Origin of the sequence: Paenibacillus sedimenti, from assembly GCF_014534655.1 — a bacterium.
Classification (GTDB): Bacteria; Bacillota; Bacilli; order Paenibacillales; family NBRC-103111; genus Paenibacillus_E; species Paenibacillus_E sedimenti.
Window position 1 is genome coordinate 805,229 of the sequence record NZ_JACVVD010000003.1, and the last position, 45,975, is coordinate 851,203.

53 protein-coding genes, 2 pseudogenes and 2 riboswitches (1 of these 57 running past the window's edge) are annotated in these 45,975 nt (G+C 42.4%); of the genes and pseudogenes, 10 read left to right on the forward strand and 45 right to left on the reverse strand.

Translation table 11 applies throughout. From position 1 onward, the window contains the following. The 3 genes from ICC18_RS12395 to ICC18_RS12405 all read right to left on the reverse strand — a co-directional run. Positions 1 to 822, reverse strand: the beginning of a protein-coding gene (locus ICC18_RS12395; RefSeq protein ID WP_223192483.1) for a glycoside hydrolase. It extends 2,862 nt beyond the left edge of the window; the window shows 822 of its 3,684 coding nt (coding positions 1-822); the start codon lies at positions 820 to 822; the stop codon falls past the left edge of the window. Between the two features lie 296 nt (positions 823 to 1,118). Next, positions 1,119 to 2,147: a LacI family DNA-binding transcriptional regulator gene (locus ICC18_RS12400; RefSeq protein ID WP_188174680.1), complete on the reverse strand. Its 1,029-nt coding sequence runs from the start codon at positions 2,145 to 2,147 to the stop codon at positions 1,119 to 1,121. Positions 2,148 to 2,427: 280 nt separating this feature from the next. Beyond that, positions 2,428 to 3,279: an oxidoreductase gene (locus ICC18_RS12405; RefSeq protein WP_188174790.1), complete on the reverse strand. Its 852-nt coding sequence runs from the start codon at positions 3,277 to 3,279 to the stop codon at positions 2,428 to 2,430. A 222-nt stretch (positions 3,280 to 3,501) separates the two neighbouring features. Here ICC18_RS12405 and ICC18_RS12410 point away from each other — a divergent pair, with 222 nt between their 5' ends. Beyond that, a complete protein-coding gene (locus tag ICC18_RS12410; RefSeq protein ID WP_223192484.1) occupies positions 3,502 to 4,383 on the forward strand; it encodes an AraC family transcriptional regulator in 882 nt (293 codons plus the stop codon). 722 nt (positions 4,384 to 5,105) lie between these two features. Here the strand turns inward: ICC18_RS12410 and ICC18_RS12415 are convergent. Both ICC18_RS12415 and ICC18_RS12420 read right to left on the reverse strand, forming a co-directional pair. Continuing rightward, positions 5,106 to 5,579: a GNAT family N-acetyltransferase gene (locus ICC18_RS12415; protein WP_188174681.1), complete on the reverse strand. Its 474-nt coding sequence runs from the start codon at positions 5,577 to 5,579 to the stop codon at positions 5,106 to 5,108. Positions 5,580 to 5,929: 350 nt separating this feature from the next. Beyond that, on the reverse strand, positions 5,930 to 6,352 hold the full coding sequence (locus ICC18_RS12420) for a VOC family protein (RefSeq protein WP_188174682.1): 423 nt from the start codon (positions 6,350 to 6,352) through the stop codon (positions 5,930 to 5,932). A gap of 399 nt (positions 6,353 to 6,751) precedes the next feature. Between ICC18_RS12420 and ICC18_RS34305 the strand changes: the two genes are divergently transcribed. Then, a complete protein-coding gene (locus ICC18_RS34305) occupies positions 6,752 to 6,877 on the forward strand; it encodes a hypothetical protein (RefSeq protein ID WP_262495857.1) in 126 nt (41 codons plus the stop codon). A 125-nt stretch (positions 6,878 to 7,002) separates the two neighbouring features. Here the strand turns inward: ICC18_RS34305 and ICC18_RS12425 are convergent, their stop codons facing one another. From ICC18_RS12425 to ICC18_RS12450, 6 genes are all read right to left on the reverse strand, one after another. Then, on the reverse strand, positions 7,003 to 8,076 hold the full coding sequence (locus ICC18_RS12425; protein ID WP_188174792.1) for a phosphotransferase enzyme family protein: 1,074 nt from the start codon (positions 8,074 to 8,076) through the stop codon (positions 7,003 to 7,005). Positions 8,077 to 8,472: 396 nt separating this feature from the next. Then, positions 8,473 to 9,027, reverse strand: a complete 555-nt coding sequence (locus ICC18_RS12430) for a GrpB family protein (protein WP_188174683.1) — start codon at positions 9,025 to 9,027, stop codon at positions 8,473 to 8,475. A gap of 428 nt (positions 9,028 to 9,455) precedes the next feature. Continuing rightward, positions 9,456 to 9,839, reverse strand: coding sequence for a RidA family protein (locus tag ICC18_RS12435; RefSeq protein WP_223192486.1), 384 nt, complete (start codon positions 9,837 to 9,839; stop codon positions 9,456 to 9,458). 79 nt (positions 9,840 to 9,918) lie between these two features. Continuing rightward, on the reverse strand, positions 9,919 to 10,815 hold the full coding sequence (locus tag ICC18_RS12440) for an AraC family transcriptional regulator (protein WP_188174684.1): 897 nt from the start codon (positions 10,813 to 10,815) through the stop codon (positions 9,919 to 9,921). A 211-nt stretch (positions 10,816 to 11,026) separates the two neighbouring features. Beyond that, positions 11,027 to 11,365: a GyrI-like domain-containing protein gene (locus tag ICC18_RS12445; RefSeq protein ID WP_188174685.1), complete on the reverse strand. Its 339-nt coding sequence runs from the start codon at positions 11,363 to 11,365 to the stop codon at positions 11,027 to 11,029. 472 nt (positions 11,366 to 11,837) lie between these two features. Continuing rightward, entirely contained in the window at positions 11,838 to 14,345 is a 2,508-nt protein-coding gene (locus ICC18_RS12450; RefSeq protein WP_188174686.1) for an Ig-like domain-containing protein, read from the reverse strand. Between the two features lie 436 nt (positions 14,346 to 14,781). Here ICC18_RS12450 and ICC18_RS12455 point away from each other — a divergent pair, with 436 nt between their 5' ends. After that, positions 14,782 to 15,564 carry an AraC family transcriptional regulator gene (locus ICC18_RS12455; RefSeq protein WP_188174687.1) on the forward strand — a complete coding sequence of 261 codons (783 nt, stop codon included), beginning with the start codon at positions 14,782 to 14,784 and terminating at the stop codon, positions 15,562 to 15,564. Positions 15,565 to 15,673: 109 nt separating this feature from the next. Here the strand turns inward: ICC18_RS12455 and ICC18_RS12460 are convergent, their stop codons facing one another. The 3 genes from ICC18_RS12460 to ICC18_RS12470 form a co-directional block, all read right to left on the reverse strand. Then, positions 15,674 to 16,234 carry a hypothetical protein gene (locus ICC18_RS12460; RefSeq protein ID WP_188174688.1) on the reverse strand — a complete coding sequence of 187 codons (561 nt, stop codon included), beginning with the start codon at positions 16,232 to 16,234 and terminating at the stop codon, positions 15,674 to 15,676. Positions 16,235 to 16,528: 294 nt separating this feature from the next. Beyond that, the gene (locus ICC18_RS12465; protein ID WP_188174689.1) at positions 16,529 to 17,509 is read right to left on the reverse strand and encodes a glycerophosphodiester phosphodiesterase family protein; all 981 of its coding nucleotides are present in this window, start codon (positions 17,507 to 17,509) and stop codon (positions 16,529 to 16,531) included. Beyond that, positions 17,502 to 18,086, reverse strand: a complete 585-nt coding sequence (locus ICC18_RS12470; RefSeq protein ID WP_188174690.1) for a TetR/AcrR family transcriptional regulator — start codon at positions 18,084 to 18,086, stop codon at positions 17,502 to 17,504. Before ICC18_RS12470 ends, ICC18_RS12465 begins: the two co-directional genes overlap by 8 nt. A 211-nt stretch (positions 18,087 to 18,297) precedes the next feature. Here ICC18_RS12470 and ICC18_RS12475 point away from each other — a divergent pair, with 211 nt between their 5' ends. Together ICC18_RS12475 and ICC18_RS12480 are read left to right on the forward strand one after the other, a co-directional pair. Continuing rightward, the gene (locus tag ICC18_RS12475; protein ID WP_188174691.1) at positions 18,298 to 18,564 is read left to right on the forward strand and encodes a hypothetical protein; all 267 of its coding nucleotides are present in this window, start codon (positions 18,298 to 18,300) and stop codon (positions 18,562 to 18,564) included. An 87-nt stretch (positions 18,565 to 18,651) separates the two neighbouring features. Then, positions 18,652 to 20,286: a hypothetical protein gene (locus ICC18_RS12480; RefSeq protein WP_188174692.1), complete on the forward strand. Its 1,635-nt coding sequence runs from the start codon at positions 18,652 to 18,654 to the stop codon at positions 20,284 to 20,286. Positions 20,287 to 20,378: 92 nt separating this feature from the next. On the opposite strand, the pseudogene ICC18_RS12485 reads toward ICC18_RS12480, so the two are convergent. From ICC18_RS12485 to ICC18_RS12560, 16 genes and pseudogenes are all read right to left on the reverse strand, one after another. Next, positions 20,379 to 20,975: pseudogene (locus ICC18_RS12485) on the reverse strand (glutamate racemase). A 150-nt stretch (positions 20,976 to 21,125) separates the two neighbouring features. Next, complete coding sequence (locus tag ICC18_RS12490) at positions 21,126 to 21,344, reverse strand: hypothetical protein (protein WP_188174693.1); 219 nt, start codon at positions 21,342 to 21,344, stop codon at positions 21,126 to 21,128. Positions 21,345 to 21,586: 242 nt separating this feature from the next. Beyond that, entirely contained in the window at positions 21,587 to 22,000 is a 414-nt protein-coding gene (locus ICC18_RS12495; RefSeq protein WP_188174694.1) for a DUF6194 family protein, read from the reverse strand. Continuing rightward, on the reverse strand, positions 21,997 to 22,563 hold the full coding sequence (locus ICC18_RS12500) for a PadR family transcriptional regulator (protein WP_188174695.1): 567 nt from the start codon (positions 22,561 to 22,563) through the stop codon (positions 21,997 to 21,999). The genes ICC18_RS12495 and ICC18_RS12500 overlap by 4 nt, the downstream gene beginning before the upstream one ends. 271 nt (positions 22,564 to 22,834) lie before the next feature. After that, positions 22,835 to 23,558: pseudogene (locus ICC18_RS12505) on the reverse strand (aldo/keto reductase); the annotation flags it as partial. Positions 23,559 to 23,958: 400 nt separating this feature from the next. After that, on the reverse strand, positions 23,959 to 24,471 hold the full coding sequence (locus ICC18_RS12510; RefSeq protein ID WP_188174696.1) for an SRPBCC domain-containing protein: 513 nt from the start codon (positions 24,469 to 24,471) through the stop codon (positions 23,959 to 23,961). Between the two features lie 55 nt (positions 24,472 to 24,526). After that, on the reverse strand, positions 24,527 to 25,078 hold the full coding sequence (locus ICC18_RS12515) for a dihydrofolate reductase family protein (RefSeq protein ID WP_188174697.1): 552 nt from the start codon (positions 25,076 to 25,078) through the stop codon (positions 24,527 to 24,529). 364 nt (positions 25,079 to 25,442) lie between these two features. Next, positions 25,443 to 26,543 (reverse strand): GNAT family N-acetyltransferase, encoded by a 1,101-nt coding sequence (locus ICC18_RS12520; RefSeq protein WP_188174698.1) that lies wholly within the window; start codon positions 26,541 to 26,543, stop codon positions 25,443 to 25,445. Between the two features lie 49 nt (positions 26,544 to 26,592). Beyond that, a riboswitch (ZMP/ZTP riboswitch) is annotated at positions 26,593 to 26,672 on the reverse strand. 356 nt (positions 26,673 to 27,028) lie between these two features. Next, positions 27,029 to 27,358, reverse strand: a complete 330-nt coding sequence (locus ICC18_RS12525; RefSeq protein WP_188174699.1) for a DHCW motif cupin fold protein — start codon at positions 27,356 to 27,358, stop codon at positions 27,029 to 27,031. A gap of 105 nt (positions 27,359 to 27,463) precedes the next feature. Continuing rightward, a complete protein-coding gene (locus ICC18_RS12530; protein ID WP_188174700.1) occupies positions 27,464 to 27,715 on the reverse strand; it encodes a class I SAM-dependent methyltransferase in 252 nt (83 codons plus the stop codon). A gap of 12 nt (positions 27,716 to 27,727) precedes the next feature. Next, positions 27,728 to 28,435 (reverse strand): zf-HC2 domain-containing protein, encoded by a 708-nt coding sequence (locus ICC18_RS12535; protein WP_188174701.1) that lies wholly within the window; start codon positions 28,433 to 28,435, stop codon positions 27,728 to 27,730. Further along, positions 28,432 to 28,917, reverse strand: a complete 486-nt coding sequence (locus ICC18_RS12540) for an RNA polymerase sigma factor (RefSeq protein WP_188174702.1) — start codon at positions 28,915 to 28,917, stop codon at positions 28,432 to 28,434. The genes ICC18_RS12535 and ICC18_RS12540 overlap by 4 nt, the downstream gene beginning before the upstream one ends. 336 nt (positions 28,918 to 29,253) lie before the next feature. Further along, complete coding sequence (locus ICC18_RS12545) at positions 29,254 to 29,832, reverse strand: LURP-one-related family protein (protein ID WP_188174703.1); 579 nt, start codon at positions 29,830 to 29,832, stop codon at positions 29,254 to 29,256. Between the two features lie 343 nt (positions 29,833 to 30,175). Further along, positions 30,176 to 30,643: a DUF8821 family protein gene (locus ICC18_RS12550; protein WP_188174704.1), complete on the reverse strand. Its 468-nt coding sequence runs from the start codon at positions 30,641 to 30,643 to the stop codon at positions 30,176 to 30,178. A 215-nt stretch (positions 30,644 to 30,858) separates the two neighbouring features. Next, positions 30,859 to 31,047 (reverse strand): SRPBCC domain-containing protein, encoded by a 189-nt coding sequence (locus tag ICC18_RS12555; protein ID WP_262495858.1) that lies wholly within the window; start codon positions 31,045 to 31,047, stop codon positions 30,859 to 30,861. A 101-nt stretch (positions 31,048 to 31,148) separates the two neighbouring features. Next, complete coding sequence (locus ICC18_RS12560; protein ID WP_188174794.1) at positions 31,149 to 31,478, reverse strand: ArsR/SmtB family transcription factor; 330 nt, start codon at positions 31,476 to 31,478, stop codon at positions 31,149 to 31,151. Between the two features lie 191 nt (positions 31,479 to 31,669). Here ICC18_RS12560 and ICC18_RS12565 point away from each other — a divergent pair, with 191 nt between their 5' ends. Next, positions 31,670 to 31,984 (forward strand): hypothetical protein, encoded by a 315-nt coding sequence (locus tag ICC18_RS12565; protein ID WP_223192487.1) that lies wholly within the window; start codon positions 31,670 to 31,672, stop codon positions 31,982 to 31,984. 425 nt (positions 31,985 to 32,409) lie between these two features. On the opposite strand, the gene ICC18_RS12570 is transcribed toward ICC18_RS12565, so the two are convergent. The 9 genes from ICC18_RS12570 to ICC18_RS12605 form a co-directional block, all read right to left on the reverse strand. Next, positions 32,410 to 32,583, reverse strand: coding sequence for a hypothetical protein (locus ICC18_RS12570; protein WP_188174705.1), 174 nt, complete (start codon positions 32,581 to 32,583; stop codon positions 32,410 to 32,412). 494 nt (positions 32,584 to 33,077) lie between these two features. Next, positions 33,078 to 33,485 carry a hypothetical protein gene (locus tag ICC18_RS12575; RefSeq protein WP_188174706.1) on the reverse strand — a complete coding sequence of 136 codons (408 nt, stop codon included), beginning with the start codon at positions 33,483 to 33,485 and terminating at the stop codon, positions 33,078 to 33,080. A 309-nt stretch (positions 33,486 to 33,794) separates the two neighbouring features. Then, positions 33,795 to 34,013, reverse strand: coding sequence for a DUF7878 domain-containing protein (locus ICC18_RS34975; protein ID WP_446673940.1), 219 nt, complete (start codon positions 34,011 to 34,013; stop codon positions 33,795 to 33,797). Positions 34,014 to 34,387: 374 nt separating this feature from the next. Continuing rightward, on the reverse strand, positions 34,388 to 34,567 hold the full coding sequence (locus ICC18_RS12580) for a hypothetical protein (protein ID WP_188174707.1): 180 nt from the start codon (positions 34,565 to 34,567) through the stop codon (positions 34,388 to 34,390). A gap of 475 nt (positions 34,568 to 35,042) precedes the next feature. Further along, a complete protein-coding gene (locus tag ICC18_RS12585; protein WP_188174708.1) occupies positions 35,043 to 35,861 on the reverse strand; it encodes a DUF3221 domain-containing protein in 819 nt (272 codons plus the stop codon). A gap of 162 nt (positions 35,862 to 36,023) precedes the next feature. Next, positions 36,024 to 36,266: a hypothetical protein gene (locus tag ICC18_RS12590; RefSeq protein ID WP_188174709.1), complete on the reverse strand. Its 243-nt coding sequence runs from the start codon at positions 36,264 to 36,266 to the stop codon at positions 36,024 to 36,026. Positions 36,267 to 36,333: 67 nt separating this feature from the next. Continuing rightward, positions 36,334 to 36,726, reverse strand: a complete 393-nt coding sequence (locus tag ICC18_RS12595) for a 2'-5' RNA ligase family protein (RefSeq protein ID WP_188174710.1) — start codon at positions 36,724 to 36,726, stop codon at positions 36,334 to 36,336. 102 nt (positions 36,727 to 36,828) lie between these two features. Continuing rightward, positions 36,829 to 38,655, reverse strand: coding sequence for a potassium transporter KimA (kimA, locus tag ICC18_RS12600; protein WP_188174711.1), 1,827 nt, complete (start codon positions 38,653 to 38,655; stop codon positions 36,829 to 36,831). A gap of 185 nt (positions 38,656 to 38,840) precedes the next feature. Next, positions 38,841 to 39,026, reverse strand: a riboswitch (cyclic di-AMP (ydaO/yuaA leader). 302 nt (positions 39,027 to 39,328) lie between these two features. Further along, a complete protein-coding gene (locus ICC18_RS12605) occupies positions 39,329 to 39,610 on the reverse strand; it encodes a hypothetical protein (RefSeq protein ID WP_223192488.1) in 282 nt (93 codons plus the stop codon). A 56-nt stretch (positions 39,611 to 39,666) separates the two neighbouring features. On the opposite strand from ICC18_RS12605, the gene ICC18_RS12610 reads away from it, so the two are divergent. Then, entirely contained in the window at positions 39,667 to 40,476 is an 810-nt protein-coding gene (locus tag ICC18_RS12610) for an AraC family transcriptional regulator (protein WP_188174712.1), read from the forward strand. A 204-nt stretch (positions 40,477 to 40,680) separates the two neighbouring features. Here ICC18_RS12610 and ICC18_RS34310 read toward each other — a convergent pair whose 3' ends face one another. Both ICC18_RS34310 and ICC18_RS34315 read right to left on the reverse strand, forming a co-directional pair. Then, positions 40,681 to 41,268 carry an NmrA family NAD(P)-binding protein gene (locus ICC18_RS34310; RefSeq protein ID WP_376745623.1) on the reverse strand — a complete coding sequence of 196 codons (588 nt, stop codon included), beginning with the start codon at positions 41,266 to 41,268 and terminating at the stop codon, positions 40,681 to 40,683. Then, positions 41,183 to 41,584, reverse strand: coding sequence for an NmrA family NAD(P)-binding protein (locus ICC18_RS34315; protein ID WP_262495860.1), 402 nt, complete (start codon positions 41,582 to 41,584; stop codon positions 41,183 to 41,185). Before ICC18_RS34315 ends, ICC18_RS34310 begins: the two co-directional genes overlap by 86 nt. Positions 41,585 to 41,713: 129 nt before the next feature. Between ICC18_RS34315 and ICC18_RS12620 the strand changes: the two genes are divergently transcribed. Next, the gene (locus ICC18_RS12620) at positions 41,714 to 42,037 is read left to right on the forward strand and encodes a winged helix-turn-helix transcriptional regulator (RefSeq protein WP_188174713.1); all 324 of its coding nucleotides are present in this window, start codon (positions 41,714 to 41,716) and stop codon (positions 42,035 to 42,037) included. Between the two features lie 306 nt (positions 42,038 to 42,343). Then, positions 42,344 to 42,622 carry a hypothetical protein gene (locus tag ICC18_RS12625; protein WP_188174714.1) on the forward strand — a complete coding sequence of 93 codons (279 nt, stop codon included), beginning with the start codon at positions 42,344 to 42,346 and terminating at the stop codon, positions 42,620 to 42,622. A gap of 235 nt (positions 42,623 to 42,857) precedes the next feature. Here the strand turns inward: ICC18_RS12625 and ICC18_RS12630 are convergent, their stop codons facing one another. The 4 genes from ICC18_RS12630 to ICC18_RS12645 form a co-directional block, all read right to left on the reverse strand. Next, on the reverse strand, positions 42,858 to 43,187 hold the full coding sequence (locus ICC18_RS12630; RefSeq protein WP_188174715.1) for a hypothetical protein: 330 nt from the start codon (positions 43,185 to 43,187) through the stop codon (positions 42,858 to 42,860). A gap of 412 nt (positions 43,188 to 43,599) precedes the next feature. Next, positions 43,600 to 43,983: a YkvA family protein gene (locus tag ICC18_RS12635; RefSeq protein ID WP_188174716.1), complete on the reverse strand. Its 384-nt coding sequence runs from the start codon at positions 43,981 to 43,983 to the stop codon at positions 43,600 to 43,602. Positions 43,984 to 44,143: 160 nt separating this feature from the next. Then, positions 44,144 to 44,668 carry an NUDIX hydrolase gene (locus tag ICC18_RS12640; protein WP_188174717.1) on the reverse strand — a complete coding sequence of 175 codons (525 nt, stop codon included), beginning with the start codon at positions 44,666 to 44,668 and terminating at the stop codon, positions 44,144 to 44,146. Between the two features lie 96 nt (positions 44,669 to 44,764). Further along, entirely contained in the window at positions 44,765 to 45,112 is a 348-nt protein-coding gene (locus ICC18_RS12645) for a hypothetical protein (protein ID WP_188174718.1), read from the reverse strand. Between the two features lie 316 nt (positions 45,113 to 45,428). Here ICC18_RS12645 and ICC18_RS12650 point away from each other — a divergent pair. Next, the coding region (locus ICC18_RS12650) for an IS110 family transposase (RefSeq protein ID WP_188174719.1) at positions 45,429 to 45,975 on the forward strand (547 nt) is incomplete at its 3' end.

Sequence of the window (45,975 nt, forward strand, 5' to 3'; positions counted from 1 at the left end):
CGATTTGTATACATCGTCGTCGAGCAGCGCAGTTATTTCCACGCCGTCTGGCGCACTGATTTGCGCAGTAAGCCCTCTTGACTGAAGCTGCCTGTGCAGTTCGAGAATGACGCGCTTCAAATCGTCATTATTATAGCGGTTTGCTTCCTGTCCAGCTTTATTCCAGTCCCAAGTTGGCTCGTTGATCGGGCTAATATAATTAAATTCAAGTCCTTCATTTTTAAAATGCTCCAACACGTCGCTTACATAAGCGGCAAATTCGTCTTCAAATCCCTCCTTCAAATTAGTGGAGCCTACGGTCGAATCCGGCTGAGCGTGACCGTTTTTTGTCATCCAGACCGGCGGACTATTGACAAAAGCGATCAGATCACCTACGCCTCGATCCTTGGCGGCCTTTAGAAACCATTGCTGTCCCTCTTGCTTACTCCAATCGTAACTGCTGACCTCCTCCGATTTGAACGCTTCCGCACGGCGCCATGGATTCGTAATGATCGCTTGGTCCGTTTCCGTGGAACCTGCCCCGATGTTGAAACGCCAAGCAGATAGTCCGATTCCTTTCTCCCTGGAAAATAGAAGATCCGCAACGCGTGTTTTATTTTCATCCGTCCAGTACTTTCCAAGCTGTTCCATTGACCACGCATCGGATGCACCGAAGTTGTCGATCTTCTGATACTTGACCGATGCATCTATGGAAATGATGGCGTCAATCGGAGGGCTCACTTCTGTTTCCGTACTCGCGGTCAAAGTACCGCCATACAGGCCGAAACAACTAGTGCAGGTGAGAAATGTAGCAGTGAATTTCTTCAAAAGTTTACTTTTCAATCGCCTATCTCCTTTGAGTTGAATTGGTCTTGCCATTGACGCTGTAATAAAGCCCTTCAGAAGTAGCTCATAATCTAAAATCTTCTAGCAGGCTATCACCCCCTTATAAGGATCTCATAATTGAAACCCGTTTCATGAAAAGGGTTTCATAAAACTCATAAAATATAGAGTGATCTCTGAGTCACTCCATAAAATCTTATGCCTAACTTGCAGGTAAATGGGTTTAGCAGCATTTTGTAAGTGCTTTCATTTCAATATTTTATTACCAAATGCTGGTTGCTGTCAATGATGTCATTTTAGTTTTTCAACCGGCCGGTACTTTTCCTGATCATCAATTCAGGTTCAAGTAAAGTTAATCGTTTTACTTTTTCTTTGTTGAGCAGCTTGGTAAGAATTTGCACCGCTGTTTTGCCTAGTTCATGACTTTTTTGCGATACCGTCGTCATTTCTGGAATGATTGATGTTGCTAAAGGAGTATCATCGAATCCGACAATGGAAAAATCATCCGGAATTTTCATTCCATGTTCACTCACTGCTTTAATAGCACCAACAGCAGTAAAGTCATTTACACAAAAAATTGCAGTCGGTCTTTTCTTCATTTCAATCATTTTTTTCATCAATTCTTCTCCTGAACGCACGGAAAAACTGCCATGCAATACCCAATCCGGTTGGTAAACCAAGCCAGAATCCTCTAATTGAGATTTGAATGCCTTTACTTTTTGGATAGTGGTCGACATATGATCAACCCCGCCAATGAAACCGATGTCCTTATGTCCTAAATCGATTAAATGTTGAGTAACCAATCTGGCACCTTTGGCTTCGTCTGTAGACACCCTTACTATATTGCTGTTAGGTAGCTGCCCATTGACGAGTACGACTGGGATTCTTGAAGAAATATCGGTAACTTCTTTTACAAGTTCGGGCTTGCAGCGGGCAAGATTAATTCTACCGCCCATAAAAATAATGCCATCCACACGCTTCTCGCTTAAAATACTTAAGTATTCGGATTCTCTTGCAGAATCACCGGATGTATTGCAAAGAAAAAATGTATATCCTTTTATTCTGGCTTCGCTTTCCGCCCCCAGAAACACCTCCGGAAAGAACGGGTTTGTAATGTCAGGCATGATCATGCCGATCGTACCGGTTTCTTTTTTAAGAAGGCTTCTTGCGAGAGCGTTAGGCTGGAATTGATATTTATCAATAATTTGCATAATTTTATCTTTTGTGCTTTTTTTGACCGGAGCCGTATCGTTGAGCACTCGGGAGACCGTTGATACTGAAACGTTAGCCTCTTTTGCAATATCATAGACTGTAATGTGATTCATGTTTGCATTTTCCTTTCAAGTTGATCCATGTTTTTAGTTAAGATTATCAGGTTTTATACCATAATGAAATGGGTTTCATGGAATCACTACGAAAGGAATTGGTGTATCAAGGGAATTGACTCCATTACTATAGGTTCCGATAATCTCAGAGCGCTGGAGAAAACATTCACCCGGCTGTTGGTTCCTCTTCGAGATTAGATTAAAGCGCCGGTTTACCTTCCATAAATATGCATATTTTCTTTCCGAAAATACTTGTTGCATTACATCTTGCTATCTAAACTCACGAAACTACAACTTCATGATCTGTACCCGTTATCACGTCAAACCATGCCTCAATTTCCTTCTCGAAAAGGTCCCTTTTTTCTTTGAAGAAAGTGAGGGCATCCTTCCCCATCGGCAAGTGTACCGGTGGTTTCTCCGCATTAGTCAAGAGAATTAATGCTTTGGCTAACTTGACAGGATCGCCGGGCTGTTTTTTGTTAACCTTTGTGGCGAAACTTCTCATCTCTCCTACAGTTTCCGCGTAATCGTCAATCACATGGCTGGTACGAGTAAGTGATGTTCCATCCAAGAATTCTGTGCGGAAGAAACCGGGTTCTACGACAGTAGCATGAATACCAAGTGGAGCCAATTCTTTTGCCATTGCTTCCGTTAACCCCTCAACAGCGAATTTCGTGGAGCCATACACCCCCCACCCAACAATACCCGTTAATCCGCCTACCGAGGAGATATTGATCACATGCCCTGAGCGTTCTTTTCTCATATAAGGAAGAACTGCGCGGGTAACGTTTAACAACCCAAATACATTGACTTCAAAATTTCCCTTTACTTCCTCGCTCGTCGCTTCTTCTACCGCACTAAGCAAACCGAATCCTGCATTATTGACAAGCACATCAATCCTTCCGAATCGTTTTATTGCCAGCTCTGCTGCCTCATAAGCCTGTTGTTCATTGGTGACATCGAGCACAACCACACTAAGGTTTTCCGGATTACCTAACTTATCTGCCAATAATTCAGGCGAAGTCCGGACAGTTGCAACAACCTTATCACCTGATCCTAACGCTTCCTTGACAATTTCCAATCCAAAACCTCTTGATGCTCCTGTTACGAACCAAACCTTTTGTTTTGTCATATCCAATATCCCTTTCCTTTCTGTCAGCTTGATTTGTTTTGCTGATGAGGTAAGTTTACTTCACTAGCGCTTCCGTTACTTTGTTCCAGAGCTCTAAACATTTGTTCATTTCGCTCACCCGTACGACATTTTGGAAAGGAATTCACTTCATTGTGCGCGAATATAGGATCAAAGATGGCACACTTTTTTGTGTCATTACGTAGTCGTAGTCAGGAGGAGTAAATGATGTCTGTAAGAAACAGCGCGATTGTTAAGGCACCTCAAGACCTGAGTGAGCCTCCATATAACCAAGGTATTTTAAAGCTGAAAGGATTGTCTGTGATTGAATCCTGCACACATACACAAAGCACAAAGGGAACCATGTTTTTAGAGGATCATCTGCTTCTCTTCGTTCTTGAGGGAATGTACACGGTAAGATTCGGAAATCAGGAGTACACGGTTCATAAAAATGAAATGATCCTTTTGCAAAAATCGATTGTTGTCGAATATGAGAAATCGGGAGATCCCGATTCTACCTATTTATTGGACTATATGATGTTTTTCCTGAAGGAAGATGTGCTCGGTGAATTTATAAAGCTGGTAGAATTTAAATCGTCCTATCCGGCATTGCTAGTTCCGGTGTGTGTTCATTCCGTAAATGATCGTCTTGTCAGCTATTTGGAATCTCTTAAGCCCTACTTCAAAGAATCTGATAAAATAAATGACGGACTTGTAAAACTTAAGCTGTTGGAATTATTATTCGATGTAGTGGACGCAGACAATCGGTTTATGTTTCAGTTTTTACAGCTTAAACATAAAACGAGGAAAGGTATTGCCGAAGTTATTGAGGAGAATTTTATGAACCCTGTATCAATAAGCGATCTTGCATTCTTGTCTGGAAGAAGTTTATCTTCATTTAAAAGAGAGTTTCAAGCTATGTACAACACATCCCCACTACAATGGTTACGTAATCGTCGTTTGGACAAAGCGGAAGAGCTGTTAACTCATTCGAATCTATCCGTTACGGATATTTGTTTTACTATTGGCTTTGAGAATGTTGCACATTTTTCAAAAGTATTCAAAAAGCGGTTTGGTTACCCACCATCAGCGTTAAAGAGGGGATAACATGAAGCTTAAGAATATTGAAAACCTTGAGTCGTACAAGATCGTGCGATTCAAGGTTTTATTGTTATTTGGTTGCGCACCGGGGCTGCTGATATAGCTGAGCTATTCAACTCTTTTGCCCGCAAATTAAATAATTTCATCATTAGTTGAGAAAACCACAGCCACATTTATCGGTTGCCGTTTTTTCGCGTAATTGAATATCCTGCCCGTTTACTTCAACGAACATCAAAAATAAGCTGCCAAAGCGGCAGCTCCTCACTATCGTTCCTTTTAAAAATAAGTTGATCACTGCTTACATCGAATATCGGATCGGCGACTTCCAAGATGAGCTTGGTATCATTGACAAGAAATATGCTCCTCAGACAGCTAGCATAACGGGGGCGGGAGTAGCAATTCTGTACTGGCATGTAGACGATGTTGCCGGAATGTTGGAGAGGTTGAAGGGACTAGGAGCTACGGAATATGACCCCCTCACACAGTCCTCATTATAAAGAAATTTTGAATTCCATTCAAAAAGCTTAACCGAAAAATATCCTAGGCTATAAGCTGGCGCCGATACTTAAGCGGCTTCAGCATACTACTTTATTCCTCTAGTTGGGATAGAGTTGCCACTATTGAACTAAACTGCCCGTTCATAGTAAGGCTGCCGGTCGCGGCAGCCTCTTGTGGTGCGCTATTGAGCTATCGTTTCCCGAGGAAGTGGAGCAATATGCTAAAGGCAACTATTGCAATTCTTTTATAAACAAAACTCGATCTTGTCCTTTCCCATCATAGTTAACAGTGACTGGCACACCATCAACCTCACCGGTTCCTTTTTCAATTTGGAATCCCATACGTGTATGAAATGCTATTGAAGTTTTGTTTACTGGTGATGTGACGCAACGAACTACTTCACACCCCTTCTCTTGAACCTTGCCGAAGAACATCTGATACAAATATTTTGCTACTCCATCTTTTCTATAATCTGGACGCACACCAATAAAGTGAACGTATGCTTCAGTCGGATATGTTTGCGACACAAATCCGATTAAGAATCCAATGATTTGATCATTCCGTTCAACTACAAAACTTGTGTCTTGAAAATGTTGAAAAAATAGTTTTGGCAACATGTCAGCCATATTCCGACCGCCCCACCAATCATCTATTACGGAGATAACTGGTATGTAGTCGGATTCAAGTATTTGCCTTACATCCACAGAAATGAAACCTCCTCTACCAACCCTATTCTTACACTCTATAATTCGCGTAATTAATCAGGTTCTATGTTGTTTTTCATCTTGCCATTAGCTTAATGAGGCTGACCGATCGATCCTGAGGCAACCTCATGATGTTTAATTGGAACTATCGGTAACAATAGGTAAGCATTTGATGTAATCTCCAGCTTTTCCTCTGCTCCACACGGAGCGTGCCGGTTTCCAGGCACTCCGCGTTCCATCTAATTGAATTTACTAAATCATAAGTTCCTCGTTACTCCCTCCACTATCGTTTTCCGTTTGGTGAATCCTTTAGTTCATCAAGGATACCCTTGTCTCGATATTCTCTATAATCAATTGATATTGTATTTCTCTTTAAACTCAGTCGATAGCTCACTCCAAACATCGTATCTGTTACCGTCAGGGTCAATAATTATAAAATTTCTGCCCGGGTGACCCCGGTCTTCAATTTCTTCAACAAGCACTCCCTTATCCTTTAATTCTTTATGTAGCTGAACTAACTCGCTTTCTCCATTCACTTCAAATGTGAATGGAAACATAAGCCCATCATTTATAGTCTGAAAATTTGCAAGTATACCAGGTTCACTCTGGATTAAAATAAAACTTTGATGAGCTAAACTGATTATTGCATGATTATTGCCTTCATCTATGTAATCAAGCTCTGCTTCTAAATTCGTGCAAAACCATTCGGCAGATCTTTTAGGATTCGTTACAGGCAAGTAAATCGTTCCAACTCTTTGTAATCTCGATGGCATATTATTACTCCTTTGGTTTTATTTCTATATTAACCTTGTCTAAGTGAAAATGGCACTAATTTTCATACTAATCTGCCCTTTAGCTCAACAAGCTGCCGACTTGATGCCGGAAGCTTGTGTCATGATGCTATTCTGAATAGCTCATGCACTTCAATCGTCTCTTTGTATGTCTGGTGGATAAGCTGTTACGTCAATTGGCTACAGCTCGTGGAAGCGTTGAGCGCGGAGTAGGTTGGTGCCGCTTACTACTTCGATCGGCTGAAAGAGGTGCTCGATCGGCACTCCCGGGGCATTAGCGTCATGCCGCAAAATATTATCTGCTTTTCATGTTCCTTTAAGGTATTGGGCTTACGAAAGTAATATACTGGTGCTATTCTACAAATGGGAGATGACTTCTTTATGAAAGCATTAAGACCGGTTCAGGCACTTAAGTCCGTCATGTTTGGCATGATGATGGCATTCGTTTCGATCGGCGCGATGCCCATTTTGGTTATCAAAAGCTTTACGGAAACGTTCCTCCCCTAAGCGGTTTTTGCGTCCCTATAACTCAAGCAAACAAACACCCGGACCTTCGCGGCCGGGTGTTTCGATTCTGTCCGATTCACTATCGTTCCCCGTCTTAGCTTAACGCAAAGGCTGCTACAAGAAGACTAAATACTTCGTTCATCATACTCAAAGGGTTCTTCACATGAGTAAATGCCATGAAAAAATCCCATATACGGGATATCGTTCTCCAGGCATTTTATGCAATATGACAACTCTTTATCACTTTCCGTTTCTTCACCATTGTTCCGCATACACTCGAATTCATCTGCAATTTGTTCCATGAGGGTCACTTGGATAAATAAGGGCAACTTCTCCAACATCGAATCCTCGATTCTGGTCTCGGATCGGTATCCCTGGAGGACTGTTTTAAAATAATCATCCATAAATTTTCTACGTTTACCCGGGTCTGGTTCAGCTGCTATCCAACCCACTCCGCTTCTCCAGAGATCTGCCAGGTCATACATATACAAACCGAAACATGAATTGTCGAAATCATATACAGTGATTTGCCCGGTATCAAAATCTATCATATAATTCCCATCGTTGTAATCAAAATGGATCATGCCAAAAGACTCATGGTTCCTGTCCATTCCTTCTAAGGTTTTAAGGAGCTCTACCAACTTCTCCTTAAGCAGAGATAAGGAGCCGGGTATCAGTTTATCGATATATTCGGCATTATATTTATCAAAAAAACTATACCGGCGATGAACAGGCATGTATTCTTTCGACAATTGGTGCAGTTTTCCCAGGACTTTACCGCAGTTATAATAATATTCAGTAAGAGGAACTCCTTCCCGATACCGATAATTATTTTCCACCAGTTTTTTTCCTCTGGCCTTTTCAAACAGGCAGACAAAAAACGTGTGATTATTATGAGTTATCTCTTCCAGCAGATCCCCCTTCTTGGAGCTGACTACATTCGAGACACTGCCGCCATGCTCGAATAAATACCTGATATATTCAACTTCACCCAGCAATTCTTCCCGGCTCCTGTCATTTAAGAAGGCGATTCTGAGTATTTTTGTATCAGTGCCCTCTTTCTCACAGTTATAAACGATATTCCGCCCTCCGGAATGTGCCTTAACCGGCCTGGTTTCGTAGCCTTCCAATCCGTACAACTCTGATACTAATTGAAGTAAATATGCTTCAGCGATTTGAACAACCTCGTTATAAGTTATAATATCTCCTCCTTTAGTTGCTAACTATAAAAAGCGATAGGATCCAGCTCGCATCGCCTAAATGACTATCACATTCAACTTCTCCAATTAGAGTTCGATCTATCTCTAGTGATGAACTCATCAAGTGTAACCACATATTCGATTTCATGAAGTGACTTATTTAATTCGCGTAAAAAGGGGTATACAACATTTATTAATGCAGATGTAGAAAAACGGTCATTTGATTCGAAGTTCTGCCAAATGGAGTGGATTTTCTACTTTTCATCACCTTCATAAAGGAAGTCTAAGATGACCTCATCGTGATCGATTGTATGTAACCAAGCTTATAAGCGGAATATTCACCGCCCGATGGTTTCCCCTTGTTCAAAATAAACGATAAATTTATGCTCATACTAATCACCTGGTTTCGAGTATCTTTTTTGCTAATCTGGTTATTTGTCTAATGAATTCCGTTTTATTATCAGTGTAGGCTTCCCTATCATACTTATAAGTTTCCGCTAATTTAAGCTTTAGTTCTTCATACTGCTTGGCAACAGTAGGGTTCTCACGTAGGTAGTCCCTAAAATACACTCTATCCCATAGAAAGTCCAAATCTTTTGACCCCATATGAATATGGAAGGATTCCTTTTCTAATCCTGCCGGAGAATAGCCTTTAATAAACATCAAATGATTTATCTGCTCTTTCATGTATATATAGTTATTTTCATTCATCTTGCTCATTATCAATTCAAAAATTCCACTTTCATTTGGAATCTCCACTAAAATATCAATTGTTGGCTTAGCTGATAAATTTGGTACAGCGGTGCTTCCGATATGCTCTATTCTTAGAGCTATTTCTGAGCCAAGAAGATTGGTTAAAAATTGTTTTTCATTTTTAAACAATAAAGTCCAATTTCCATCATAAGGGACAACTGTTATTGGATATAATTTTCCAAGTTCATCTTTGTTCATATCGAACTCACTCCTTATTAGTACGAAATCCTAAGTAAGTAAATTCCATATTGGCGTTTATAGTCCTTCTCTTGAGCAAAACTGCACGATAGTTGAACAGGCTGCCAGCATGCAGGCAACCTGTTCGTCATTTCGCTATCGTTATCTGATAGTGTCTATGAATCATAAAGCCCAAACAGATCAACACAACTGGACAGATAGCTACTATAGTGAAAATCCACAAGAACCTCTCCTTTTGACTTCTCTTAAATGCATAGCAATAACCATACGCGTTGCCCTTTACGGTTGAACTAGCGTATCCGTTAGCTTAACGACATCCACGATATGACGCCTACTTCAAAAAAAAAAGGGAACAGGCCACCCACGGCAGACTACTCCTTGGTTATCTTTCTTCCCCGTTACATTGACATAAAAGGAGTAATAGATCATCACTTCGCTGCGACGGCTTCGATCTCAACGAGCAAATCCGGTGAAGCGAGTGCTTTGACAATAACTAACGTCGTCGCCGGGGGAGAGGTGGGTAATAACCCTGCACCAGCCTCCATGAAGCCACCGAGCAGTTTTTCATCCGTTAAATAGATTGTGGATTTCACGATGTCGTTTGCATCCATATCTGCACTGGCAAGGACCTTGTATAAATTGTTGATCGCCAACTCCGTTTGTTGCCAAATATCTTTGCCGGGAATTCCGTCTGGACCTATACCCACTTGACCTGAGATGAACAGCATACGTTGGGAAGCCGTAACCTCAACTCCGTGGTGATAAATGTCTGAGGAAACCATTCCCGAAGGGTTAAATTTTCTAAGCACCATTCTATCTCCCTTACTATTCCATATTTTTGATATACTAACCTAGCTTATTGGAATTCGTGCCCTAAACCGTAATCGTGCTCTAGATTTTCCTTACGGCGAACCATAGTTCGACGGAATGAAGCCCGGCTTTTCCGCCGTAAACTTCTAATTCCATTCCATCCACCTGCTCAAAGCCTGACGTTGGGAGCCATTCTGTATAAAATCGACGATACAACTTCTCAATGGTTTCACCGAACACATCCCAAGTAATAGGTTCCGAGGGGAAGATGGCCCATGTTAGTGCGGGAATCGTTATGGTAGAGTATCCGTTCGCGTTGCTGGTTTCGCTCTTAAAGGCACACAGCATATACGGGAAAGTATCATTTCCTGTATTTTTGTAACTGCAAATCCCATGTACTTTGTATGAATCTTGACTTACAAAACGGGGCAAGTCGCCGGCATTAGCAGCAAGTTTTTCTACTTCGCCATTAGCGTGGCATTGTTGCCAGAATTGTGCAGGCGTGTTCGGTGCATCACCGCCTTCATCGCTGCGAAAAACTCGTTCCATGCCAAATACCTCGAATGATTCCTTCGTCTCAATACGATAATTCATTGCATCTACTCCTTTGATCGTAATCAGGAAAGAGAGGCGTGGATAGGCTTTAAGAGCAGTTCCGTCTTGGCGAGCCATTGCCGGCGTGATCCCATGAAGCGATTGAAAAGCTCGCGCGAAAGAAACCGGGGATTCGTAGCCGTATTTCATGGCAATATCGATTACTTTCGCCGACTTGCAATTCTGCAATTCGAGTGCGGCAAGGGTAAGCTTTCGGCGCCGAATATACTCCGCCAGTGTTACATTTGTTATGAATGAGAACATCCTTTGGAACTGATGAGATGAACAGCAAGCTTTACGTGCAACTTCACTCAGTTCAATCTCCCCAGCCAAGTTCAATTCGATATAGTCCATCGCCCGGTTCATCCGCTCAAGCCAATCCATCTAATTCCCTCCTCTCGACCAAAGTATAAAATACCAGCAATTTCGCTTCGCAACTATTTGTGCACAACTAAGTTGCATCTTCTTGGAGCCGCTAGCTCGTCATCATCATTCAACAGACACACCTGATATTCACCAAAGTGCTCCAACAACTCATCTCAGTACTGATCGGCTACAGAGTCCTCAGGCATAAAAGTTGGCCAAGCCAACTCATTTAGTATAGGGTATTTGTTACGTTCTTCTGCCCGTTATACTTATAAGAAACAAATTGACCGGAAGGGATTGTAATACTAATCAATTGTTCAGGAACAACGTCGTGATTTGCTACTTCAACGCCTAGGTAATAATGACATATATTTTCATCGGGGGCATCTGATGATTGAGGGTAAAATCCAATTATTTTTGTGTGATCTACCCGATTTTTGATCTCGTCCAATCGAGATTTAAGTCTACTAAATCCCTCCGCTATCTCTACTTGCATAGATGAAAAAGGACAAATAATATGTAATGCGGTTAACTTTATCTCGTTTTGAAAAATCAACTCAGCATTCAAACTCCCGCTCCTTCAATTTTTTATTATCACATCTCATATTACCATATTTAGGAAAACTATGTCTTGATTATTGAAATTCTAATGTATCTTTGATTATATAAATCTGCCCGTAAAGTAATGAAGCTGCCGATCGTATCGGCAGCTTCATCCATTGATGTTCATTCAACTATAGTTCTTCGTCCCTCGGTTGACAATACTAAAGAAATCACAACAGGCAAGATAAGCTTAAGCAATCATAATTATTCCTTCCTAAGTAAACTATAATCAAACTATATTACGACTTAGTTTGCTTAAATAGTTCTATCTTTCTCTAGTACCTAATTTAATACCATACTAAACTGCCAGTTACTTCAACGAGCAAAGGAGCAGCTGCCGTGGCGGCACACTACTCCTGGATGGCTCTGAACTAACGTACGCTAGTGCCGCTCATTTCGCTGTAAATCCGTTTCATGGATCAGCTAGAGCGTTAGCCTTATTCCTGCATCGGTTCAAATCCATTCTTTAAGCTCACATTGGAAAACTTGGCATAGTTCAGCTGCTTGAGGTCGTTCGCAACATCATTGCTGTCAACGGCGAAGCCAACATAGATCTTCTTCTTCATAGTGATGGTCCGCTCGCCGATAGTGGTCCACGTTTGGCCGTCCAAGGAACCGTACGCATAGAAGGTGTCGCCATTACGGCCCAGTTTAAGCCAATAACCCTGCGCCACTCCGTTCAGCTTAAACGGAATGTCTGCCACCAGCTGAATACCCGCCTTGGATGCACTAGCCACACTATCCAAAGTTTCCGTCATTTCGTTAAAGCTGCCGCCCTTGGCATCCCTTCCTGCCAGATAAGCGGACCAGGGGTAAGCTTTGGATATTTTCACCCAGGAGAACCCCAATGCTGCTGCAGCACTTCTATCCGTTAATTCATCACGAACCATCAAGCCTGTGAATGCGTGGTTATCAGCGGATCCGAATTCATCCAACCGCACGGTAAACTCCAGATCCCCAGGCATCTCCTGATAGACAAAATGGAAGTCGTCCTTGGTTGCGTCCGCCTCTTTAGAACTTTCCGCGGCACCTTCACGTTCCCCAAGCTTGCCACTGCCTTTGACCGTAATCACACCGTCCGTTAGGCTCGCGGAGCCTTTAAGATCCGGATTGCCGATATCCGCCGATTTCCAGCCTTCTTTAGCTAATGGTTTAGGGTCAGAGTTGACATGGATCAAGGCGGCAGTGGTTTGGGTACCGTAGCCCTCCGTATCAATGACCCTTGCAGAGATAAAGTGGGAAGCGTCTTGAAGCCCTTGGATGGTATACACATATTTGCCGCCGCGAAGTTCGGCGTCACCCAAATATTCCGAACCGTTGTAAACCTCTACCTTACTGATTTTGTGCCCAAACTTGGAGGAAGCTCTAATCTCTACCGGCACTGCTGTACCCAGGTCATATTGAGTATTGTTCGCAGGGGAAGCCAACTTAGCCTCAGGATTTTCGGCGATATGCTCCATGTCTACCAGTCCGTTAATATATAGCTCAAGCCAGGAGTAGCCGCTCTCCGTAATGGTCTTATAAGCATCAGGGTTCCCCCAAACCCCTTGCTCCTTCTCCCAATTGTCGGCTATTCCGTTCAGGTTCGTATCAAAATCAGCAGGCCGCTGCTCCTCGATCACCCCAAAGTCCGATACATATCCCCCAACCTCATGTTCTGTGTTGATGTACCGTCCTAAGCCCTGCTCCACTTCCGCAACGATTCTGGCATCGATAGCATCCCGTCGTGGATAGGTGGCTCCGGTCCGTGTAAGGATATCGTTCAGCAGCTTATCATCTGCAGCCTTCACCCCGCTGCGCACATACTCGTCAAATCCTTGATTGGTTACTCCATGATTCACTCCTGTGCTATCTGCAGAGAGGTAAGGTTCCGTTCTATAGTAGGTTTGGTTCTTCCCTTCGGTATCGCCGGAATTCTTAACGAATGTGGAGGAGCCGTCTAACAAGCCTGTTACGGTATTGTTGATCCGGTTCCCGTTGATATAGAACCCCCCGATCTTACCGGCCTCACCTGCTTCTATGACCCTGTCGGCTACATTGTCCCGTGTGCCTGGTCCTGCGATTCCGATATTGTTCATGTAGTTGGTAAAGTTGAACCCGCCGCCGTATACTGTGTTAAAGCCCCAATTGTAGATCACGTTGTTCGAAAATTGCAGTACCGCAACATGCTCCGCATCAGCTTTACCGGCATAACCGCCGCCAAGTCTCGGGTTCCGGGAGGTGTGGCTCATATAGAGATTATGGTGGAAGGTGGTTTTGTCCCCTCCTGCAATCCCGCCATAGCCATGTCGGCCTTTTGAATGCCCCGATAGGGTTAAGCTCTCCGCGATGATGGACCATTGAATGGTGCCATTCTCGCCCCGGTAGGTTGAGAGGGTCTCGTCTGTGTTCCAGCTGAAGGAGGAGTGGTCGATAATAAATTGTTTGTTATCCCTTCCCCACAGGGCGTCCATGGAATCACTGCCGTTAAATACATTTGTGGCACCTGGGCGGAAAGACATATAACGGATGATGATATTTTCGGAACTGCTGATATTGGTATCCCAGCCGGCTAGGGTAATTCCATTACCCGGTGCAGTTTGTCCGGCAATGGTCAGATTCTTGATGTTGTTCAATCTGAGGGAGCTCTTCAGCTCAATGGTGCCCGACACGTGGAACACAATGGTACGTCCTTCCTTCGGAGTGGTTAAGACCCCATATCGGAGAGAGCCTTCGATGGGCTTCTCATCTGGACCATAATCCTTAAGGTTGGTTACAATGTACACATCACCGCCCCTGCCGCCGCTGGTATAAGCCCCGCCTCCTTCTGCGCCGGGAAAAGCTGGGATAGACGCCGCTGTAATTCGGCCTTCCTCTGCTTGTGTTACTGCCGTGAAACCGGGTAAAATCAAATTAGCTGAAAGCGCTATCGAAATACTTGAGATGACGGCGATTGCTCTTTTCATACGGGGACTCTTACGATTCATCCGTTGCTTCGTATAACAAGACCCTGCTTGACATATAGCTGACTAACCTGCTGCAATCGCATGCAATCCTGTTATACTTCCTCCCTTCAATTTGGTGATGGTTGTACAATTTTTTAGCGGCTATGAGGTGGTTCGCGACACCTGCTTTAGCTGCTTGCAACTATTATGTTACAAGATTTGTAGATTTTGTACCTGCCAGTAAAGATTATTTTTTGTGCCAACTATTGCTTGATGGTTTCAATCCCCTGAAAAAAACTGGACTTTAGCATTGATTTAATAAATAAGGCAGGGGCGCATTTTTATAGCTGAGCACATGCGAGGAATGGCACCTTTACGACTACGATCACAGTCATGGGGCTAGGCGTCAGCATAAACTAACGTTTAGACTAACTCGGACGAAAAGGGGGACTCTGTTATGACAATCCGCTACCAGCACCGGATTCAGCCGTTTCATTCCTTCCTCTCAACCGACAATACATATCCCCTTCATCTGCACAAAAATGTGGAGCTGGCCATGATTCTCTCCGGCCAAATCCGGATCACCACTAACCAACAAGAATATGTACTGTCAGAGGGGGACGTGGCTATCATTTTCCCGAACCAACCGCACGGTTACCGAACAGAGGAGCATAGTCGGATTATGTTGGCCTTAGTTGATCCCGCTTTTATCGGAGATTATGCTGCCGATCTGGCTAACCATGTGCCGGACCACCCTGTTGTCCCTCAGAGCCAGGTCCCCCCTCACCTCACAGAAATCTTTCACAAATTACATAACCTGTATGAGGCCAATGGTGACACCCGTTTAATCAAGGCTTACACCTCCGTGGTGATGGGGAACCTATTGCCGTTGTTATCTCTTAAGCGGAGGGAGTCCAACAAGGATCTGTCCATGATCCAGAAGCTCCTGGTTTATCTGGACACACACTTCCTGGAACCTATTTCACTGGACACATTATCCAAGGAGCTGGGTATCAGCAAATTTATGATCTCACGTATATTCTCCGAGCAGCTCCGCACCTCATTTCGCGACTACTTAAACGGCCGCCGGGCCGCACTCGCCCAAGCGATGCTGCAATCCACGACCTATCCGGTCACCGATATTGCCTTCGATTGCGGCTTTAACAGCTTACGTTCCTTTTACCGGGCGTTTAAGAAGGAATACGGGGTCACCCCTAATGAGTTCCGTCGAAATGGATAAGTGGCATTCATCAAAAATTCTACAACATACAGGATACTAAGCCCAAGTGGGGCTACAAAAGAAAAGGCTGCAACCCCGTTTGTATATCACCTCCTCGCACCATCGGATATTACTTAGGAATTTCAGTCATGACAATCAATTCGTCGAGTTCTTGCAAGAGATTTGGTATGGCTTTGCTTTTCTCTTGATACTCTTTCTCTATCTGTGCAATTTGCTCTTTTTTATATTCTAAGAGTATAAAAAGGGCATTGTATTTCGGGTTGTTTGTTCTTTTGTAGTGATGAAGTAGTTCATTGCCGTTAAAATGTTGTTTCGAACTAACAAGTTTGCTTTCTAGCTCCCGCCTTGGATAGTCAGGGTCGACTTCCTTTTCAAGCAATCCTAATTCCCAACCAATTTCTTTTACCTTTCGTCCTTGCTCCACATTCTTCTCGATTTCCTCAGGTGTACGGGAAGACATGGCTTCGAGCTTAGCTTTTTCAGTCTCGAATGCTACTTTGAGCTGAGCAAAACATTCTTTTTTCGTAGACAACTGTTGTTCATCTGGAGTTAGAGAAACTATGACTGGTTTGTTGTTACTCGCTAACTCTGTGTTATTGTTTGAACAACCCACGGCGAGCAATGTGGAGATTCCTAGAAATGTGGTCAAGCCTATAATTCGGTTGTTCATGATGATGTACCTCCAAGTTTATGTTACATATATAGACTAGTTGACCAAAGAAAAGGTTGCGTTATCCTGCCCGTTAACGAAATGGAGGCTGCCTTTTTGTGCCGGCAGCCTCGTTTCGTTCTCTTCTTCTTTGCTGGGAGACAAATAGTTTTGAAGTACTTCTTACAATCGTTCTTGTTGGTCATTCAACTATCGTTCTTTAGCTTGATCTCCTGATACAAATTCGAATTCTCTTAAAGCTGTTATTTAAACTATGCAAAACAGGGTTGAATACGGGATGTTACAAACTTAGCTTCACTGATATAGAGGCCCGATTATATCAATCCGATTCGTCCAAATACCGCCACTATAATTCGATGGCAGACGTTCAATGTCCTCAGGAGTATCCAACCCTCTTGAAAATTCACTGCCATTTCCACCGACAACAATCACTCGCGTATCTGCTTGGTCCATTCGATTTAAAAACTTGTTGGGCCAGCCCCATAACCATGGCGCGATTTTTTCCGGGATATGTAACTGGGTATGTTCGCACGCTGCTGGGACATACCCTATCCATCCAGCTGCTAAATACGGAAGCAAGCAGCTTTTCATTGTAACCTTTGACATCACTCGCATATCAGGCAACTTTTCTTTTAAAGCAGTAACAGGTTGATCTCCCCCGTATACCGTCAATTGGCTTCGGCGTTTTTCCGGTAGCTTGGACAAATATTCAGCGAGTAGTTCCCCCTCTTTGGGATCGTTGCTCTTAATATGAATTAAAAGGGAATTTTCAGGAAAATGGGTAAGAACCTCTGTAAGTGATGGCATCATTCCGATTCCTTTGCCGCGAAAAGGGTATGTTTTTCCACCGTCCGCCGTATACCCATATCCAATATCTAGGTTCTTCAACTCGGCCATAGTATAATCCCTAGTCACGCCTTCTGCGTTCGTTCTGCAGTCTAGTGTCCAATCATGGAAAACAGCAAATTGCCTGTCTTTGGTTATATGTACATCAAATTCAACAATATCGGCACCGGTATGAAAGGCGGCTTCCATAGATGAAAGGGTATTCTCCAAAAAAGAATGCTCCGGCTCATGGATTCGTTCGGCTGTACAAGTATCGTTTGTTATACCTTCCATCGGAAAGGTTTGTGCAAGCCCTCGATGAGCTAGAAGTAGGGGGTCTCCACTGTCTTGTTTCGTGAGAAGAGAGCTGTTATTCAAATAAATGAAGACAATAAGCACTATGAGAAAAATTACGATCTTGTTTTTAAATATTTTTTTCAATCTATTCATCGGCAATTCCCTCCCATACCACATCCAACTGTCGTTGTAATACTTTAAAAAGTTCTTCTTCATTCAAGCTCGAAGACCAGTTTATTAATGTGTTTAAAAATACACCGACTACAACGGAGGCGCTCAAGTTTGGATCCCAACTACTTCGGAGGACACCGCTTTGTTTAGCTTCTGCAATGATAGTACCCAATGTTTCTTTGAACATCGTAATGTTGGTTGATGCATCTTTTGTTTCTAATGTTGATTTTATCGTTTCTACTAAAGTTAGGCGTAACAAGCTGGGATGTAGGAAATAAATAGATAATATATCCCGTAGAATATGCTGCAGACGCTCCTTAACCGTTCCTTCCTGATGTCTATGAACAATTTGATCCATCAGCTGCATATAAGAATTCACTATATGCAATAATAGATGCTCTTTTTTCTGAAAATAGTTAAAAAAAGTACCTTTGGCGATGCCACTTTTGAGTGCTATCTCCTCTACAGTTACATTTTCATAGCCCTTTTGCTTGAATAGCTCAATTGCAACTTGAGTGATCGTTTCATTTATTTGCTTTTTTCGGACTTCTCTTAGCATTGAGTGTACTCCTCTCAAATAATGACCACAGTCATATATGACTGTGGTCATTATACGACAAAGATTGTATTGATGCAACGGGGCTAATCTCATTGAAAGACGCTTACCTTGTCTGACGTTTGGTGACTTGAATCCTCCTCCGCAACTTCTAACCCATTTCTTAGTAGAATACACTAGACGATTGAAATTATAGCCCAAAGGAGACGTCCTTATGTGGAAAAAAGTTGTATTACTCGCTTTATCCGGCGCCGCAATCCAAATCGCGCTGCTGGCCTCTGCCGGTAACGCCTATGAATACGCAGATACGCCAACGGAGCCGGCAGACGGATTTTTTATTCCCAAGAAACTTACATTTGTAGAAAAGATGCCGTACTACGTCATTCCAAATACGCTGAAAAATGCTCCGGAAGGCTCCTTCTCCCCGCAAACGGTCGAAGTGATCGAAGCGGAAGTGCATTGGGCTACCTCGGGGAACTGATGGAAAATACATACCGATTTCGGGGATCGTTGGATCAAAACCGCTCCATGGCAAATCGAAGTGCCTCCCCCGGCGACCATTCGATTAATGTCGGAAACCCCTTTATATGCGCGGACATCAGAAGCCGGCGGACCAACGGCAGCTCTCTCCCCTCAGGAAGTGACGGTTGTGGACGCTGAGAAAAGCTGGTTCCGTCAAGCGGAGACGGATTACAATCCGAAGCGCTGGATCAAAATCCACACAACCTGGCTCGGTGATCAATGGGTTCACCTGCACCTGGATGAGATCGGCGCTTTACAGCCGCTGGATCGTACCGTTTATTACCCGAGCGTTTATTACAGAAGTTCCCCGCATATGGACTACATTACGTATCAATATGAAGGGCTTCTTACCAAAATGTTCGTCCATCAAACCGCAAAATACCGCACCTTGCTTGGGAGCTCTTATCAATTTGATACGGAGTATGGTCCAAAATGGTCTTTTGCCCCAGGCATGCCGATCACATCAGACAAGAAGACCATCAAGCGTACGCAGCCTAGCCCGTTATTCGCGTATCCGGATTCGAATGCCGAGATTGTTACAGAGCTGCCTCCGGGCGATTTGAACGTGGTCGAAACGACCCTCAATGATGACGGCTACTCGATTCATGAAGAATGGTTTCACGTCAAAAACGAGCAAGCGGAGGGTTGGTATAGCCCGACCTATGCCGAGCCTGAAGGTACGGTGGATGATACGGCGTCCATTCAACTTCGCGGCTATGTAACTGGTATCTTGCGGTACCCAAACACAAGGATTTCGCTGAATAATGGCCAAATTGGGCCTCAAACACTCCATCCGTTAGCGGCATGGACCGCGCCAGACGGCACGCGCTGGTACAAAATCGATTCTTTTGTCGGTCAAGGTTGGGTTCAACTGGACCCTTATCAAGACAGTGTAGTATTGAAAGGCCGCGAAGATGATGCACAAATTCGATCTACGATGCTGTATCAAGGCGCTTTTTATCAAAATGACTCGGGTATATTCACCTTCGGCTCTGAATCCGTCGGAAAAGTTCTGAACGGAGAGCCGCATTTCAGTGCCAGTTTTTTAGCAAAGCAGTATCATTATGATCTGACCGGTCCGGATACGGATGGTTGGTGGTCGCTGAAGAACAAAGACGGGTATGCGTTTCAAATCAATGCTGGCGAGAAGACGTCGAAAACGTTCTGGAACGGTGCACTTGCGAATGAAGTCAACCTCGCGGCGTCACCGGTTGCGACTTCTGAAGCCAAGCTCCCGCCGCTCTTAAGCTTATCCGATGTGAGAAAGCTCTTAGGCGCCACGACGGCCTACAATGACAAGGTTGTATATGGCGATAAAAATGTAACGCTAAGTTCCCGCGAATATGAGATAGCCGGTTTTAACTTGCCTGCAGCCGCGGACGGAAATGAACTTCATCTCTCCGGACTTCTCTATGAAAACAGCTATCTGGATGACGGCGCGATTTCCCCTGATCTGCAAATTTTAGTTAAAAGCCAAGACAGCGATGACAACGATCCGGCGAATATACAGCTGGCGAAAGTAAAGCAGCTTTACAAGTTGGGCTACAACTTCGGCGTGTATGATGTTACGCTGCAGTTCCCCTTGAAGCAGGGGATTAATCACTTATCCCTCGTGTTCAAGGTTGGTGAGCGCATACTCGATAAAAAAGATTGGGATGTAAACGCTGCGGCTCAAAATTAATCACAAAACGCTTAAAGAATAAAAAGATCGTCTCTCTTTATAGGAGAACGATCTTTTTTATTAATTAACCCCATTAATTAACTCAGAATAATTTAGTTCAATGCATCTAGCATTAACAAAAGATTTTTATATTGAGATAATGTTTCTGCATCTTCAATTTTAATTCCGGATTGAAAAAACAAAATATCTCCTGTTCCGTCGCCTACTTGATTCCTTGCTTCGAGTATTCGTCTTAAATTAGTAGCAGTACCAACACTTCCGGAAATAATGTCTACCCCCGCAGGCAGTATCTTCTTTAGACTATTTTGCGTGATTTTTTCTTCATCGAATTCAAATTTCTCGGCAAACTGAACAAGTCCGGGGAGCGGCAGTTTTTCAACTAATTCTTGATGGTCTATCCTTTTCACCAGATTGTTAAATTTCTCCTCCCTCAGAGTTAAATTCGTCGAACTTTCTTTCTCATTCCTTCCCATTTTAGAACAGCTGGTTTTACCGCTGGTTCTATACCTAGAACGGGGAAATCATAATAGCTTCAAAATATATCCTTTCACTTCTTCTTTTGGTTTTTCACCTTACGGAACATGTATGGTGTCAGCGTAATATATGAAATCTTCATTCGGGAGGAGTCGTAGTCCTTGATGAAGTACGGTTAACCCACCTATGCCAGAATCAAAAAATCCTATCCTCACTAACCTCACTCTTCCTGTTCAATTATTTCGATCCTTATTGCTCTTTTTTACCATTTACTTCCTCCCTGTAAACTGCCCAATAGATTAATGCAGCTGCCGATATCCTTCCGCGGCAGCTGCATTGTCAATGCATTAAGCTATTGTACATCGTTAGAGCGTGGCTTGTGAATTCTTCCCAACATGGTAGTCTTCCCATAGTGGGGCGATGTATTTTTCTAATGTTTTTACGACTTCATCTCTTCGGCTCTCTTCGACATTTACAGTGTCATTTGAAATATCATTTCTAATTCGTATGAGCACATATAAAGGGGGTAATGCAGCCTCACGAAGAGCCTTAATCATGTTTTCTTCTTGTGGAGAAATATCCATATCGTATCATATTTCCTTTCTAGTAGATTTCTGCTCGAGATAATCTCATTTTAAACTTTGACCTCAGTGTTAGGGTCAAGAGGAAAATAAGCTATTCAACTATGCTGCCTTTAGTTGAGCATTCTGGAAAACCGAAAACTGGCGATGGATCAGTTCCATCGCCGCACTATCGTCACCCGTTACTTCAATAAGATATTTTAAGGTTTGGTACAACTACACAACTGATTCCATCAACCCAACTTCTAGCTCCCGTCCGTACGTTCAAGCCGTCCTTCCGCAATCAAATGAGCTTCTATAATCAGTTGCTTCGTTTTTTCGGCATTTTCTCCATCTGGATTAAGTATGCACACAAAATGTTGACGAGAATATTGAGGATGTGGTAGAAACTCATTCAAAACCGAATAATCAATACCTTTATTTAGTTGGTCAGCGATAAGATTATTGAATGTCTCTTTGCTAACTCCAATATTGAGACGAAATACATCTACTCTATTAAGATTGGACAAATTGTCGTAATCATTGTCTGAATCAGCAATGGTTACAAACGGAAAACGGCGATCATCGCCGACAAAAAAGAACGAATATCCGTAGTTGTCTTGTCGTTGTACATTTGGCAAGTCCATAATAAACACTTCAAAATCCGCCTGGTTCATCATTCTCCCTCCAATAAGTCAGATTTGAACTCGTATTTACCTGCTTGAACATTTACCAATATCCTTTCTGTTGTTGCAGCCTCATTTTCAACATAATTAACCCAAATGCCAACAAGTTCAGGATGCTTGGATGGATCGGTTGGGCGCTCATCCGTTGGCAAACTCTTCAAGAAATGAATCGATCTTTCTAGTGCAATACGGCATTGTTGTAAGAGCCCAATTGCTCTTTGTCTTGGTAACATATCCATGAAAGCAATTCCCACTGAAAGCTGCTGAATGTCAACACTTACAAGTGCCGATTCAAGCAACGCTATGAATTCTGATCCGCCTTTTTGAGTTATAGCGTATTCCTTACGTGATGGACCAAGTTTCACATTAATCTCTGAATTAACTGACCTTATCATCCCCTGGGATTCAAGCTTGTCTAAGGCATGATATATAGAGCCAGGCTTAACATTGGTCCATGTGTCAGCACGCCAAGAAGTGATATCACTAAAAACTGCGTAACCATGACTAATTCCTTTTCTCAAAATGGAACCTAACACGAGTAATCTAACAGTAGACATGAATCCTCCTACCTAATGATTTAGTATATCTAATCAAATTTGAATACCAGAGGAATGTATTATAACAAATAGAAGTTATCTATTTAAGTTTGAATAGTGAAAAATATGAAAATATTTTAACGATCTGTAAACAGCTTCGGATATACAGGACTACTAATTATCCTGCCCGTTAACACAAGAAAGCTGCCGGTCATTGTCGCGGCAGCTCCTTAACGTGTAAAAACCACTACGACGTAGCGTCCCAGCAGATGCCATTGAACAACCAGAACGTTTACACCGTATCGGGATAACGTCCGCCGTATGCATTTGGACTAACGGCATCAATACGGGCTAAATCATCAGAAGTAAGTTGAATATTAACAGCCTCAACATTTTCCTCCAGATATTTCCGACGTTTCGTGCCTGGAATCGGCAGCGCGCCTTTAGCTATTGTCCAGGCTATTGCCAGTTGTGCTACCGTGCAGTTCTTCTCTTTGGCGATTTCCCCAAGCTTGTCCACTATGTCAACATTCTTTTGGAAGGTCACCTTGGAAACGCGGCAAAAATCTGCGCACATCATCGGCTTTAAAATCCTCAAAGTTACGAAGTTCGCCGGTGATGAATCCCCTGCTTAGAGGACTGTAAGCCACAAAAGTAATTCCCAGTTTTCTTACGGTAGGAAGAATTTCTTCTTCAACGTCCCGACTCCAAAGGGAATATTCCGTTTGTAATGCGGAAATAGGATGTACCGCATGAGCTCGGCGAATGGTAGATGCATCTGCTTCAGAAAGACCAAGATAACGTACCTTCCCTGCCTTAACTAGATCAGCCATCGCACCAACCGTCTCCTCTATTGGGACATTAGGATCGACTCGATGCTGATAATAAAGATCGACATAATCAAGATCAAGACGCCGTAGGCTCTCGTCGATTGCTTTCTTTACATAGTCAGGGTGTCCCCCGATGAACTCCCAATTGGGTCCAAAAGTAAACTTGGTGGCAACAATTACGCTCTTCAGACGTATGTAGAATGTGTGAGTATCCACGAATATCAGATTGCCAACCAGCGAATTGTTTTTGCCCCCGAGCTAAAGTATGATCCCCCCTTCCGTCCCCTAAAGGGGAAACGCAGGGAGTACACTCCCTGCACCCGTTACTCGCCGTAAGGCAGGACCGGCTTTTTGGATGCCGGGAAACCTAAAAGTATGAGAAGATCAGGGCTCCTGTCAAGAAAAGTACTAGACAGGCTCTTATTAAAGTGCGTCAAAAACTAGAGAGTAACAGAGACGCTTGACAGGTTTCGTTCATATCAAAGTCCTAGACTGTTGCTGTTTTATTGAACAAACATTCCCAGCTGAAACGTAAATGTTCAAAGTGATTAAGGTTTTTTTGGCCGATTAACTTTTTTATCGCATTCTAATTCAGGGAGACAAGATAGTCGGCAAGTTTATCGAAAGTATCCTCAAGATCTTGTTGAAGCATTGGAGTCATACCGTTGTAGGTTTCTTGTTCCTCAGCGGAAGCGTTCACAGGGCAACCTTTCAGTTTTAAAACAGTTTTACCTTCGTCATCTTCTAGCGTTATGATATTCATAATTTCAAGAGGCCAGCTCACGCTAAAAGGCGCTCGGACCGTATTGCGTTGCTCATCGGAAAAGGATTGGATATAAGCCACTTTCTCAGGTTCGACAACCTCTTGGTATGCAAATTTTCTCCACATAACCAGATTTCCGTCAGGAGACGTCTGAAAACCTAAAAACTCGCCACCTGATCGAGCGTCCATTTTAACGACTTCGAGGGTGAACCCCTTTGGTCCCCACCATTTCGCGAAATGCCCGAGCTCTGTCCATGCTTTAAATACGAGTTCGCGAGGGGCATCGAATACACGCGTAAATGCAATTTCGAACGATTGATTCAGATTGTTATCCATGAAAATCCTCCTTGTTTTTCATGTAGCGCAAAAGCCTCGGTGATCAGCCAAGCAGTTAACGAACTGGCGTGTAGCGGAGCGCCACGACGCCGGAGCCGAAGGATTTGATCCCGCTCAGCTTCAGATTCAGTCGATCACGAACTCCCCCCAATAATTGGGGGCCACGTCCGGCAACGATTGGCTGTACCAGGAAGTGATACTCATCCACCAAGCCTAGTTGTGCCAGGGTGGAACCGAGGCCGGGACCGCCGTTAACGACTAGGTTCTTTCCTTCTGCCGTAAGCTGTGGCACCTCCTCGGAAACAGGCCCCTTCAACAAGAAAGAGTTCTGCCACGACACATGATCCAGCGTCCGCGAGAAAACGTATTTGGGTTTCCGATCGAGCTTGCGTGCGAAGTCGACCATGAATTGAGGTCCGTCGCCGCTACTGGCAATGGCTGGCCAAGCACTTTCCATCAGCTGGTAGATTTCACGTCCAAAAAGCAGACCATCGGACTGGTCCATCAGGCCCACCGTATACTGGTGGAGCTCCTCATCCGCAATCACCTGCGTGTGGTCACAGCAACCGTCCAGTGTCACATTCATCATCAGGATTAAACGTCCCATATGCAGCCTCCTTATGTCTACATTTTATCATCCAAAAGCAGGCCCGGTTTCTCATGAATTGCTAATATGCACAGTCCGGGCCCTGCCGAATACTACTTTATTTTCTCAGTCTACAACTTTATTTTCCTAATCTAACACTTTATTTTTCAGTCTAACTTTATTTTCATCTGACATTAATGAACAAACGTATCCCGTTAACGTAATAGTCTTCCGAAAACCATTCTGCCCTTCGTTTAACGCAGCCGCTTAGTCCACAACTTTATTTTCACCTGAAAAATCAAAACAGCGTTCAACCAATAAGTAAACGCCTTTACTTCAATACAAAATCCATCAATTCTTAATCCTATTACATGTTTTACCATGCTCAGGGTTGTTTTGCATCTGACTTTCCGGCGATGTGCCGTTCGTACAAGTGCGAGCTCCAGCCCTGACCGTCATAACGCCCGCAAAACACAAATCCCTCACGAGCATAATACCGATTGAGCGCCAAGTTATCAGCCATACAATCTAGACGCAGCCAAGATTTGCCCTGGTCTTTGACATAATCCTCGGCCCAATTAATCAGCCGAGTGCCGATCCCCATGCCTTGATAATCCCGGGAGACGGTCAGCCGATGAACGTAGCCAGCATTTTCATGGAACTGATCTCCCCAAATCTCTTCATACCCCCACTGCACGGAAAAGCAGCCGACGGGCACACCATTCATATGCGCCACAAAAACCTCATACCGCTCGATCACATCGGACGCATACGCATGAGTAAACCTTTCCTCACGCCACTGGACAAAGCCCTGCGTCCGCTGAATCCACTGTGCCGCACCGACCAATAGCCCGCGTACCGCTTCCGCATCCTCCAGCACGGCTCTTCGAATGTCCAGCTTCGTATGCCAGCAGTACTCCAACCGCGAAGCCGTTTCCAGCGCCCGAGATTCGCCGCACAACCTTGCCACGACATGCAACGCCGCGTCGAACCCTGTGGTGACACCGCCGGACATGACGATACTGCCGTTATCGACATACCGAACATTCTCCACAACCGTTGTACCTGGCGAAACCATGCCCCGTAAAAGGTCGTATTCCATCCGGTTCGTTGTCACCCGAAGCCCCTCCTGCAAACCGGCTTTCGCCAGCAGCAGGGCACCGGTACGTACCGAAAGCACAACCATGGCGTTGCCCGCCGCCTCGCGAATCCAGCTAATCAGTCGCGAGTTTGCTATTTCTGTGCGAGCCCCCAATCCTCCGGGCACGATGAGAATATCTGTCGTTGGACAAGTGTCAAAGCTATATTGGGGAGTGATTGTGATGCCGCTAACGGTCATCACAGGGGTTTCTTTTTCAGCTACCGTAAAGACCCGAAAATCCCGACCCAAGTATCCAGCCACCCCAAACACATCATGGGTCCCTGTAAAATCCAAAGTATCTACCTTATCGTACAACACAACTGCAACCTGCCTTGCCCTCTCCATCGACATCATCTCCTTAGAAATAAAAAGAGCATTTGACCCATCGGATCAAACGCTCTGCCCAGGCGACCGGCTGTATGTAATATGCGCTCCCCCGTAGTCCTCTACGTTTCGCCAGTTACGCACACCAGAAATTTCCTTTATTATATATAGAAAAATTAGAGATGTCTAGATGATGAAACACTTTATTCCTTAAAAGCCATAATCAAAAGATAAATCTGACGCCTCGCCTATCTCTGCGTACGTCACCATTGCATCCTCCGTCGGTTGTGGCTCTGACACCTGCTTAATGCGAAAGCCGGCACCCATCAGCGCTTCTTAAGACAATAAAGTTTTGAAGTGGTTAGGTTGGACATAAAGGCAAAAATACAATTAAGTTATGGAGTACTTCTTACGATCATCTATAGCTCCATTTAACTATCGTTTCCGATAGCTTAACAAAACCTGATGTGCGGTAGCCTTTATTAGGTGTTGAATTTATCATCTTGTTAGTCTACGATAAATAATTTTGCTCCAGTGTTCGTATAAGATCTATGTGGATTTGCATCATCAGCCACCTGATAACTGACTCCTGGCGTGAGTTTAAATTCTTTTCCATCTAAAAGTTCGGTATACAGTTCACCTTCTAGTACTAACAAAACATGGCCTCTGTTACACCAATGGTCTGCAATATAACCAGGAGTATATTCTACCATTCGCACTCTAATGTTCCCCATCTCGAATGTCCGCCAATATGCAAACCCTTCGGTTCCAGGATGTTGAGTAGCGGTTATTTCACTCCAGTCAATTGTACAAAATGGAACATCCGTTATCTTCATGATGTTGTCCCCCTTGGATAATTTGGTTTTTCACATGACTAACGTTCCTCGGTAGTTTAAACAACTGTTCTTCAAGAACGACGAATGGTTATCTGAGTTTTCGCACTAACTCGTCGTTCTATTGGTTTTCCCGTAAAAGTGGTATTTTCCTGAGGCAAAGAATGGGATTCCGGGGTTCTTTTCCATCGCTCCTTGGAAAAGATTAAATTTTGTATTGCAGTCCGAAAGCAGATTTCGCGCAGTCTTAATTTGAGTATCAGATAAATCGATTCCCCAAAGCTCTGAAGCTCCGCGCGAGGCCATATATTTTAGAGAGTGCCCACTACCACAGCCAATCTCCAAGACCTTCTTATTCAATAGATCACCAAATTAGTCCCGGTTTATAAACTGAGCTTCAATTGCATCGCTTGCTGCCGGTAATTCCATCCCTTTTTTCCATATCAGAATACGATCCTCCGGTGAACCATAATAAACGGCTTGAATTTCTACTTCCTTGCCATGTACTGCTTTCTGATTGGCATTTACCAATTCGAGATTGATGGAATAATACATGTTGGCAAGTCCGATATCAGCGAATTTCTTGGATTTAATAAGTGGACGTACGGGTGTCATATAAAAACCCCCATCGCTATCCAACTTAGAATTTACTTGGTTAACATTGTATCCATCGGTCATTTTAATATGATAGGCTATTTTTCCGTCTTTCAGCCGGCTTACATTTGTTATTTCAATAACGTCTGTAGGTACTTTTGTTATATTCCATTGGTATAAACCGATATAACCAAAATAAAATGCAGCACAAACTGTAGTGGCTAAAATCATTCCTCTGGCAAACGCCGCTGCTTTGGATCGGTTCCAATATGCACTAATACTTTTTAACCCATTTCCCTCCAGCTTATTTTTTTCAATGGTTTCCTGCGGCAAGCCGATGTTCACATTCAACTTATCCAGTATCGATTTACAGTCTTCACATGTCGCAATGTGCGCTTCAACCGATTCTTTAGTATTCGCGCTGCATACGTTGTCGTAGTAAAGCGGCAGCAAGTCTTTAATAATATCACATGATATTTTGCTCATAGTTCTTCCTCCATCAATTGGTCTTGAATTTTGTGCCTCGCTCGATGAAACGTAACCCTTGCCCAACTCTCCGTTTTCCCAAAAACTTGGCTGATGTGGTCAAAAGATAATTCACCAAACACTCTTAGCGTGAATACTTCCTTATATGGCTCGTCCAAACTATGCAATAACTTGTGAATTCGTAATGTTTCGGCTTTATCGACGTATTTTTTTTCGATTTCAAATCCACTAGCTTTTTCATGCCGAACATCCGGTTCAAATCGTTTTTGCTTATCCATATAAGAAAAATAGGTGTTCTTTGCGATTTGACACAGCCAGACGCTAATTTTGGAATTGCCTTTAAACTGTTCTATATTATTTAGCGCTTTAAAAAATGTTTCCTGCGTTATTTCCTCCGCGATCTGCTCATTTCGGCTTAATGACAAAGCAAATAAGTAAACGTTTTGAAAATGCTGATCATAGATTTTTTTAAAATCTGACACTTGTTCACCACCTTACATAAATAAGACTCGCTAACAGATTATTCGTTACAAAACTCTTTAAAGATATATTTCAAGCAGGATACATCTAAATTTATGAATTAGAATATAGCATGCAAATCATGTTCAGTTCGAGGTGTATTTGTATGCTTTGAAAGCTAATTAATGTATAGGTTGCATTGAACTATCCTGCCCGTCCCTCGGAGCTATAATGAACCGTTGGGATTGGGACAATGTTCTTGGTTGTTGTCTTGTTTAATTCGGTCATTAGATGAACTTATAATTACAAAACAACGTCACCACGCATCGTGGTGACGTTGTTTTAAAACTATTACGCTTCTATCCCTGATTGCCCTCGACGGCGATCAGTAGCACCGCGGCGGCGAGACCCAAGCGGCGATCAAGTTTGTCGTTGTGGTCAGCGGAGAAATCGAGGTTTAGCTTTTGGACGAACGGGTTGAAATTCTGTTTGAACTCTGCGACTTTGGTCCCGTTCATCTCCACGTTGTAATGCTGAGGAATCAAATTCGTCAGGAATCTTCGCAAAAGAGCAAGCAGCGCATTATCTTCCTTAATCAATCCGATCTCCGAATCACTAGTGGTCAAAATCGCCCATTCATCCTTGAAGATCGACTTCATCCCTTTGCGTCGCAAAGAACCTATCTTGCGCCCGGTTTCGACATCAACTACGTCGAAGATTGAAGAAAAATCAATGACGCTTCGCGCTTGAATGCTGATCAAACAATCTTGCATTGTTTCATCCCCGTATATTCGGATGTCTTCCTTCAACTTGAAGGCTTTCATCTTCGAGAACAGAATTGCCTTTTCATCAATGTCGAAAATATCGATTTTAGCGCCAACTAGAGAAAGGATCTGTTTTCTAACCACGAATTTTTGATGATTAAATTTCGGATTCAAGTCTTCGCCCCCTGCATTCTAGACTCAACTGAGTCTTTATTCATTGAATTCGACAGAATTAGGGAAGATTCCTTTTTGTATCCGAATTCAGTTCACTTCGAGATCTTGGATCACGTAATGAGCTTGTAAATCGATCTCCGTTCAATGACTTAATGAAATTCACTTTAGCATTTCAATAGCTATTTGCGCCCTTCTTCTAAATGATAAGAAGATTATTATCTGTAGCATTTAAAATAAGGCTGCAAGACAAAATCAACTATAGTCTCCCGTTAGCGTAATGTGGTGTAGCGCGGTTTTGCGAACGAAATATCGGATCCACCGCTATGCTTGCGTTTTGCTTCTTTTAATATTCTCCCTTAATTACAAAAAACGAGCCTCGAATTGTTCCAGCTAGTTTTGACTTCTGTCTAGCAAACTTAAACTTCTTCTCTTCTAACTCCTTTGGTACCTCCATCCCCTCAGAAAGTTTAAAACCAACGGCCCGCTTCTTAGGGTCATCAACCGTATACAGGACGTTGACCGCCAGACCATCCTCATAAAAGACGAAGGTCCATTTGATATTTTCCACTTGAAGACGCGACGTTTCTAAAGGTTTGGCCTTAAACTCAATATCACGTTCTTCTTTCAAAATTCGGTTCACATAATCAAGGGTCTCCTGGCTTTCGCTAGCTGGTAACACCGTAAATTCATGCTTGTATTTGTTCATGAAGTATCGAGCTTCATTCGCACGTAAACCAGCAAGCGCATCTGCTACAGGTGAAGATTCTAAACCAACCGTAGACACATTTTTAAAATCAACGATATAGGACATTTTTATCGCTCCTTTTATCACTTTTTTATATCAACAGGAATCCACATTTCACCAAAAAACTAAGCCGTTCGGATTATGTTGATTCGAGTCAATCAAGATTCAATTTTATTGGCAACGATAGTTCAAGCAATTGAATTATTCATTAGCTTGCAATTATGTTGCAATCTTGTCCCATTGGTGCGAACAAAACATTGAATACCTGCATCAGAATTGTATTACAATTCAACCAATACTTTTTCAAGCTGTCCGCACATGCTCGTCCAGCCGTATTTTGCGCCTCCGAGCGCTTGAACTTTGTTGAAGCCGGTTTGATCAAGATGCTGATGAACAGTTCCGTCTTTATTTTCTTGCAATGTCCAGATGATCGTAGTGTTCTCTCCGCCGCTGTCCCAAGAATATGACAAACGGTGCGGCTCGACGACTTCCAGCACTTCGCAATGGATGATGCCATCTCACCCTTCGACCGGTTCCCTTCGGAACTGAAAATCGAGCGATAGATCCTACTTCATTCCTGTTCCTCCTTAAGAAGTTGATCCAGACGAACCATATTTTGTTTCCAAAATATCTCATAATACGACAACCAATCCTGAAGCTCCTTCAACGGTGCGGGATTGAGACGGTTTCGCGTCTCACGGCCGACTTTACGCTCACTCACCAGGCCGGCTTCCTTCAATATCGTCAAATGCTTGGAGACTGCGGTTCGGCCCATCGCAAAATGAGGAGTTAACCGATTGAGCGGCAATTCTTCCGCATCCGCCAGCAGTCGAATGATTGCACGCCGGGTCGGATCGGCTACGGCATAATAAACATCCCGCGTCTGTGCAACTGCGCCCATCATCACCCACTCCCTCGCTTGAAATGAAATTACACCAATTGGTGCCTTTATTTTAGGACACTATATAGAGTCCCGTCAACAAGAAACATCCACCTTCTTTCCTTAGCTAATCAACCGTTTTCATTCGAAGAAAAAAAATACTATTAACACGACACCAAATGGTATCTATTTTGATTGTGAGGAGGAAACAAATGAACAAGATTGTCAGTGCGGAAACAACCGCGAAAGAAGAAACCCATCTCCGGGGAAGAGTTATCACTTATTGGGTTACAAAAGCGCTGCTTGCATTCGTTGTTGGGAGCGGAGGAATCGGGGATATAACCAATCAATGGGGGACACTCGAGACGGTGGAAATATTGGGGTATCCGGTGTACTTTCTGACCATTATCGGGGTTTGGAAAGTGCATATGAACTATCATGTTATTGCACAAACGAGAGATGGACAGAGGTTTGAGGGAAATATCGACGGCATGGATGATACTGGCGTTTACCATGTTAGTTCCTGAAGATGTTGAAGACGAAGGACGCGAAAACAACAACAGCAGTAGACAACCATACGGTCGAAGAGCCTTGTTTACTGAACTCTTGTTTCATCATTTAAAAATAACAAAAAAAGAAGCTGGATCATTATTGATCACAGCTTCTTCATTCTTGCGTCTTATCCGAAAGGAGAAAATAAACATATTGCAGGCAATACTTCATTCAATATTTTCAATTCCATTATGGATATAATTTTTTATTACGAACATTATCCGGTAAACAGGTCTATTTCTAATTTCAATTATAACGCAATAGATTATATTATTTCCCAAGTTAAACCAATGTATACATAGGTCATAGACCACCGATAAAACGTTCAACTATCGTTTTCCGTTAGCTCAACGAAACTGTTACCCATGCAGTGATTACATCGTTGTGATTTTTATAAAATTTAGTCCCATCCTTTAGCGTTAATCGGTTTCTTTTTGTTATTAAAAAACCTTCCTAATAAACTTAATTCCTTTTTTCGTTTGAGAGTTAGTTTAAGACCTTCAATCATTAGCCTTGCTCTCAATTCGTCGCGACGATTGAGCGTGTGCAACATCTTTATGAACTGTTTGTCCATGTTACCATCCCTCCCAAGTTCTGTTAAAGAGAAGCAGGACTTTTGATTCTGATCTATATACATTATAAGCTAACACTGGATTAATGTTTGTCAGATTATAGATGAGGACAACGCTTGTTTTGTCGACATTTAGGCAACATAAAAGTTCGAAAGCACCGTCCCGATCCCACTTCTCATTCTGATTTCAACGAAACTTTGCTACTCGTTAGCTTGGGCACACAGCAAAAAGAGACCCACAGCAACGGGCTGCGGGTCTAAGTTTTATATTTTAAAAGGGGTCAAGTTTTATTATAGGCTTGATTCATTAATGCTGTATGAAAATAAGATTTCAATTTTATTACATTTACTGAACAAACGTCTCCCGTTAGTGGAATCCTTTGTTCGAAAACGGAACGTTTTCACCGTTGTTCTCTGTTGGTTTGTCTCATAAGCAGTATTGCAGTGAGTAACGAAACCTGAATGGTAGTTGCATTCGACATTGAGAATCTATTTTATTATCCTTCAACTAATTGATAAAATCTAATGTCTCCTCTTTCTGTTTCTGCTATTAATATGTCATTTCGCTCTTTGACACGAAAGATCTTTGTGCCGTCTGACAGTTTATTTGCTGTTCCGTTATTAAAAGCTTTACCATTATTACTTTGGTTAGTAATTTCAGTTATTTGTATGTCCCTGGTTAATTTTAACTCGTCTACCCAAGGAATTCCTGCATTATAAATGGTGTCTTTGTACATAAAAATATTAGCATTCGAATCCATTCTTAAAACTTCTTGTGCAGTTGGATTTCCAATTGTTTTAGTCTCAATGTGCGGTTTTGAAATCTGCTTGGCGGGTTCTTTTTCGCAACCAATTAGAAAAGCAAAACTACATAATAATACATAAATAAGCATTCTTTTAATCATATTTTAAAATCGCCCCTTTACCATATCCATCAATTAAGTATGAGACGTGGAACTCCTCACGAATGTTGCTGCCTTTATTCATTTATCCCTGCCGAATACTTCAAAGTTAGGTGGCTGGTTTTCTGTACCCTCTACTGCCCTTTAGTTTAATAAATAAGAGCAGGCTGCCGCGGTGCCTGCTCGTCAATTATGATGTTCAACTAAAGTCTCCGTTAGTTCAATTCAATCGCTAGGGATGAACTCGTCAAGTGTAACCACATATTATGGAGTGAATTCTCCAATTCTCATCGCCTTCATAGAGGAAGTCGATTATGACCTCATCGTGGTCGATAGTCTCACTATGATTTTTTTAAGCCACGTCCCCAATTGAGGTCCAAACTCCGCTAGACAAATGTACTCGTCATGAAAGAACAACTTTCCATCCATTGAAATGTCAAGCGTCCCCTCAATGTATCCATGCTTATAAGCGGAATACTCACCACCAGATGGTATCTCCGTGTTCAAAACGAACGAAAAATTTATGATCATACCAATCACCTTGTTTTAGGAGTAGCCTTATTTAACTCTGCTGCCCGTAAACAAAAGAGGAGCTGCCGCGAAGGATCACCTCAACTATTGTTTCCCGCGTAATCAAGAAACCCTTATTTAATCATTTCTGTCAGGATCGTACTCATCCTCGACTACTGGGATGTAAGGTGAGAGGAACCTGTCTGTCTCACGAGTTAAATTCACCGAGGTAGGCTACTTCCTAAGGTCAAGTACTATCAATGAGATTACTAGATTGTTGCAGGTAAAGGTCTAACTGTCTTGCCGGTTAGCGCGGGATTGGCAGCAGCTCAAACTGGCCGCCTGCCTTCGATTGATGAACTATCGTTCTCGTTACTTCTTATGCACCTATAATATCAATCACAATCAGCAGCACCGCATAAACTTGAAAAAAATTTCGATAAGTAATAAACTGATCCGCCAGCAATTATGATTATGATAAGCATTAATACCACCATATAAAGTAAGAAAATCTTTCTCGTGTTTTTCCTACTATTTATCTCTTCTTGTTTATCAATTTCCCAATCATCACTCAAGAGAGGTCCCCCCTTAGATGATAGACACTTTTAATTTGAGTACATTAGTCAAACTTATCTATTCACATTATTTGATGATACTGCCCTTCACGGAGGAATAAATTCCCATTTACCGACCTCGCCGATCTGCTCCCTGTTTATTGCACAAACGTATCCGTTAGCTCAACAAATTCCTTGATTGAGCATAAACTAATGCGTTCAATACTCTTCTATCAGGATCATATACGTTCGAATTTCTCAAAGTATCTTTAGGTAATGATCGTATAAATTTGTCCAACTCTTGTTGTTCCTCAAAGTCACCGTTACGGTCAGGCATTACTATTGTCCATAGCCACATTTCCCGTCTCACCTTTTCTGTAATGTTCACTCCTGTATTGTACTATTGCTGCCCGTTAGCGCCAATGAGGCTTCCGTTTGTTCCTCGGCAGCCTCATGGTGAAGTTTATAAAATTCTCGTTCTCCGTTAGTGGAACGATTAGTTCCCGATGACGACCTTCGTCACTTTTTTCTCGGGTCCGACCTCATACCCCGCAAACCAAATCTTAACGCGTTCTCCGACCTTGATGTCAGAGACGTCCCCATTTTCACCCTTTATCCACACTTGTACAATCGGGAGAAGTAGATGTTTTACCCCATCGACTTCGATTATACGTTCAACGTTCACGCCTTCGCCGGTTCCCTCCAGTCCCGTGACTTCACCTCTTTCATCGCCTATCCCACTGTCCCTTGCCGTTATTTCGAGGCGCAGACCCGTTGTTTGACCTGGGTAACTCGCCAACATCAATCCTTCGCTCCACACCTTGACTATTGCACCGATCTCTATGTCCTTCATCTGAATTTTCTTTCCTTCAAACTCGATATTTGCATCGTTTGACATGGCATACCACGCAGCATCAGGCATTTTCTTTTCTTTGTCTAAGAATTTATCGGATGATACGATCAGAAATCTTCCCTTATCAGCGATTGATGTGATTTTCCCAGTAATTCCTGGTTGTTCACCAATAGTATAGACTGATATGCTCAGTGGAAATTCGCTTCCGACCGCCTCATAAATTGATTGTCTGAGCTCGACTTTCTCTTCGTCCGACAGCGATCTAGAATGTTCCCCTATTCTGCGGATTTCCAGGAAACCTTCTTTTTCGTTGCTATAAGAGGACTGAAACTTGACATGATGGTTTTTAAATACAGCCTCTAAAGAGGAAAGCTTATTCACATACTTTTCCAAATCCTCTTTAGATATGGACTCCACTTTCCCGGACGTCTTAGGCGGAGCAAATCCCTCATTTCTGTTCATCGGATTTCGCTCCCAACAACCCGAAAGCAGTAAAGTAACAAGAATCGTACAAACGCACACACTAAACAAGTGCATCTTTTTCCTCATGAACAAAGCCCCCTTTTATACTGTTCGACTGTTCTGCGAGTAAGTTTAATATATCGCTATTCGGTGGCTTTTCATCTACTTACCCTTCGAAATAATTAAAGATTTAAATACAATGTCCTTCCGACCATCTACCTGGTTATAATCAATAATCTTATAACCAAACCCTAAATAAACAGATGTACCGCCATCCTTATACAAATCTGTTCGAATTGCAAATAATGGTGGCATATCTCTTACTGCTCTTTTGTAATCAACAATAAAGATCGACATCACAATGATTACAAGAAATGATAATAACAGCATCTTTATTTTAGACATATAGACTCCTTATCTTCTAAGGGTTTGGTATTTATTAGACGGATACAACAATAGAAAGGTTTCCATTTCAACTATCCTGCCCGTTACTACAACGAACATCAAAAAGAAGCTGCCCTCGCGGCAGCTTCACGCTATCGTTACCCTTTGAGAGGGGTAAAAACTCTTGGTAGGAATATTTCATTGCTTCAATCATCTGTTCTGAGTTAAGCCTTCTTGCGACAGTGCAAAGGGGATCCCAATTATTAGAAATATAATATTGGTTGGCAAACTCAATTAAATCTTCGAATTCCTTATGATACTGCTTATGCAATTTAATTAAGCCTTCTGTAACAGATGCATCTATAAATAATGTCCCTGAAGTCAGGAAAGAAGCAAGCACATCAAACTTTATATCAAGTTCTGATACATTTTCAAAAAATGAGTTAAAGCATAAAATACATTTCCAGATCAGGGATATCATTGTAGACCGCCACATTAATATGAGGTCTTATTTCGGAAATCTCATCTGCTCGTTAGAAAAACGGCAGCCCTGAATCCGGTTTACTCCAATCTGATTATATTACTATTTCTTTAAATGATATGGCACAGTAGTAATAATTACATTCCTCCGAAATAGCAAGTGCGCTCGAATCAGTAAACTTGACTGGTTATGCAGGATGTTGTGCCAACCTTTCTTAGGTATGAATTGTGGGATAATCACCGTAACCTGGTAGTTTGATTCACTTGCTTTCCGTTGAACAGTATCAATAAATTTGGTCAGTGGATTAATAATACTTCTGTAGGGAGAGTGCAGTGTTACCAGTCTCACATCAGGATGCCATTTATTCCACTTTTCTTCAAATAATGTCTCATCTTCTCTTTCGAAAGGAACATAAACGGCAATAATTTGGTGAGGTGATAAAGATTTCGCATAATTGAGTGAGTTTTCTACGACATGAGTAATCCCAGCTACTGGGAGAATGATGACATTTCCCTCAATCGGCGCAGAAGGCTCACATGTTGTAATCCTTAGTTGATCACCGACCGCTTCATAGTGCTTCTTAATTTGATAAAAAAGAACAATGATTAAAGGCAAGAAGACTAACACTGACCATACCTGAGCAAATTTGGTCAAGAAAAACATCAACGTGACTACCAAGCTAATTGCCGCACCGGTGGAATTAATAATTAGTTTTGGAACCCAACCCTTAGGCTTTTCACGAATCCATTTTAACATCATACCCGTTTGGGAAAGGGTAAATGGGATAAATACCCCGACAGCATAAAGAGGAATAAGATGTTCGGTTTGCCCTTTGAATACAATAATTAAGATGATCGACAAAACTCCAAGAAAGATAATTCCATTGGAGTATCCTAATCGATCACCACGAATGGTGAACATTCTTGGGATAAATTTATCTTTGGCTAGATTAACTGCGAGCAGAGGAAAAGCAGAATACCCCGTATTTGCGGCAAGAATTAAGATTAATGCCGTAGTTCCTTGGATGAAGAAATACATAAAGTTCCGTCCAAAGGTTTGTTCAGCAATTTGTGAAACAACGGTAACCTCTTCTTTAGGAGTAACCCCGTAATAGTAAGCTAAGTATACAATTCCCGAAAATAATAATGCGAGTAAGGAACCCATCGCAATTAGCGTTTTAGAAGCATTATTAGGAGCAGGGTCTTTAAAATTTGGAATTGCGTTTGAGATGGCTTCTACTCCTGTTAGTGCCGAGCTTCCCGAAGCGAAAGCTCTAAGGAGAAGAAATAAACTAATTCCTGCTACTGGTGTACCGATTGGTGCATGTAACTCAGGAGATACATGACCCGTTACGATATTGTAAATACCTACACCAATTAAAATGAATAATGCTAAAACGAATAAATAAACGGGATATGCAAGTATTGATGCTGATTCAGTTACTCCTCTTAAGTTCAAGATTGTAATAAACAGTATAAATACAATGGCAATGCCTACATTATGAGCATGTAAACTGGGAAATGCTGATGTAATGGCATCCGTACCTGCGGACACACTCACTGCTACTGTTAAAATATAGTCTACTAATAATGAGCCCCCAGCTATTAATCCGGGGTACATGCCTAAGTTTTCCTTAGATACTACATAGGCCCCTCCACCGTGAGGATATGCAAAAATAATTTGTCTATATGAAAGAATTAAAGCGGTTAATAGAATTAAAACACCAATTCCAATTGGTATCGAATACCAAAATGCCGCTGCGCTAATTGTAATCAATACCAGTAGTATTTGCTCTGGACCATATGCAACTGAAGATAGAGCATCTGAAGACAGTATGGCTAATGCTTTTGTTTTATTAATTTTTTGCTCCCCTAATTCCGTTGATTTCAACGGTCTTCCAATTAAAAATCTTTTTAATATGGATATCATCCTTTGCCTGGCTCCCTTTTTAATTATGACTGCTCACATGTGAATATGTGGTTATAATCCCAATCTCATTACAAATTTATCCAAGACTTGATCCAGCCCTCCAAATCGCAATTCAATATTTAGGCAATAAAAAGCCACAGAGGTTTGAACCCCTGTGGCCATGTTTAAGTGATCACAGTATCAACATCCTCTCTCAGTCAACGCTTACGAGGTTAGCTGCCGGATTCGGATGGCGAGAGTCACCCTACTGCAGTTTGCATATCTGCAGATTCACCCCATGTAAATGATAAATTTGGCTGCATGTTGACCAAATTCGTCATTCACCTTGGTTCCCCCGTTTTTCCTTTTGGAAAACTCAGCGAATTAGAATATGAACATTAATTTTTATATTTTCAAGATTGAATACTACGCTTTATTGGTTCATCTGTAAAATGTTAAAAAATAAAAAAGCACCTAATTTCAGATCATACACAAACAAGAGAGCGCTTACTTTATATTTTCTCTTTGATTAACTTAATTATGCTCTTTCATTCTTTGTTTTCTCTATACCTACTCCACATCCTCCAAACATAACTGCACTTTAGTTGAACACCTTACTTATCCGAATAAAAAACGAAAACCCGCATTATGCGGGTCACTATCGGAATATCCTATTGCATTGCTTTTGCATACGCTATTCCTCTTCATCTTTTTCCCGTTCCCAATAACTTCCTTCACCGAAGTAATCCTGGCAAACGTTATCAAGGGTCTTCAACGAATCAATAAATCCTTTTAAATCACACGTATGAAAAGTATCTTTAAGCTCACGATTTTCTTCTGTAACTGAATATACGTGAATTTCTGTACAACCATCCCATCTAATATTAACATCAAGACGCTTATCCTCGGTTTCCAATTCTAGAGCTACCGTCCCACCATCTTCATCTCTTTTATGTTCTGTTTTTATAATCCACAATATAAAACACCACCTTTTGGTATAGGATTGCCAAAAGTGGAACCTTTTAAAAGCAATTGTTTACTGCGGCGGCGTCTGTAGCTGGTGGCTACCTCTCTGTCGAAGGAGACCCCACGCCTCAGCGAATTGAGGATGGGGCCATCCTGCTGTTCCCTTATGGGCACGCTCACTCGATCTGCGATGAACTTACTTCACCCCTGACTAAAATCGTACATGTGGGCTATGACGCGCAGCGTGAGTACCAGGTCTTCCCTTGTGAGGGCGAGGGATCAAAGATGGTCGTGCTCTGTGGCGCATTTCATTTGGAGCATCCCGGGGATTCTCCATTGCTCCATGGCTTGCCAAAAGTCATTCATATTCCTGCAGAACAGGGGCGATTGGCGCAGGGCTTCGCCGATCTTGTTCATTTCATTGCACGTGAATCGGCCGAGCACTTGGCTGGTAGGGAAGTCATGCTCAGACGCTTGACAGAATTACTCTTCATTCAAGTGATCCGGGTCTGGATCGACCGGCAAACTCAAGCTACAGACGGATGGGTAGCAGCGCTGCGCGATCAGCCCGTCAGCACCGCTCTTGGACTGATTCATCAGTATCCCGAACGTAGTTGGACGGTCGAGGAACTGGCAATGGCTGCGGCCCTCTCCCGGTCATCGTTCTCAGCTCGCTTCACCCGTCTTGTGGGTGAGCCCCCCATCAAGTATCTCACCCGTTGGCGCATGTACAAGGCGACCCGCTTGCTCAAGAGCGACGTCGAGATGGAAAAGATCGCCGAACTTCTCGGCTATGAATCGGAAGTGGCCTTTCGCAAAGCTTTCAAGCGAGAAGTTGGCATTCCCCCGGCCAGGTATCGCAAGTTGAGGTCGTAACATTAAACTGGAATGCTTGATAGTGCGGGCATTAAGAAAAGAAAAATCGTCAGCCTGCTGGAAAAATTGTACTGACTGACCCTAGAAATCGTAACAGCGACAGCCATGGACGAAAAAAAATAGTCCTAGACTGTCGCTGTATTATTGAACTATCGTTTTCCGATAGCGTAATTACTTTGGCTTCAACCGAATCACTTAAATCACTTAATGCTCGGAGGCGAACAGTAACTCCATCTTTGTCTTACCTATATTTTTTAACCATTCATTAAAAGTCAACAACCCGGGGTGTAACCTCCGGACTTCAGCAATATCAATTTTTAGTTCCTCATTATTAATAAACTCAAACGTTCTTGCTCCACTTGGGCTTATTTGATGAATAGTATCGATTGGAATCTCAACATAGGGAATATTTTTTCCGATAGCAAGCGATATTGCGTTCGATATAGCCACGGGGGTCAAAGAATCCCCGGCGAATTCAATTGTTTTGCCTAAGTATCTTTCGGGATTCTCAAAAGCTAAGGCTGAAAATATACCGATATCTTCAACAGCGATTAATTGCAATTTTATGTTTGATTTTATAGCAGTAGAAAGTTGGCCAGTTTGAAGTCCAAAGAGTGGATCGGAGAAATTATCCATGAACCAAGCAGGACGTAGAATTGTCAGTGGTAAATCAAGCATTCGAATGTAGTCTTCAATTTCCCATTTACTATAATTTCGTCCGCCAATTAATCGATCCGCTCCACTTACCGATGAGTAAAATAAAATGTTGAACACCAGCCTTCTTCGCCGCATTTGCTACATTTTTTCCAAATCTAACTTCGTCTTCATAGCTAAAATCCGGTGAAATATTTGGTGAGAATTCTGTAGGTTGAACGCTGAACACCCCGTATACCCCTTGCATAGCCTCCAGTAACGAATCAGGATTGTCATGGTCACCTTCAAAAATTTCTACCCCTGCTTTACGCAATTTTTCCGCTGAAGGTTTTCTTGGGTCACGGGTGAGAGCTCTAACGGACCAGTTACCATTTGCAAGTAAACCGCGTATTGTTGCTCCTCCTTGTTGACCAGTAGCACCAGTTACTAGAATGATCTTTTTTTTGTATTCCATAATTAGTCTCCCTTAACATTTTTCGAAGCCATTCTTGATGTTAAGCAGAGTATAACTTTTTGTTGTAAAATAATATAGTACGCACATTATTGTTATATTCTTAACAAAAAGTTAGTAAAGGAGCAAATTATGGACAATTGTAATAACGAAAAACTTAACTGTCCCATTTTTTACACACTGTCTGTGATAAGTGGAAAATGGAAATGGGCAATATTATTTTTCATAGCAAAAGAAGAAGTGATCAGATATGGGAAGATAAAAGAATACTTACCGCCAATTGCACATAAAACTCTTAGCCAACAGTTAAAGGAATTGGAGGGAGATGGAATTATCCATAGAGAACAATATATTGTCATGCCGCCAAAAGTCGAATATACCCTTACTGAGAAAGGTAAGTCACTGGTTCCAATGCTTGATTTTATGTTCCAGTGGGGCGAAAAATGGATCGATTGACATACCTCGAATAAACAGAGATCGGGCTTCCAAAAATATTGGAAGTCGGATCACCATTGTCGCTAACCTGCCCGTTGGGTGAACAAGGGCAGCCGATCGTTCTGACCGGCTGCCGTCGTGTCTTTATTCAGCTAACGGTATTGTTGCAATGATTAGTACTCTGTTCTTGGGTTCTCTTTCAGATCGCATTCCTCGTCGAAACATGCAGAGTGTGATTTATTTTGTCCGTGGTTTAGGTTTCTTAGGTCTCGTTTTGGTCATCGCCCCATGGCAGTTATATTTGGTTGCTGTGATCGGAGGTTTGGTTTGGGCTGGCAGTGCGGCACTTTCTTCTGCGATTCTGGGGGATATCTATGGCGTGAGATGGGTGGGTATTTTATAGGTTGGGCATATTTCATTTATCAAATCGGCGGAGCAACTGGTTCTTTTCTAGGGGGATGGAGCTATGAGCATTTTGGCACACATCTTGTTGCCTATAGTATCACCACCTTATTATTACTTTTGGCGAGTGTGGTATCTCTACAACTCCCATCCCAACTTAATTTTCCAAAAAAGCAAGATTTGTCCGTTAAGGTTACATTGTAAAAACGTAAACTTCCCAATATTTTTGGCAGGAATATACCTTTACATTCAACAAAGCAAAGAAATAGCAGCGTTCATTCAAGAATGTACACAAAAACCAAAGAAGGGAATACCGTCTTCCATGGATTCTCTTCTTTGGTTTTTCATAAGTTATTGAAGTATTCTGCCCGTTCAGCGACGAACGGCAGCCGATCGACTGGTCGGCTGCCGCTGTGTAATGATTCAACTATCGTTACTCTTAGCTTAGAAATACGAGGTTATTTCCAGAAAGTTTGAAGCCTAAAAGATTTCCTTTTTCCAGTGGCTTCCACCCTAGTCTGATTGCCTCAGTGATTATACTGGCTACCTCAGCAGGTGTTACCACCTTATTATTCAGTGATTCAACATTCGGAAACTCAACCCAATATTCATTAATATCTGACTCTACTTTAACTCTGATCAATTGTCCCTTGAACTCATCGTGTTGCAAGGTTAAAGTAAGAATCCCCTTTGCTGAAGGAGTGATTACCCATCTATATGCCTCTTGCCCAACAACGATCTTTCTTGATCCTTTTTTACTGATTGTCATAAATCCAACTCCAGCATAAAGTTACATCAAAAACAGCTTTGAATGCATCCTACAAAGGGCTTACCTCATACTACCACAATTAGAACTATCCTCCCTGTTCGTATTATGAGGTCACCAGAACTTTCTGGTCGACCTCATTTTTGTATGGTCGTAAGATAACGGTAGCCGGGGATCGAACGATTCTGCCGGTGGGACCTGGATCCTTCCGAAAGTCCCTGCCAAAAAATAGGAGAAAAATTTGTAGCAAGCATTCCAGCAACATCGAGGATTAATTCTTTCTTAACCATATTTCGCACCTTCCTCCAACACGTTTCAAACATATTCGACTTAAGCGCAAAAGCACCTTTTTTGGCAACTAGTTTAAAAGGTTGCCTGCATCGGCAACCTTTTCGTCATGGTGCTATCGTATCCGTTAGTTGAATAAGCGAGTGAATGCAAAAATCAGTAATCCTATAATTACTACCCAAATAATAATAATTATACTCCCTACAAACCAATTTTTTGGTTTACCACTCCTCATTCGTTCTTCCGCTTTCGCCCTCGACTCTTCAATGACAGCTTTTGGCATCATTTTTAATGTGAGCATAACACCTAAGGGTATCAGAATTAAGTCATCCAAATAACCTAGTACTGGGATAAAGTCAGGGATTAAATCGATTGGGCTAAAGGCATAAGCGACCACGAAAATAGAAAATAACTTTGCACACCAAGGTGTTCGGGCATCTTTATAGGCGAAATAAAGTACAAAAACTTGTCTTTTTAGGTTTTTGGCCCATGCTTTTAATTTTGCAACCACTATCTCATTCTCCTTGGCTCGGGATAATAATAATTTATTTTACCATTAGTAATGCTGCCCGTTAGCTTAATGAGTTTGCCGGATTCTATCCGCGTCGCAATCTCATCCTGGTGTTATGTAGCTAATGTCATCAGTTAGCTTAAAGTTCTTTTTCGAAATATTAGTTCTGATTACGCAGTTCCTCAGCCAATATATATAATTCAGCTAAATCTGTTCTTCCCTTTTGTATAAATTTCTCTGCTGCTTCCCCGACAGACATTATTTCTACTGCAACTACTTTCTCACCATCGTCTAGAATGAGGGGGTTCGAACTAATTTCTACGTTACCATATCCAACAAGGTGAAAAAATTCTGGGTGTGGTAGGTGAGGTTTATATGCGTGGTTATGATGCGAGAAACATTTCCATGCCCCAAAAGGCACGTATGTCTGTAGAATTGCTCCGGCTTCCTCGATAAGTTCTCGTCTTATTGTATCAGCATATAGCTCGTTTTTTTCCAATGTCCCACCTGGTATTTCCCACTCTCCACTTTCTAAACGAATAATAACACATTTTTCATTTATAAATGGGACCATATTAACATTACTTATCAAGTTTTCCTCTGGCATTTCCATGGTAAATTCCGATTCGATTTTCCCCCAAGTTGCTTTTTTAAAAAGGTTCGAATACTTGTCTTTGAAATACATTGGACTCCATCTCCTTGAAGAGAATTGACAGTCAAATCTATAACCAATTATACCTTTAGTTCCCGTCTCCGGTAAGTTTAATGAACTCGCGAGGATTCAGTCATTTGATTTAATCCATATACGAAGGGGACCTATCGTTGTCCATCCAGATAAGATGGCTGCTGTTAGATCATCGCCATTTTCATATCCCACCATTGGTATCCCAGGGAAATAGGTCGAAACAATTGGAACAATATCTGACCAAATAATTTTATTGCTGTTTGAAAATACATTAGATATCCCCACAGCATTAGCACTCAAGTTAGCTATAAATCCTGATAATTCACCATTTAATTCGCGCATAAAGATTTTTACATCTTTTCGCTCTAGCAGTTTTGGTTTTATCACTTTTTGCAATCCGCTTGCAATGGTCCACTCTTCAATATTTGTTGCAATTGGCTTCATGAGCTTATTTTACTAAATGGTCGTTCGGAACGATGGTAAAGTTTAAGTAAGTACCAAACTTTCCTGCCCGTTTCGTATTATGAGGTCAGCCAGAACTTTCTGGTCGACCTCATTTTTGTATGGTCGTAAGATAACGGTAGCCGGGGATCGAACGATTCTGCCCGTGGGACCTGGATCCCGAGAGCTATTCAGTTCATCCCCCCTACTTGTTCAACCATGGTTAGGCTGGTTGGGACATTGATCCCGGATCACATGCGATAGTGTGGAAGACAAGAAGGTTAGGGGTTGCCGGTGAAAATACTTTGGGAGTGATGACATGAATCCAGTCATTGGTGTGGATGTATCCAAGGGAGAGAGCCATGCACAAGCTTTTTTAGACCGTGGGATACCTCACAGGAAGATCTTTAGGTTTAAACATGATCTTGAAGGATTAGCTTCCTTTCTTAACTATGTAAGAGAAGTGGAGTCCGCTGCGGGGATGCGCCCTTGCATTGTTATGGAAGCAACAGGCCATTATCATAGCCCCATCGTTCAGTTTCTGGATGAGCACCAGTATCTTTACATCATCATTAATCCGTTAATCTCATATGAAGCCAAGAAAACCAATTTGAGACGGGTGAAGACGGATGCCGTTGATGCCTATCAACTTGGAGCGCTGTTCTATAAAGAAGAGTTTGAACCCTACAAAAAACGGGGTCAGCATCTCATGAATTTACGCTATCTAACACGCCAGCATGAATCTTTAACAGGTATGTATGTCCAAGCAAAACTACAATTTCAGGCCATTCTGGATCAAGTTTTTCCCGAATATCATGGCGTGTTTGGTGACCTATATTCAAAAGTTTCCCTTCGATTTCTAGCCT

Coding starts and splice junctions, on each gene's coding strand:
- ICC18_RS12400 (WP_188174680.1), bottom strand. CDS start 2,147: ATGAATCACATTACAGTCTATGATATTGCAAAAGAGGCTAACGTTTCA.
- ICC18_RS12405 (WP_188174790.1), bottom strand. CDS start 3,279: ATGACAAAACAAAAGGTTTGGTTCGTAACAGGAGCATCAAGAGGTTTT.
- ICC18_RS12410 (WP_223192484.1), top strand. CDS start 3,502: ATGATGTCTGTAAGAAACAGCGCGATTGTTAAGGCACCTCAAGACCTG.
- ICC18_RS12420 (WP_188174682.1), bottom strand. CDS start 6,352: ATGCCATCGAGATTACAAAGAGTTGGAACGATTTACTTGCCTGTAACG.
- ICC18_RS34305 (WP_262495857.1), top strand. CDS start 6,752: ATGAAAGCATTAAGACCGGTTCAGGCACTTAAGTCCGTCATGTTTGGC.
- ICC18_RS12430 (WP_188174683.1), bottom strand. CDS start 9,027: ATGAACAAAGATGAACTTGGAAAATTATATCCAATAACAGTTGTCCCT.
- ICC18_RS12435 (WP_223192486.1), bottom strand. CDS start 9,839: ATGGTGCTTAGAAAATTTAACCCTTCGGGAATGGTTTCCTCAGACATT.
- ICC18_RS12440 (WP_188174684.1), bottom strand. CDS start 10,815: ATGGATTGGCTTGAGCGGATGAACCGGGCGATGGACTATATCGAATTG.
- ICC18_RS12450 (WP_188174686.1), bottom strand. CDS start 14,345: ATGAAAAGAGCAATCGCCGTCATCTCAAGTATTTCGATAGCGCTTTCA.
- ICC18_RS12455 (WP_188174687.1), top strand. CDS start 14,782: ATGACAATCCGCTACCAGCACCGGATTCAGCCGTTTCATTCCTTCCTC.
- ICC18_RS12460 (WP_188174688.1), bottom strand. CDS start 16,234: ATGAACAACCGAATTATAGGCTTGACCACATTTCTAGGAATCTCCACA.
- ICC18_RS12465 (WP_188174689.1), bottom strand. CDS start 17,509: ATGAATAGATTGAAAAAAATATTTAAAAACAAGATCGTAATTTTTCTC.
- ICC18_RS12470 (WP_188174690.1), bottom strand. CDS start 18,086: ATGCTAAGAGAAGTCCGAAAAAAGCAAATAAATGAAACGATCACTCAA.
- ICC18_RS12475 (WP_188174691.1), top strand. CDS start 18,298: ATGTGGAAAAAAGTTGTATTACTCGCTTTATCCGGCGCCGCAATCCAA.
- ICC18_RS12480 (WP_188174692.1), top strand. CDS start 18,652: ATGTCGGAAACCCCTTTATATGCGCGGACATCAGAAGCCGGCGGACCA.
- ICC18_RS12490 (WP_188174693.1), bottom strand. CDS start 21,344: ATGGATATTTCTCCACAAGAAGAAAACATGATTAAGGCTCTTCGTGAG.
- ICC18_RS12495 (WP_188174694.1), bottom strand. CDS start 22,000: ATGATGAACCAGGCGGATTTTGAAGTGTTTATTATGGACTTGCCAAAT.
- ICC18_RS12500 (WP_188174695.1), bottom strand. CDS start 22,563: ATGTCTACTGTTAGATTACTCGTGTTAGGTTCCATTTTGAGAAAAGGA.
- ICC18_RS12510 (WP_188174696.1), bottom strand. CDS start 24,471: ATGGATAACAATCTGAATCAATCGTTCGAAATTGCATTTACGCGTGTA.
- ICC18_RS12515 (WP_188174697.1), bottom strand. CDS start 25,078: ATGGGACGTTTAATCCTGATGATGAATGTGACACTGGACGGTTGCTGT.
- ICC18_RS12520 (WP_188174698.1), bottom strand. CDS start 26,543: ATGGAGAGGGCAAGGCAGGTTGCAGTTGTGTTGTACGATAAGGTAGAT.
- ICC18_RS12525 (WP_188174699.1), bottom strand. CDS start 27,358: ATGAAGATAACGGATGTTCCATTTTGTACAATTGACTGGAGTGAAATA.
- ICC18_RS12535 (WP_188174701.1), bottom strand. CDS start 28,435: ATGAGCAAAATATCATGTGATATTATTAAAGACTTGCTGCCGCTTTAC.
- ICC18_RS12550 (WP_188174704.1), bottom strand. CDS start 30,643: ATGTCCTATATCGTTGATTTTAAAAATGTGTCTACGGTTGGTTTAGAA.
- ICC18_RS12560 (WP_188174794.1), bottom strand. CDS start 31,478: ATGGGCGCAGTTGCACAGACGCGGGATGTTTATTATGCCGTAGCCGAT.
- ICC18_RS12565 (WP_223192487.1), top strand. CDS start 31,670: ATGAACAAGATTGTCAGTGCGGAAACAACCGCGAAAGAAGAAACCCAT.
- ICC18_RS12570 (WP_188174705.1), bottom strand. CDS start 32,583: ATGGACAAACAGTTCATAAAGATGTTGCACACGCTCAATCGTCGCGAC.
- ICC18_RS12575 (WP_188174706.1), bottom strand. CDS start 33,485: ATGATTAAAAGAATGCTTATTTATGTATTATTATGTAGTTTTGCTTTT.
- ICC18_RS34975 (WP_446673940.1), bottom strand. CDS start 34,013: ATGATCATAAATTTTTCGTTCGTTTTGAACACGGAGATACCATCTGGT.
- ICC18_RS12585 (WP_188174708.1), bottom strand. CDS start 35,861: ATGAACAGAAATGAGGGATTTGCTCCGCCTAAGACGTCCGGGAAAGTG.
- ICC18_RS12590 (WP_188174709.1), bottom strand. CDS start 36,266: ATGTCTAAAATAAAGATGCTGTTATTATCATTTCTTGTAATCATTGTG.
- ICC18_RS12595 (WP_188174710.1), bottom strand. CDS start 36,726: ATGATATCCCTGATCTGGAAATGTATTTTATGCTTTAACTCATTTTTT.
- kimA (WP_188174711.1), bottom strand. CDS start 38,655: ATGATATCCATATTAAAAAGATTTTTAATTGGAAGACCGTTGAAATCA.
- ICC18_RS34310 (WP_376745623.1), bottom strand. CDS start 41,268: ATGCGGCGAAGAAGGCTGGTGTTCAACATTTTATTTTACTCATCGGTA.
- ICC18_RS34315 (WP_262495860.1), bottom strand. CDS start 41,584: ATGGAATACAAAAAAAAGATCATTCTAGTAACTGGTGCTACTGGTCAA.
- ICC18_RS12620 (WP_188174713.1), top strand. CDS start 41,714: ATGGACAATTGTAATAACGAAAAACTTAACTGTCCCATTTTTTACACA.
- ICC18_RS12630 (WP_188174715.1), bottom strand. CDS start 43,187: ATGACAATCAGTAAAAAAGGATCAAGAAAGATCGTTGTTGGGCAAGAG.
- ICC18_RS12640 (WP_188174717.1), bottom strand. CDS start 44,668: ATGTATTTCAAAGACAAGTATTCGAACCTTTTTAAAAAAGCAACTTGG.
- ICC18_RS12645 (WP_188174718.1), bottom strand. CDS start 45,112: ATGAAGCCAATTGCAACAAATATTGAAGAGTGGACCATTGCAAGCGGA.